Genomic DNA, 48,975 nt, shown 5'->3' with positions numbered 1-48,975 from the left:
GCAAAAGTGGTGCGATGATCGCCCACTCTTCATCGCTAAGTTCATGACGGCGCATATCAATCTCCTTCCAAGGACATTGAATCATCATCGTGACTAAAGCGAAACCCTTTTATGGGGACGCGACCTAAGCTCCTCAGAGATCTTCAGGATCGCTTCCCGAGCGCCAATCTCGTGGGCGGCGACCAGGACTACGAAAATGTCGTCGCCCGTGTCGTCGGAATGGTAGAAGCTCCTGGCCTGGGTTTGGACCTTCCTCTCGACGTACGCGGAACCGCGTTTCAAAGGCGCGTATGGACCGCCCTGAGGCAAGTGCAGCCAGGCGAAACGGTGAGCTACGAGGAGCTTGCTCGTAGAATTGGGAGCAGGAAGAGAGGAAAAGCGGTCGCCAGCGCCTGCGCAAGCAATCCTCTCGCAGTCGCCATCCCATGCCATCGGGTGACGAGGAACGACGGATCCGCCTTCCGCTATACCTGGGGACTTGAGCGGAAGGCGGAACTGTTGCGCAGGGAAAGCAGCGACAGTAAAACGAAAAAAGTGGTCTCCAACACCTCGTCGACAGAGGATAACGGCTCTTTGACGGAAGATGGCCACTGGAGAACGGTGCCGTCCCGCTGGGCAAATAGCGACCGGCTTCGCTGATCACTTTTGCCGTAAGTGCCGTCGCGTGGCTGGTTTCGAGCGATTTGCTCTGGCCGAGACCGTCTGCCGCCGCACGTATTGTTCAGGCGAAGTCGGTCGACAGCGAGACTGCTCGCCATTCGTTCAGGAGCGTAAGCCTCTCAGGCTAACTCGCTCGTTTTCACCACGTTGATGAACGCTCTGAGCGCGGGCGGGACGAGCCGGTGGCCCGGATAATAGAGGCGCAGACCTTCATATAACGAGGACCAGTCGTCCAACAACGACACCAAGGCGCCGGTCTCGAGATGAGCACGGCACAGTTTCTCCGGAACGTAGGAAACCCCTAAGCCGCGGAGTGCGGCTTGGAGAGCAAGCTCCGATCGATTGACAGTAAATGCGCCCTTAGGCTCGATGGAAATCTTCTTGCGTCCCTTCTCGAATTCCCAACGATAGGGAATACCGGTCGCAGGTCTTGATCGAACACAGTCTAAGACCTCCAATTCTTCCGGAGAGACAGGAAGGTGACGGCCTTTCAAGTAAGCTGGCGATCCAACCACCTTCATGCATGACGGCGCCCCGAACTTCAGAGCGATCATGTCCTTGGGAACATCATCGCTCAACCGAAAGGCTGCATCGAACCCTTCCGCAACGATGTCAACAAAAGCGGAGTTCGCGACTAGCTCAAGCTGTACGTGGGGATACTCGCTGAGAAATGTCGGTATCACGGTCTCCATAAGCAGGGTTGCCACGACATCAGACGCTAAGACGCGCAGTGGGCCCCGCGGGCTGTCCTTGGTATCTGCCGCCTCCACCAATGCCTCATCCAAATCATGGATTAGGGGCGACAGCCGGTTGGCGAGCGCTTCGCCGGCTGACGTGAGCGACACACTTCTTGTGCTTCTGTGGAGAAGGCGCGTCTCAAGACGCCCCTCAAGCCGCCGGATGAAATGGCTGAGTGTCGATGGCGCAATGCCAAGTTCGTCGGCTGCTTTACGAAAGTTGCGATGGCGCGCAGCCGCCAGAAATGCGCCTAGTTCAGCGAAGGTTGGCTTTTCATTCATGGCCAATTAGCTAACAGTCCATCTAACGTTGTCCAATTCTCATTCATGATCTCACTCGCTATTTGAGAGGACGTCAAGAATATGAGGACCTCTGAAATGCATAAAGTCTGGTTCATAACTGGAATTGGCCGTGGGCTGGGGCGCGAACTTGCCGAGCAGCTCCTTGCGGCCGGGCACTTTGTTTTCGGTACTGCCCGCGACCCGTCAGATCTGCAGGAGCTAATTGCAAAACATCCCGATGCCCTTGCAGTTGAGCAGCTGGACCTTGCCGCTGGCGCGCCGAGATTTGCCGCTATCGTTGAAGCCGCCGCTAATCGTTTCGGCGGTATCGATGTCCTCGTCAATAACGCCGGCTACGGTCTCTTTGGTGCGGCCGAGGGCATCGAGGAAAAGCAATTGCGACGGCAACTCGAAGTCAATCTGATCGCCCCCATGCTCCTTACTAAGTACGCGCTCCCGCATATGCGCGCACGCGGGAAGGGCACTATCATTGCGATTTCGAGTTACGGTGGCCAGGCCACACATCCCGGGGCATCCGCTTACCATGCGAGCAAATGGGGGCTCGAAGGCTATTTTGAATCGCTTTCAAAGGAGATCGGCTCATTTGGGCTCCGCGTACTGATCGTAGAGCCTGGTGCGGCGCGAACATCTTTCCGCGGCGCTGCAGCCGAGCATCTATCCAACACGCCTCCGGGATATGAGCAAACTCCCATCGCCTCTCTCGGATCGGTACTGCGAGATCCTGCTCGCAACCCCATAGGCGACCCTAAAAAGATTGCCGCCGCTATCATCGAAGCGACCGACAATCCCACGGACGCTCTACGGCTGGTTCTGGGTAGCGATGCCTATACCAATATCACGACCGCGCTGTCCCAGAGGCTGAACCAAGTCGAGGGTCAACGGCTCTCGGCCGCGTGGACAGATTTCACGTAATCCCATCGGATACGCGAGCTTATGTCGATCTCCGTACTGATGGCGCCACCGCAGACATCTGCGGTGGCGCATCTCTAGTTCCACGTCGTTCCCCTCAGGTTTGTCCGCGTCTCCAGATTTCGTCCAGAGCCAAGGCACTTAATTCCATCACGGCAGCCGCAGCACCGATCATCCACACATTGCCGATTGCGATGATCCCGGCGCCGATCGCGCTGCCGATGGAAAAGCCGAGATACATGGTGGATGTGTTGAGAGAGAGTGCGACGGAGGCGTGGCTCTGTCCTCCGGCAACGATCAGTCGAGCCATCTGCGCGGGAAAGAAGAACCAGACACTGAACCCCCATCCGGCGACGGCGAGAAGTGCCAGCAAAACGGCACCCATGCCCGGAAGTATTGTGGCAACAGCCAAAGCGGCGAAAGACAGGGCGAGTGCAATAAGCGAGAGCTTCGCGACCTTGAGCGACCCGAACCGATCGTTCAGTGCGCCGCCGGTGAAGACGTCGAGCGCTGCGAATACGCCCCATAGCGTCACGGTTGCCGCAATGCCGCTGTCGGCAAACCCAAGCGTCTGCGAGAGGTAGGGGGCGATATAGGGATAGGCCGTATACGCGCCCATCGACCAGAACAGCGTCACCGACAGCAGTTCTAACACGGGTGCCTGACGGATCACGCCAATACGCTCGCCGAGGCTTGCGATAGTCATGTGAGCACCGGCGTCGCGGCCGACACCTGCCAGGATGCCGATAATCGCGGCAGCCCCCATGGCGGCGACCATTAGAAATGTCGAGCGCCAACCAAATGCGTGGCCGATGATCGAGCCAAGCGGTAGGCCAAGTGCGATCGCGATCGTCATACCGCCGCTGACGATAGCAAGCGCGCGTCCGCGTTTTTCTGCGGGTACGATCATTCCGGCGAGCGCATTGGCGTTCGGTGCATAAAGACCGGAGGCGATCGCCATCAGGATGCGGGCACATATCAGCGTGGCGAACCCTGGCGCAAAGGCCGCGACCAGATTGCCGCCCGTGAAGAGCGTCATGGCAAGTAGCAACGTGTCCCGCCGACGCATGCCACCGGTCACGACCGTCGCGATCGGCGAACTGAGTGCTAGTACAAGGGTAAAGACGACAACCAGCATAGCAGTCGCCGAAAGGCTCATGCCGAGATCGGCCGATATGGTCGGGAGCAAGGGGGCGATCATGAAACCCTCGGTGCCGATTGCGAAGGTTCCGAGTGCCAGGAACCAGGCGGGCAGCGTGGATGGCTCGGATCGGTGCACTTCCGGGCCGCTGACAGGTATTGCGGACTTTAGGTCATGTTTCTGCAGCATGGTAACCTCCAGCCGAATACCCGGCCGCCTTCTCGGCAACCGGGCCTCGGCCTGCCGTCTCAGACGGGGATCGGGTTTGCGACCAGAGATTCGTTGAAGGCGTTGAAGAGCGCGTGCTCTCCGCTGCCGGGATTGTCGCGGATCGCTTTGATCTCCTCGACATAGATCTCCTCGGCCTCGGTACCGAGACCCTTCATGGTCTTGTCGATGAAGATGTCGAGCGGCATTGCGCGGGGATCGCCGCTCTTCCTGATCAGATCGGTGTCGACCCAGGGCGGTGCGATTTCCAGTACGCTGACATTGGTGCCGCGCAGCTGGAAACGCTGCGACAAAGCATAGGAATGCAGCGCCGCCTTGGTAGCGGAATAGACTGCGGTGGATGCGAGCGGCAGATAGGCCAGGACCGACGTGTTGTGGATGATCGTCGCTTTCGGCTGAGCCTTAAGGTGATCGATGAGCGCAGAAGTCAGACGGATCGGGCCGAGCAGATTGGTGTCGATGATCCGCTGCGATTGCGCGTCATCGATCCTGCCGGCCGCGTCGTCGAAAGGCATGATGCCGGCATTGTTGACGAGGACGTTGAGCGAGGGATAGTCGCGGACCAGCCGGGCTGCGACGCGCTCGATATCGGCAGGATCGGCGATGTCGAGTTCGACGCCCTCCATGCCCGGATTGGCAGCGGTCACCTCATCGAGTAGCGCCTTCCGGCGGCCGGCAATGATGACCTTGTTGCCAAGGCGATGAAAGGATTCCGCCAAGGCGCGGCCAATGCCGGATGTGCCGCCCGTGATGAAGATCGTATTGTGCTCAAGTTGCATGAACGCTCTCCTTGGATTTGGGTTTCGGTAGAAACCTTGCTTCGATGGGAAGATCATGCCTCATGGCCTCGCTGTCTCAAATGACAACTAAACGTCATTTTAGGACATGAGCCCCGCATGATCGGGATGGACCGGTGTTAGGCGACGCGCTCGACCTTCGGAAAATCAAGCACCGTGCCGACGATGTTGTTGACGCTGTTGGTGAGGATGTTGACGGCTACGTGAGCGATCGTCTCCAGGATTTCCGCATCCGTTAGGCTCTGGCTGCCTCAAGCGCTGCAGCCGCTCCCTGCCCGTGGGTCGCGTTAATTGCCAGAGCGAGCTCGAGAATGGCCTGGATCTTCGGATCGGACGTTCGCCCCATTTGGGCACTGGCCCGGTCCTCGGCGCTGACCCCAGCCGCGGGCGCTCCGCCAGTATGTGCGGCGAGGCAATAATCGCAGCCGTTAGCGGCTGCGATAGCGATAGCGATTTGCTCCTGCGCCGCGGCGGAAAGGACGCCGTCGCGCGGAAATCACTTGCTTCCGGTATAGACGTCGAGGGCTGCCGGGGCATGGGCAAGGACCCGGTAGAGGTTAGGGACTTTCCCCATGGTGGCCTTTGCCGAGGCAAAGACCTCTGCCACATGCGGTGTTACTTCGTTGTCTGAAAGCGTGGAAATTGCTGACATGGTTGATCTCCTTCAAGCGCCGCGATGATGCGCAGCAGGAGAGTGTCAAGCTTGTAACTTCGTGCTATCGGTCGTCCTTGACCACCGGCGTCGACAGGCCGGGTCTACAGAGTGATCGGATCGAGCAATTCGAAGAAACTTCAGGCGGCGACCTCGGCACGATCACCTTCGATCAGCCGCAAGCTGCGGCGAAGGCTTTGGGGCGGCTGGCCGAAAGTGCGCAAGAACGCGCGGCGCATTCGGTCGCGGTCGGCAAAGCCGGTATCCCTTGCAACAATATCGATCGGGTGGCGACCGTCTTCCAGCATGGCCTTCGCTGCCTCCAATCGCAGGCGCTCAACTGCCTTCGCCGGCGATTGCCCGGTTTCGTCACGAAACAGACGGCTGAACTGGCGTGGGCTGAGGCTCGCGGCTTCAGCGAGTTCTTCTACGGTCAGAGGATTGCGAAGGTTCTCCTTGGCATAGACGAGAGCCCGACGAACCCGATCCGAACGGGGCTCAAGTTCCAGCAAGGCAGAAAACTGTGATTGGCCGCCGGGCCGGCGGTGGTAGACGACCATCTTGCGGGCGATAAGGCGCGAAAGTTCCGCACCGTGATCGTCCTCGATCATGGCGAGCGTCAAGTCGATGGCCGCACTCATTCCGGCAGAGGTCCAGATATTATCGTCATGGGCGAATATCCTGTCTTCGTCGACTGCGACTGCCGGATAACGCTCCCTCAACGTCCGGGCATGGGCCCAGTGTGTGGTCGCGGTGCGACCGTCCAGCAAGCCGGCTTCGGCCAAAAGGAAGGCCCCGGTACAGACACCGGCGACGCGACGCGACTGGCGCGCGGCATCGCGGATATAGGCAAGCAGTCTCGCGGAGGCAGGTTTCGGAACGAGTTCTCCGACCACCATCAATGTATCGGGAAAATCGCCGAGCGGTTCGGTCTCGATACGAATGCCGACTGACGAGCGGATTGTGCCACCCTTTTCGGACATGACGGTCAGGCGGTACATCTCCTCGCCAAGTGCGTCATTGGCGAATTCGAAGGCGGTCAGAGCGGCCATACCCATGACCTGGAAGCCATCTTCCATGATGAAACCAACGCGTCGCATGCCAACTTCCGCATTAGGTCCGTAATTGACGGACAAGCTAGACCATAGATTTCTCAGGCGTGGGCTTCGCCACGCTCCGCAACTTTCGCCTCTCGTGGATCAAGACCCCGTGGTTTGCCATAAAGGCTTATGTTGGCATCGCCCCAATATTTAAGCGCAAGCAGGATCGGCTCCATGCTGCGACCAAGTTCCGAAAGGCTGTATTCGACTTTCGGCGGGACCTGCGCATAAACCTTCCGCTCGATCAGGCCGTCGTCCTCAAGCTCACGCAACTGGTTAGTCAGCATGCGCGGCGTGACATTGACGATATGCTTGCGGAGCTCGTTGAACCTCAACGTGCCGGACAGGAGGTGGAAAAGGACCACCGACTTCCATTTTCCATCGATGAGGCCGATGGCCGCCTCGACCGAGCAGCCGGGAGAACAATCGAAACGGGAGTGTCTCGCTTTTGCCATGACAGTATCCTTTTTGATACTACGTGCGTTATTTGTGCGTATTGCGCTGCTACGAATATAGACCATTTTGGATCCATATCAATCAGCAATCCCTCTTTCATCAAAGGAGCAAAACCATGAAAGCAATCGGTTACAAGGCGGCAGGCGCGATTGAACGGGACGACGCCTTGCAGGACATCGAACTTCCCCGTCCGACACCGGCGGGCCGCGACATTCTCGTCGAAGTCGAGGCGATTTCGGTCAATCCGGTCGATACGAAAGTTCGCAAAAACGCTAATCCGGAAGCGGGTCAATGGAAGGTTCTCGGCTGGGATGCCGTCGGCAAGGTGGTCGAAGCCGGGCCTGACGTGGAAGGCTTCAAGGTCGGGGACGAGGTGTTTTACGCTGGCTCCCTGATCCGACCCGGCGCGAACAGCCAGTTTCATCTCGTGGATGAGCGTATCGTTGGGGCTAAGCCAAAGACACTGTCTAACGCCGAAGCTGCAGCTCTGCCGCTGACGGCCATCACCGCCTGGGAAATGCTGTTCGACCGGCTGGATATTCGCAAGCCCGTGCCAGGTGCGGCAAATGCCATCGTTATTATTGGCGGTGCGGGTGGCGTCGGCTCGATCGCAATCCAGCTCGTACGAGCGCTTACCAATGTAACGGTCATCGCCACAGCGTCGCGTCCGGAAACGCAGGAATGGGTGAAGAGCCTCGGTGCTCACCACGTCATCGACCATTCCAAGCCGCTTGCCGAACAGGTTGCCGCGCTCGGTATTGGCGCCCCGGCCTTCGTCTTCTCCACGACCGAGACCCATCGTCACCTGAAGGAAATCATTGAACTCATCGCGCCGCAGGGCCGCTTCGGGTTGATCGACGACCCGGAAAGCCTCGATGTGCTTGGCTTCAAGCGCAAGGCTGTATCGATCCATTGGGAACTGATGTTCACCCGCTCGATCTTCGAGACAGCCGATATGGCCGAACAGGGCAAGCTGCTCGACGAGGTTTCGCGGCTGATCGACGAAGGGAAGATCCGTACAACCGTGACGGAGACGATGTCTCCCATAAACGCCGCGAACTTGAAGAAAGCACATGCCGCGATCGAAAGCGGAAAGACCAAGGGCAAGCTCGTGCTCGAAGGTTTCGAGGCCAAGTGAAGAGGCGAGGGCGGACGATTAGTCGTCTTGCCGCCCCGATCTTCGGGCGAAGGTTACGTTAAAGAGACAGGACAATGGATAAGATTGCGCCGGAGGTTATTCACCTCGTTGCAAGGTTAAAGGCAAAGCCGGAGCAGCGGTCTGCGCTCTTCGATGCATTGAAGGCGATGGTGCCTGATGTGCGAAAGGAGGATGGCTGCCTGCTCTACGATCTCACCGTCGACCGCGACGACCCAAATTCAGCGGTGATGCTGGAAAGCTGGCGAGATGGTTCAGCTCTTGAGGCGCATGCCCAGGCGGCACCGTTCAAATCGCTGGCGGCTCGTTTCGAAGTGCTTCTTGCAGAGCCCTTGCAGCTGCAACGTCTTCAGAAACTTCTTTGAAAGCGGATTATCGCCGCGTTCGGAGCCAATTGAGACAGGAAGGGTAGTATCATGACATCTCTCGCAAATAGCCGCGTTCTCGTTGTCGGCGGAAGCTCGGGAATCGGCTTGGCGGTGGCAGAAGCGGCCACCGCTGCCGGTGCCGCCGTCACGATCGCCTCGCGGTCGCGTTCGAAGCTCGATGAAGCGTTGAAGTCGCTGGGGCCGCAGGCTGGATTGGCGGTTCTCGACACAGCGGACGAAAACACGCGGACTGGCGCCAGGATCGGATCAGATGGGAAGACGTGTCGTCCGGTCTCTTGCTGAGCGGTCCTCCCGGCACCGGAAAGACTATGTTTGCATCGGCGCTCGCCCGATCCTGCGGTGTCAACTTCACGGCGACGTCGTCGGCGCAGTGGCAGAGTAAAGGCCACCTCGGAGATATGCTCAAGGCGATGAGATCATCTTTCCGCCTCGCGGAGTTCGAGGGCCCCACCATCCTTCTTATTGATGAGATCGATTCCATCGGCGACAGAGCCACGTTCACAGGCAGCAACGCCGACTATAACACGGAGGTCGTCAATGCGATGCTTGAACTTCTTGACGGGGCCGAGGGAAGGCGCGGGGTGGTCGTTATCGGAGCGACGAACTATCCGGAGAAGGTCGACGCGGCTCTCAGGAGGCCGGGTCGACTAGACCGACACTACGCTCTCGAGCTTCCGGATCTCGACACCAGAGCACAAATTGTCGGGCTGCATCTGGGCGGCATCAAGATCGAAGACGACGATCTCCTAAGCATCGCGAGAGCAACGGTCGGTCGTTCCGGGGCCGACCTCAAGCAGTATGTTGTCGACGCAATGCGATTTGCCCGACGCCAGCGAAGACCTGTCATGGCAGCAGATATTCTTGCGCGGGTTCCACCCGTCAAGCCGCTTGAAAGCGAGGAACGCCGGACAGCATGCGTTCATGAATCCGGGCACGCTATTGTCGGCCTCGAGTTGGCGGTCGCCGATATCAACCTCGTCGCCGTAGCCAAACAAAAAGTGGCTGGGCAGTCGATGCAAGGTTATGTGCAGTGGAATATTCCATCTCCCTCGTTCCGCAATCGACAGTCCTACCTCGACAAGATCACCATGCTACTTGGTGGAATTGCTGCGGAGAGAACGTTCTTTGGCGAGCACTTTGATGGAGCTGGTGGTTTCGTCGGCTCCGACCTTCAGATCGCGACCGATCTGGCGACACTCATCGTTGCGGCCTTCGGGATGGGTGACACCCTGGCGTACACGCACGCACCCACGCCGGAACTCCTGCAAAGGCTCAGGGAGAACGATCCGGACGTGCGTTACCAAGTTGAACGGGTGCTGTCTGAACAGCTTGCTAGGGCTTGCGAGATTGTTGCTCGCAACCGAACCGGGATCGAGAGGTTGGTGTTGAACCTGGAAGACCGCGAAGTAATGCCGGGAGATGAAGTCCGAACTATCTTGGCTCATGCTACCGGCACTTCCGAAAAGAGGAAGCCTCGACGAGGCAAGCGTGACCCGCGAAGAGCATCGCCGTTGTAACTTGCGCGTGGCCGACCGACATTCGACATGTGGGAGATCAACGCGATGAATGATGAGAAAATAATGGCTGCCCGACAATCGCTGATAGTCGAGCGACGTGTTAGGGCCGGAGTAACTTGGAAGCCCCCAAGTTGGCGGCACGCGGAGCTTCATGCGCGAATCCATCTGAACGGAGATCACCTCATCCACGCAAGGCTGGTTCTGTACGGTGTGATGGCGGTCCCAACCGACTACATTGTCGGCACCGCGATCGATCCGGACGCGCTAGAAGATGAGTTGAATGATCTTATTCCAGAGATGCTTTCGATGTTCGCCGACAGCTCGTACTTCAGTTACGATCATATTCATCTGGGGATGGCCAAAATTCCTGCCGCCGTTATTGCCGAATTGGAAGAGCATTTTGCCATCAGAGATCCGGTTTCGTAGTCTAAGGCTGAAGAGTTCCTAGACCTTCTCAGCGAAACCTGCTGAGTTCCCTATCCAACGCGACCTTGAAGTCTTTGTCCGCGCGGGCAACGGCCCCCTTGGATCTCAGTTTGCAGTCATGGGTGACCAGGGCCATGTCTCCTTTCAAAGCGCGCATGCGTGGATGGTGACGTCTTTGCTTGTGTAGTAATCGGCGTCCCCACGGCCCATCGTTTCGATGGGTAGGAGGTATGGATCTTTGCCCTCGGGCGTGATCTCAAGAACGAAATCAGGTCTGCAGCGCTCGACAAAGCCATTGAAGATTATGGTCATATCCACGAGCGGCTTTACGATATCGAATGCTGGTCCATCCACAGCAGCAGCAGCCTGCGCATCTCGAAGAATGTCCAGCGTACGCTTCTCGTAGCTGCTGTCCATGGGGCAGCAATTTTCGGAATAGGATGGCTGGACGAAGGCGCCGAATGCAGGATAGTCGTCCGTCGTTTCACTGTCTTGAGCATGGCTCACGAGACAGATGTAGCTCCCATGGGCTTCCAGCTCGTCTTCGGCGAAGATCTTCGGCCGCGTTAGTAGGTGTGAGGCAGAATTGTCGTGGAAGGTCAGTGTTTCCTCGACGATGGATTTTGCTACACCACACAGGAACCCATGAGAGGTCGGCCTTCGTGCGGCCAGATAGGGGAGTGGTTTCGTATTCGGTCAACAAATGAAAGCTGCCCCGCACTCGTGGTTTCAGGCAGGACCATTGACGGATAGGAAACGATCACATCGCCAACCGAGATTTCGCGCGATATCGGCAGCGCGCTGGCCTGCTCCCGGATGCGCTCATATTGAGCCGTCCGCTTCGCACGGTCCTCTTTCCAGCGCCACCGATTGATATCCGCCCTCTCCAGGAGAGTGAATAGGAGATGAGCGTGGGTGGAAAATCGACGTCTCCGCTCTGCAGTTCCGCCAGCGTGCTGGAACCGCTCACCTCTCTGCGTAAATCTCCGATAGATTCGATAGGACTCCGGCGGGTCGCGTGGTTCACGAGCCGCCTCGATTATTAGCAAGTCATCCTTGTCTTTCTTGGCGGCCTTCGTCCCGCGGCGCTTCTCAAAGTCGCAGTTCTCGGGGTGGTGGCCGCCTCTTGCAGCTTGCCGCCGAAGTGTCTTTCCATCGACTACGTGTAGCACAGGAGCATCTCCTCTCGGACTTATGCCGTCCGGGCCTGCTTCGGGATCTCCCTGGCAGTCGCATGCTATCCAGAGATCCCGCCGTTGGAGATGTTCGAAGAAGTCGGAAACCTCATCGGCCTCGACATCGTCGACAGGACGCAACCTCAAAACACAGGCTACTATCTGCTCTTGAAATTCCGCTGATATTTCTTCGACCTCATCGAACCGAAAGCTGGCCTTCTTGATGAAACGGAACATGCTTTAAACTGCCTCGCTCACTAGCTGCTCTGGTGAACGACTGTCGATCTCAGGCACCAGCGATGGTGCCGCCACCGCCTTTCTTGGGATGGCCCCGATATCACCGCTTGCTTTGCCTGCTTGATGACCTTTCGAAGCGCGAACTTGCCGTTACAGATGGAGCCCTCATCGAGTATTTTCGCGCCAACGCCAAAGAGCGCACCTCTTGTTGAGATCTTCGAGACCAAGGATTGGGGACATGCTTCGATACTCGTGCGTGGCTGTTCCGAAATCAAGGAGAGAGGATGATGCGGAACTTCGCCTGTGTGGTCTCAGCAGGTAGAGTTGGGTCGTGGCAAGGAGACGGAAAGCGTCGTCTGTGATCGAAGCAACAGAGCCTCCGGGCTGCACAAGAACCATCTCGAACTCGAGTTTCGCCCGGCGCGACTTCTCTTTGAAATATGAGAGGTCCTTTATGCCGCCCTTGAGGAATCGATTGTAGCCCTCGCGTCCCCAAAGTTCGTTGCGCCGCTTTAGATCCTGGTAGAGCGTTGTAAGTCCGGCGTGCTTTGCGGTGATGCTCTTCTGTGCTTGGCCGCAAACGACATAGAAATTGCGAATGTCCAAACTTGCGAATTTTCTGCGAAACCCGTCCCTCATGTGGACCCTTGCAGTGGACGAGGCACAGCCGGATCGTGGTGTCGTCGACGTCCTTGAGGCAAACGAGATCCGCAGCTTCGCCTGAGCCGTCGTCATTGAAGACAACGTCATAATCCCCCCTGAGCTGCTCGAACGTGCGGAACTGGATCGTTTGCTGGTCGCCAACCTTGTGCATCGATTCCTTGTTCAACGCGATACCATCCCAGTTCCAGGATTCGAGCCTCTCACGCTGGAAAAGGACTGCGTCGAGCTTCACCGGTATATGGTAGCAATTGTAGGAGTAGGTGCCGTCCGCATACCCGCCAGCTTTCGGAAGGCCCTTGTTGATGCTTTCAAAAATGCGTTCTCTTTCCCAGCGCAAGCCGAAGGAATCCCACGCGACTTACCTAAAACGATCACACCCACGGACGGTCCCCTCGGAAAAGTGCGACATCTGGGAGGCTATCCGAAGTAGGCGCCGCCGCTGTCATCTGATACCAAGGAGACCACAACCGCATGGCGGGGTTGTAGCTTCCGACAGTTCTCCGGCTGAACCGGGTTATTGTTCTGGCTCGTGACGAGCCTATTCGCACCAAAGGATTCGCCCCTCGCGAACCCAGAAGTGAGACGTGCACCCCGACTTTCGCCAGACTGATGGGCGGAGCGACGGCTCTCTGGCCTTGTTCACGCTGACATCCCAGCGTGGCCGAGCCTCCTTCAGGATTATCAGTTCGATCCTGTCTCCGCATCCGCACGGGCACCGCATGCCGACACTCCGCAGGCTTATCTGACCGCTACCCTTACCGCCATCGTCAAAGGCCACAAACAAGGCCAGGTCATTGAACTGCTTCCTTGGAATTACGGGGTTGCGCGGCTGCACTTCTGACAAATGACCACCCGCCGCCCCAACGTGACGAGCCGAGTCTATTTTGTTATGGTCGGACGAGCTTCTAAGCGATGGTAGCTCGCTGCTGGAGGGCGGAATGGCGCGTTATTTTGGAACGAATATGCAACAACGCCTGCAGGCTCGGGTGGAGTTGGAGGCCGAATTCATCGCGGCTACACCCGGCGCATCAGGCCGGTCGTATGATGGGATGTGATGATCCAGAGAAATTCGGATGGGATCGCATCGGCGAGATTATCGAACGGGACGGCGTTTGCGGGTTCCGGCTCATTAATGCGACCCATATCGAAGAGATCAGGTCTGAACTTTCGAGCCGAGGATGCAGGCTCGATACTTGGGATGTCTTCCTCGCGGACCGCGATACGGCACTCGCAGCTTCCGAGAAATTCGCGCGGCGGTCGCTGCCTTCGGAATATTCTTTATGGCCGACCCCAACTGATCCGGAAAGCGATGAGGTGCAGCGGCTTCAAGCGATGATGGCAGGTGCTGGTCTGGTGCCCTTTTCCGGATCAATGTTGACTGGAGCAATCGGCAGCGCCACAACCGTTGTGATGGGCGACACCGAAGGCAACGTGGCCGCTTGCGCACATGGATATATGCCGCATAACGTCTACAGCCCATATCATAGTTGTGCTTGGGGCGGTCTCGTTGCAGTGTTGGAATCGCATCGTGGCAAGGAACTTGGCAAGCTGATCAACGCCTTGATTATTAGTCGTGTGTTCCGAGACCTCAAAGCTAGTCACATTTACGAACTCGTCTCGGCAAGTAATGTTGCGTCACAAAGAATGGTCGAAGCCTGCGGTTTGCGGCTGGAACCAACGCTCATCTGTGGGATCGCAACGCTCAATCAGAGCGGGCGATTCACAAAATAGGTTACGAAATCAAGGCATCTATCCTGCCCAGGTGTGAGACGGACATCGCTTACGGCGAACTCTTTCGTGCATTGGAACAAAGTCGAGCACATCCCACTGGTTCATCACTATCGGTACAGCGGCGGTGGCTCGCGCGATGTGTCCGACGCGGAAGCAGGTAGTTTTCTTTATACCCGATCCTTCCGGGGCTTACGCCTTGGCGGCGGTCTGTGCAGCCTCGAAGACATCGCGTGCAGACGTAGTCCCCGCTACGTGTTCCTACCCTCGACGCCGAGGTCCATCCATCCCGCATTCACGGCCTCGTACATTTCTTCGGCAGGTCCGCTGTGGCCCTTCGGGATGCCGAATTGCTCCAACGCTTCCGCCCGTCCTGCACGCGGGGTTGCAAAGGCCTTCACGTCGAGATTCAGGACTTTGCCCAATTGCTCGGCGACTTCATCCGCGCTGACCATCGAGCCCATCTCGACGATGCGCCGCCCTGACCATGCTGGCCCGGTCAAAAGGGTTGCGACCTCCGCGCCGATGTCGTTAGTCGCGACCATGGTCGATTTCCGGTTTGTCGGATTGTAGAAGGCCGGTAGCGTTACGCCCTGCGCGACCTGCAAGCCGAAAAAGAAAATTTTCGAAGAATCCGCCTGCACGCACAAATGCGACCGGCGATACCAGGTCGCGAAAACCTTGCTCCAGAAGCGACAAGGCCTCGATGACCCCGTGCCCGCTGGTTTTGTTCGCGCCCATAGACGAAAGTGCCACTTCTCGCGGCGGCGCTGCCTTGGTGAGCGCCTCAACATAGTTTGCAATCACGCCCTCTGGTGACGGCGCCCAGACAGGCGGCAACATGACGAACGCGCCTTCGACGCCTTTGAGGGACAGCGAGGATGAGAGCACAAAGCAGCCCTCAAGTTGCATTGGACCTTGGTGGCACTTGCTACCGAATTGCGCAGTTTTTCGTGAAGGGCGCTTGTCGCGCCTGTGCTGTCAGGGCGAGGAACGCCCCGATCCTGAGAACCGCGGGTCATCCCCGTGCGACGATCGCAGCTCTGCTTGAGGATCGGGCGAAGCTTCAGGAACAGCTGGAGATCGCGAAAGCCTGCATGAGAAAGGGTTTCACACGAGGCTGGCGCCCAGGTCGCGAGTTCGAATAGGCAAGGTGGCGGGAAGCGAACGCGTCGGAAACCTCTCCGTCGCGCTCGAGTGAGAGATCATATTCTGCCTTCAAGTTATCTGGGTGGTCAGTCGACAAGTTACAGGGCTACTTAGATATGATTGCCAGAACGCGGCAATTCCACTGACGTGGGAGCCCGTTCCGAAACATCATTCAGCGTACCGGATCGCTGCCAGCCGCTACCCGCGAAAGGGCTCTCAGAGTGTTGAGCAGTCGCGTTTGTCGGCTAGCGGCCTCGCATATGGGAAGCGGCTTACTTTCCTCAACCCGAGAATTGAGGGTGTTTTGGCTGCGTCAATCCGGCAATCTTGGCTCCATCCTTCGACCTTTAGGCGGAGATACTCAGACACCTTCGTAGACGAGTTCGGTAAACAGGCCGGGAGTAATAACGAACTGGCCCCACTTCTTGTCGAACTTCGCGGTCGGCTTTGCAGCAACGACCTCGCCGACCGACATCCCTTGGTTCTTCAGCTTCGATACGGTTTCCCGAACAGCGACGAGCATGTCGTGGAACGCCTTGAGTTCGGCCTTATTGCTCACGGGGTTGCCATGCCCCGGGATAACAATTGTCTTATCGTCAGCGATTTCCAGGCTCTTCTTGCAGGCGGCGATCTTCCCGTCGATGCTTCCGCCCGTCGAGTAGTCGATAAAGGGATAGATCCCGTTCCAGTAAGTGTCACCAGTGTGCAGGATATTCTGATCAACGAAGTGGACGCCGACGTCGCTGTCGGTGTGAGCTGCCTCGTAGCAGACCAAGTGAAGCTTGCAGCCCTGCAGCACGACCTCGTTGTCAGAAGAAAAAACCTTGGTGGGAATTGCACCCGCCGGGGAAGGGGGGAACGTAAAATCCCAGTCTGCCACCCTCTGGGTTTCCATCAACCGCTTTTTGGTATTCTCGTGTGCCATGATGGTGGCGCCCTGAGCATGTACCCACTCGTTTCCATCGGCATGGTCGAAGTGCCAGTGGGTGTTGATGAGGTCAGTTACTGGTTGCGAACCTAGCGAGTTGAGCGCCTGTACGATCTTCGGACGCGTTGCGGTAATTCCGGCGTCGATCATTACTTTCCCGTCTTTGCCAACGAAAACTGCGATGTTGCCACCAGAGCCTTCGAGAATGTAGACGCCACCACGCAGCTTGTGCGTGGCAATATCGGCCTTGGCGGCCGCACCTCGAATCATTCCGACAAGCTGATGTGCTTCCGCGTAAGCTTCGCGTGGAGAGAGCCAGCCGCCAGCCAGGCCGATCGACGCGACACCGATGCAGCAAAGGCAGAAGCCGCGGCGAGAAAGTTTTGGTGCAATCGTATTTTTCATGAAGACCTCCAACGATGGTTTACTCGCGACCGGGTTCATCTCTGGCGCGCGTCTAGGACTTCTTAGCAATTACCGTCGCTATGTTATTGTAACATCCGGTGCACACTGATCGGGGCAAAAGCTAGTTCGCGTTATTGTAAGTGCCAACTTGGTACTGGTGCGGATGCGACGCGTCCCGGTTACTTCGTACGCGAACCTCAGCAAACGGCGTCGCCAATCAGGGCTTGATGGAAACGCGATCCATGTCGCGGCGATCAAGATCAAGCGTCAAACCGATTGTATCTGGCAACCCGAAAGAATATCGCGGTCCTTCAGGCAGGACCTAAAGGAGGCCATAGTAGTCAATAGCTTCCGCGAGCTCGGCTTGCTCGTAGCCAAAGTGCGATAGGATAGCCTCGTAGAGAACCTCGAACGTTTCCCGTGTCCTTGCAAAATTCTCTGGACCGGGGTCGGCGTGTAAAACGACAACGTTCATCGCCAGCGTTTTCAGTAGCTGATGAACGGCAGCATGTTCTTCCGACAGACGCGCGATGACACGTTTCAATCCCTCGCCACCTTTCTCAGCGATCGTGGGAAAGATTTCGTTGTCCTCCGATGTATGGTGAAAATCGAGGAACTGGCACTCCCGACCGCAGAGATTTCCAAACCTACGATAGTTTTCCAGCAGCTCCAACGAGGTCACCTGCTGGGCGAGGGAACCTGTTGAGTCTTCACCGCTCTGGACGCGGTCCATCATGCTTTTTGTCTCCTCGAGCGCAGCGATGTGCATCTCGTGGATCATCGCCAGCTTTCCTCCTGCCAAACGATGTACGTCTGTCGCTCCGCGAACGGGCGGGGCTTTGGGCCGCTGACCTTTGTCAAAGAGATCGAAAACATTCATTGGGGTGTACCGCCCAGGCGAAATTGAACAAAGAATTTCTTCCTAGTGAAGAGTTGGTCGAGCGGATTCGTGATTGCGGAATGCTAGACCGGATAGTGTCGTACCCCCACTCTCGATGTCGAATGAGGTGCCAAAGGATCTTAGCTCTCATTCCGAGCCGCCTCTGTCTAGCCGGAAGGCCGAAGGCGTTAGTGCCGCAGGAAAATCCTGATAGCAAACTGGCCGCAGAAAACGGTAGATTGCCAGAGTTCCCACAGAGGTCGATCTGCCGTCAGAGGTTGCGGGGAAGGGACCGCCGTGAACCATCGCAGGAGAGACCTCCACCCCAGTCGCGAAATTGTTTACTAGAATTCGCCCTGCCAGCAACTCGAGTGAAGGTAGAAGTCCCTGTGCCAACTCAGTGTCAGCCTCGTTCATTTGGAGAGCTACGGTCAGTTGACCCTCGAGTGAAGCGAGGACTTGTTCGAGTTCCGCTTGGTGAGCACACCTGACTACAAGGCTCGCTGCCCCAAAGATCTCTTCCTGCAGCTCCGGATCCTCCAGCACCGCAGACCCGGTCGTCGAGAAAAGGACAGCCTGGCCCTCTAACGTGGTCCCAGCGAATCCGCGTCCAGCGACAGTAACGGTCGATTTGGCTTCCATCTTGGCGGTCTGGCCTTTGAAGGCGTCACAGATGCCCGCTGTCAACATTGTCTGGGCTGCAGCCTCCGCGATATACGATGCGGCTGCGGACACGAACTTATCGACGCCGCGTCCCTCGACGATGAGAATCAATCCGGGGTTTGTGCAGAATTGGCCAGCCCCAAGTGTCAGCGACCCGATGAAATCCTTTGCTATTTCGTCCCCACGACTTTCGAGAGCGGACGGAAAGATAATGACCGGATTGATGCTGCTCATTTCGGCGTAGACAGGGATCGGCTGTTTTCGTTTTGAGGCGATACCCGCCAACGCCAGGCCTCCGCGCCGGGAGCCAGTGAAGCCAACAGCGCGAATTCGGTCGTCCGCGACGAGGGCTTGTCCCACTTCGAGCCCGGCGTCGAATAGCAAACTGAAGACACCCGGAGCGAAGCCGGAGTCGGCGACGGCTCTCTGAATCGCCCTTCCGACAAGTTCCGACGTCCCTGGGTGTGCTGAATGCGCTTTAACGATGACCGGGCAGCCTGCAGCAAGAGCGGACGCGGTGTCTCCTCCTGCCACCGAGAACGCTAGCGGAAAGTTCGAAGATCCGAACACAGCGACAGGCCCCAGAGCGATGTTGCGTAGCTTGAGGTCCGGCTTGGGAAAGGGGATCCTACTTGGGTCAGCGGGATCGAGACGCAACTCCTGGAAGCGGCCTTCGCGAACTTCGCTAGCGAAAAGCCGCAACTGACCGACTGTTCGCGCACGCTCGCCCTCGATCCGGCTCTTGGGAAGCCCGGTCTCGGCGCTTGCCCTGTCCACAAGCTCGTCGCCGAGGGCCAGAATGTTCAAGGCGATGCGCTCCAAGAAGAGCGCGCGTTCATGTAGGGGCGTTTCGCGATACGCCTGAAAGGCTTCCCAGGACAAAGCCACCGCCCTTTCGACATCGTCAGGGGTCGCGCCATGAAAGGCTGCTCCGAGCCTGTTGCCTGTCGTTTGCTCGACTGCGAAAAAGGCTTTGCCTTTCCCGATGAAGCTCGCCTCCCCAATCAGAAGTTCGCCTTTAACAGCCATCGTTTTCTCCATCATTTGACTGCGCTCCGGGTCATCCCTCGAGCGGCGTCCGCCGGGACATTCTGTACTTCCTAGCTCCCGCACGCTGGCCGCCCATGTTACCTTGGGCGGCCCTCCTGGCAGAAATGATGTTTGAAGTCTGCCAGACCATTCCAATGTGCCGCGGTAACTGCTTCCCGTCAGATTCGGTTCAGAGCAAGCACGAGTGCCAGTACACCCATGCTGAAGCAATACAGGCTGACGATGATGTGGAAGCTGGGCAAGGCCCTGACCCGGGCAACAGCGTTAATGCGTCGTTGATACGGTGAATATGACCTCATGGTTTGACTTCCTTCGAGTTCCCTGAATTGCCGCGCGACGGTCCCTTTCGGGTTTCGTTTGGCGAACGATCGCGTTCGGTATGGCTTTCGCCCCGTGGGATAGTGCCTGTGACAATCCTGTCGGCCTTTGTGTCTGGCACGGCGTCGACCTTGGGAAAAATCAGGTCCGGGAACCACGTGGCCGAGGCGGTCCTGATCGGCACGGTCAGCACGATCGCTGCCAAAAGAGCAGGAGTAAGGTAGCGTCGGCTCTGCTGGCTTTTTTTGTACATGCGTGGTTCCTCACTTTGATTACCAATGGGATCGGGGTCGTCATTGAGGCTAGGATATGGAACCGTCCGGAGGTGCGATATTCTATATAAGTCTCGTCCGGTAACTCCTTGGTATTATGAACATCATCTCGATCGCATCGCGTCGACGAGTGCCAAATCGCAAGGTCTCTCTCGCTCGGATGGATTTCTAGCTTCTGCCAAAGACGAACGAGCGACGGAAACCGCATTGAGGCGCGAAACGGCCGCGCCCTCATGACATTGGAAAGGGCGCTAGACTAACCCTATACCCGTGTCGCCGGGTATCGTCTCAATGTCTAGCACCCGACATTTGGTCGTTGTTCAATCCTGTCCAAGCAGCCGAGGCTCGAAGAGCGAACTCCGAGAGACATTGGCGCTCGACTTCGCTACAGCGAGGACGACTAGATCTGCCAGGGGTTCAATCGCTACGACCAACATGTACGCGAGCCCGAAAGTCCCGATGGACGCGAGGTTATCTGCGCCCATCCCGTGGCCGTACAGTGCCCAGAATGCTACCCATGTGACGATTCCCGCCTGATAAGCAACAGATAGGGTCAGCGCCTGACGGTAAGAGAGGTCGACATACCTCATTCCGGGCGCAATCGCTTGCGTAGCAACAAGCCGGAGAGCGAAGAGTGGTACGAGAAGCGTGGTTACATTCATGCCGTATTGCGGCAGATCATACGGCGCGAAGAACATTCCTTGGGCGAGAAGACCAAGTGCGAGTCCGATCGCCGCGGGTGCCATGCCAAAAAGCAGAAACAGGGTGGATCCGAGGATGAGATGTACCTCTGACACGCCGACGGGGTAGTGTGGCAATACCTCGAAGAAGCAGAAAACCAACGCAGTCGTGACAATGCTTCTTGCGACGAGAGACAGAACACCGCGCCTGCTGATTTCTTCCCCTGCCAGCTTGAGTGTAAATAGACCGGATGCTCCAGCTGTTGCGTAGCTGAGTACGATCTTGGAACCGTCTACTATTCCTGGTTCGATATGCATGGCTTTCTCCAAAGCGGTTGGTGCTTGTTGTGGGAATGATGGAATTCACGGTCTGCCGCAGGGATGTGCCTGCGATACTCAGGCGCTTCAATCGAGGACCAAATGCTGATGGCGCTCGATCGGTAGTTCGTCACCTAACCCGTGACGGGCGTATCGGCGGCGAATGCTATCTTGTTGATGGCCATAGCGATGAACATTCCGACGATCTGTGCCAGAATGAAAGCAGCGGCAGTCATTGGAGAAAGGCCCGCAAGGCCTGGCGCGAAGATCGCTGCAAGGGTGACCGCCGGGTTTGCATATGAGGTAGAGGGGGTGGCGATAATAGCCGCCACCAACCAAGCACCCACGGCGAACGGTCCAGTGTCCCATTTCGTGCTGCGAGCGCAACCCAGTACGATTGTCATCAATCCGGCTGCGGCTACGATTTCACTTAGGAGGTCCCCAATCGAGGGAGCAGCGATCAAGTCAGTGCGGAGCAAACAGCCGAACATCGCAGCAGCAAGCAGAGCGCCGAGAGTGCCGCCGATCGTCTGCCCGACGATATAAGCAACCGTACAGGCGATCCCGCGCTCACCGTTGAGCCATTGGGCAAGGGTGATCAGCGGGTTGAAATGGCCACCGGACACTTTCCCGAGGGCAACTATTAGGCCGACGAGTGCTCCTGCTATCGAGACTGCGACGAGCAGAGACGCAGCCAGTGACTCGGCTGGCACGTGCTTGGATGCAGCTATACCAGATCCCACCATCGCAACGACAAGGAAGGCCGTACCCACCGCCTCGACAAACGCGCGCCTGAAGACTGGCAATTGAGGGTTGTGCTCGAAGAAACTGGGAACCAAGCCCTGTTCGCCTGATCTAGCTATGTTGCGCACTTGGGACATCGGAAAACCTTCTTTCGACCTCCAACATCTTTGTCGCCAGTTCTTCAGGCGTCAAAATGCCCTTTTGGAAGAGGATATTGGCAAAGGCGACGATCCAGCGTTCGTAATACGACAGCTTTCCGATCATCTCAGCTCCGAGAGCCTCTACGCCCCGTCGTTTCTCTTCAGTGTTGACGATCTTATGGAAGTCGAGCACGTCGGCCAATGCGTGGCATCGCTTTTCCCAAGGCAGCAGCTCGTGCTCGACGCGTTCGATCTTACCGGCTTCGTCGCCACCGATGTCGTTTGGAAGTTTTCTTACCAGAGTTTCGGAACCCATCACGCTGCCTCTCTTTTGTAATCGACTTGGATGACGCCAATCATGGCATCACGGGTAACCAACTCGGCCAGTTGCGCTTCGGTGAGATGTTCGGTTCCGGCGGGTCGCATCGGCAAGACCAGGTAGCGGACGATTGCCGTGGAATCGCTGACGCGGATCTCGACATCGTCAGGTATCGACGTGCCGAACTCCTCCAAAACGACGCGTGGCTCGTAGACAGCGCGGGCGCGATAGGGCTTGAGTTTGTACCAGTCGGGCGGAAGACCGAGAACCGGGCGCGGATAACATGAGCAGAGCGTACAAACGATCAGATTGTGTACGTCAGGAGTGTTTTCTAGGACGATCAATTGAGTGTCGTCATAGAAGGTGATGCCCAGTTCCTCACATCCGGTGCGCCCATTTGCGAGAAGACGAGATTTGAACTGGGAATCCGTCCAAGCCCTTGCGACGACTTTTGCCCCAAGAGCGGGTGTGCGCGAGTCAAGTACTTCGATTTGACGACGGATTTCGTCGGCTCCGAAAAGCTTCCGCTCGATTAGCAGCTCCCGAACCGAAGTCTCCATAAGATCGAAATAATCCGGCTTTTCGTCGGCAGTAATGGGTGTATGATTATGATCATGGTGGTGGTCATGATCGTGGTCGTGCTGATCAGACATCGGAAAGTTTCTCCAGCCAGTTTTCGAAGATCTCAATTCGAAGGCCGTCGTTCGGCGAACCGACGTAATCCGGCCAAATCTCGGTCATCGGGATGGCGACGCGGTAATAATGGCCCTTGGAGCCCGCATTGCGGCCGTATCCCTCTTCCTCGTTGTCGACGGCCATTTCAGGCATAATGGCCTCGATCTTTCCGTGCTTGCCACGGAGATAGGTAGGCATCCTGTAGTGCCCGATGGGCGAACGGGTTGCGATCGCAACGTCGTCACCCTCGTGGAAAATTGGGACCTCACCCTGAGCCGGGACTATGCCGGCGATTTTTTCGATTGCAGCTTTCAACCGATCCTCCATCGAACGTGTTGAGGTGGTCTACGGCAGCACCTAGCGAGTTTATTGTAAAATTCGGTGCTTGCGGACGGCTGCCTCGCGCCTATCACGCAGCTCGCTTCATGAGGCTTGAGAGTTTCAGCGATGAGGCTTGTGGAGGGTTGAATCGTCCAATACCGGAGGAGAGCCGCATGACCAGATCTGCCCCGAAAGGAGAACTGGCGATGATCAAAACACCCGTTAAAGCTTCGGAAGATCTGCGGGATGGAGCCGAAACGCTTCCAGAGTTCGAAGATTTGGGCCTCGAAAAACAAACATTCCTCCACTCGAATTCCGAAGAATTTGTTGAAGAGGCCCTGATGGAGTCCTTCCCGGCAAGTGACCCGCCCGCATCCGGACGAATGGAGTGAGTTCTGCTGCTTGTTCATTCGGCGATCAACTGGCTATGAACCCACCATCTCCAGCCGCCCACTGAAACTGCGATTCTATCGATCTCCATCCCGCGTCGAAGGATCGAGCATACTAATCCTGTCTGTTCGGCGACCCCAGTTGCCGCCGTCAAAGAGCTTCAAAAGGTAGATCATGTCTGACACACTCACTAAACGCTCACTCCGCATCGCAGTGGCTGGCGCTACAGGCCAGATCGGTTCTGCGTTACTCTCGAAGCTCGTCAAAGAAGACGTAGAAATCGTTGCGCTGTCACGTGATCCCTCAACGGACCGACTGCCCCACGGTATCGCACCGATGGTTGTCGACTTCGAAAAACCATCCACTCTATCGACAGCTGTCGAAGGAGCCGATCAACTCTTTGTCGCGCACGGAACGAGTGCACGACAGGTAGAGAACGAGATCGCCGTGATTGATGCGGCGGTGGCTGCCGGAGTCGCGCACATTGTGAAGGTCTCGGTCATGGGGCCGCCTGTAAGACTTCATCCCTTTGACTGGCACGCAAAGATCGAGGCCCATCTCGCCACACGCGATGTTGGGTACACGCTACTTCGCCCGTCGACCTTCGTTGATATATTGAAGCGCAGAGCGGCTTTTGTGGCTCAAGGGACGTGGGGCGGCGCCGCGGGCGAGGGGCGGGTCAACCTCATCGACACCCGGGACGTCGCGGACGTCGCGCTCGCAGTACTTCTCAATCAAGAAAATCTTCAGGCGCAGCGGGCCTATCATCTTACTGGTCCAGCATCAGTCAGCATGCCTGAAGTCGCCGCCGAACTATCCCGTCTGCTCGGCGCACAGATTTCATACGACCATCGCACGCCTGAGGAGCACCGCAAAGTGCTGTTGGAAGCAGGGCTGAGCGAGATGATCGCTGACCTTCAGCTTGGGCTTGATCGCCTATTCAAGCTATCAGTCCAGGCGGAAACGACATCCACGGTTTTTGAACTCACCGGTCAACCACCCCGGTCAGCTTTCGCCTGGCTGAAAGAGAACCTTGCTGCGTTCCAGCCTGTCAAATAGTCGTCTTTCCCTTCGGCCCTGGGGGGCTGGTTCGCCCCCAAAGTTTGGCTTTGGAAGAATGGTCTCGCGGACACCGACCGGGGGGCAGGGACCGCATCGAACTATAAGCAGCTGACCAAAAGCGGTTTTACTGAAGCGGCAGTCCGAGGCTCGACCGTGGAGGGCGCTTGTAGCGCCTGTGCTGTCGAGGCGAGGAACGCCCCGATCCTGGCTCAGGAAGCCGAGACGGCGACGGGAAACCGGGCCATGGCATTTGGCGGAGGGGGACGTTCCGGATGCCACCTCAGTCGCAACGCCCAGAGCTTGGTGTTGCGCCGGAATCGAAAGCTTTCGAAAATGCAATTGGCACCGGCGGCTTCAACTGTTTGTGACGAACAGCCGATAGATCGCCGGTGGCAAGACTAACACGCGACTTGGTGCCGTCGTCGCTGCTGGCCGTGGTAGTGACAAGGGGCGGGCCGCCCCCATGCGAGGATGGCCCAACACTCTAGCTAGTTGGCTTCAGCCGCGTCTTCGATCACCTTTGCCACTCGGTCCGGATGGGAAACCATCACGACATGCGAAGCACCCCTGACCTCGATGGTTTCCTTGGCGTTCGCACGCTTGGCCATCCACTTCATAGCTTCCGGTGGGATGTTCTTGTCAGCGGAACCGAATATCGACCAAGAAGGAATTTCCTTCCACCCGGCATTCGTTGCCGCTTCGCCAAGCGCGACATCGGTGACTGGACGCTGCGCGGCAGCCATAGCGGCGGCGGCCTTTGTCGACACGTCTGCTGCGAACTGCTTGTGGAACTTATCCTGCTGTATGTAAAGGTCCTTTACGCCGCTCTCCAGCTCGACGGGTTTGTCGAGCGTCGATGAAAGGGTGCTTCCCGGGAACTTGCCGGAAAGCGTGAGCGCGGATTCCCCGGGTTCCGGAGCGAATGCCGAGACATATACCAGCGACTTGATCTTGCCGTCCTTCGTTGCCGCTTCTGAGATCACCGCGCCGCCGTAGGAATGTCCGACGAGCACAACGGGCGTATCAAGATTCGCGATGATTTGCTTGAGGTATGCGCTGTCGCCCTTGACGCTACGCAGTGGGTTTGCCACCGCAATGACGCGATAACCATCGGATTCAAGTTTTCCGATGACGCCATTCCAGCTGGACGCGTCCGCGAACGCACCATGGACCAGGACGATCATCGGCTTTGTGCTGGCCGCGTGGGCCGGAACACTAGCCAGTGAGGTGGCAAGCAATGCAGGTGCGATTAGTCTCTTGAACATGGGACATCCTCGTTCGATTTTCGACGGTCCGAGAATGCGCGATGTCAGGCCCAAGATATTGTACATTTAGTCAAATGGACGCCTGCTACAAGAACAAAGTCGATGTTGGTCTCGCCGGAAATCCACAGAAGGGGCACTCAGATCGCTTTGGTTACCATGAAGGACAGGGACAAGGTCACTTCGGCTACCTGTAGGCCCCGAGAAGCATCTGCCGCTATCATTGCCGCGGTGGAGTAGAATTTCACCGTGGAGCCTGAGCAGCTCCGCTTTGCCGGAGAGGCCGAACTGGATCAATTCGAGTCAGGTCTTCTTTCCTGCGGCCGTGAAATGCCGCTCTCCGCTCGCAGGTGTCTTGTCGCGTCGTGCGATGAAGTGCTGGGTTGTTGTGACTCAAGCTGGGATAAAAGATCACATGGGTAGGCATCACTCAAAACGGCTTACTGCGCCAGGTGGAACGGACATGGACTACGGGATCTACATGTGGGGATGTCGCCGCCGATGCGTTTAGAACGGAAGCGACTTTCTGCCAGCATCTTGGCGTAGCCAAAACAATCGGTCCTGAAGGATTCCCTGCGTGGTGTCGTCGACCTACTCCACAGCGCGTATCGCGCGAGATTTCGTATGCGATTGAAGCCTCTGCGAACCGAATCGCCTTTTAGACACACCTTCCGGGTTGCTGCCTCGAATCCACGTATGGTGAAGCTGCAGGCTCTCGGTTATTCGTTCCCCGGATGCAACGCGCAGTGGGTGTGTGCACCGGACTGGATATTGGCTTGATCAACAGAATCCGACCTGGCCGAACATTGCATTGCGGCCTGTGAAGTTGCCAGGAAGAGCAACTCCGGGATGGTCCAGCACGTGATTTCCATGGCGCTGATCGAACTCGGTTAGGTTTTAGCCAACCCGTTGTCGCCATCGCGAGCGCGCCACTTAGCCCGCCCGCGATGGCCTATGCAGCTAGGAGATTAGCTCTTTACAAAGGCGAGCAGATCCGGGTTGATGACGTCTGCATACGTGGTCAGCATGCCGTGCGGGTAGCCCGGATAGACCTTGAGCGTGCCGTTCTTCAGCAGCTTCACCGATAGGCGGGCCGCGTCGTCGATCGGGACGATCTGGTCATCGTCGCCGTGCATGACCAGGGTCGGAACCGTGATCTTCTTGAGATCTTCAGTCTGATCGGTCTCGGAGAATGCTTTGATGCCATCGTAGTGCGCCTTCGCGCCACCAATCATACCCTGCCGCCACCAATTCTGGATAACTCCCGGATAAACCTTAGCGCCTTCGCGGTTGAAGCCGTAGAACGGACCGGAAGCGAGGTCCAGGTAGAATTGTGCGCGGTTAGCTGAGAGGCCGCTGCGGAGACCGTCGAAGACTTCCATCGGAAGGCCGTCGGGGTTGGATTCGGTCTTGAGCATCAGTGGTGGGACTGCTGAGACAAGCACCGCCTTCGCGACGCGCTTCTGAGGCTCCCCATATTTTGCGACGTACCGGGCAACTTCGCCGCCACCCGTTGAGTGGCCGATATGAACGGCGTTCTTGAGGTTCAGATGCTCGTAGACTGCGGAAGCGTCGGCCGCATACTGATCCATATTGTGGCCATCAGCTACCTGCGAGGAGCGACCGTGGCCCCGGCGGTCGTGAGCGACGACGCGATAGCCGTGCTGGACGAAGAAAAGCATCTGCGCGTCCCAGTCATCGGAAGACAACGGCCAGCCGTGATGGAAGACGATCGGCTGGGCATCCTTGGGACCCCAGTCCTTGTAGTACAAGTCAACGCCGTCCTTGGTCTTTACGAATGCTTCGGTCATTTCAAGCTCTCCTTCGATAGTTGCGGTTATCTTTTTGTCTGCTGCGTTGGCGACGGGAACAAACATGGAAAAGGAGACGGCTGCCCCCGCAATCAGTGTCTGTCGGCGAGAAAGGTCGTAGGTCACAGGTAGCTCCATGTTTCCGCCGGGTCTCGGCATGGCGGGAAGTTAGGGGAGGAGCGGGCATCGTTATTGTATATTTGGGCACAAACGCGCGGAGGCCGCGACGGGCTCATCATCTGAAATGGATGACATTCGACTGCCCCTGGATAGGATCGCTCAATATGGCCCGACAGATTATCGCTAGAGGATGAGAGGGCCGCTACTGCGGAAGTCACGGCCGATTCATGTTCCAGGTCAGAACGCACACTCCGAATGACCCGATGGAGCAGAAAGGCGGTTGTCGTGGGATTTGCGGGGAAGCTCTCGCAGGTCGCGCCCTAAATCAAGGCGCAGAAGTTCAAGCACTGTGTCGTTCGATTGCACCAAGAAGCTGTTCGAGATTGGCCCGTCTGACGGGGGCACTGACCGGACGAAGGCGGTAGTCGTAGCGACGGGTGCGCGACAAAGGAAACTGGACGTTCTGAACTTCGGCCATTTCGAGGGGCAGGGCATCCACAATGCCGCGGCGGCCATGGAAGGGATCCTGTGTGCAGCGACCTCGCGTGATTCCTACGCAGCTGCTGTGAAGACCAGCTCCGTTACCCGATATAAGTCTTGATGCTTGTCTGCGGTTCGTTCTGCAACGTAGTCGCCTCCATGGGTTCCGGGGCCTTCGGTCTCGCTTGCTAGCTGCGAGCTATGGGGGGGTGCCATCAAGGGAGTTCTGCGGCTGGCCGAAACTGAAGCAATTATGGGTGGATGCCCGCCTAGGATAGCGCCGTTGAGCCGGACTCGAGGATCGCACGATCAGACAATCTTGAAGCAAACCGATGTTCAATCCTCCCGGCACAGATCCGGCAATGGGCGCAACCGCGCTACAGACGGGCGAATGGAGATCGTGAGATGGCGACCGTACTTCCAGATATAGGCCAGGTTTCTTTCGTGGAGATTGATGGCATCAACGTTCGCATGGCGACGGGAGGACGGCCCGAAGGGATCCCCGTGGTCATCACCAGTCCCTGGCCCGAGAGCATTTATGCGTTTAGGGGAATTCTGGCAGCAATCGGAAAGGGGCTCCCTATGTCGCCATTGACTTGCCGGGCTTCGGCATGTCGCAGGGCCGCTCGGACCTCATGTCTCCGAGGGGGATGGCTCGTTTTATCGTGCTGACCGCTTGGAACCTGGGTATCACACGGATGCACGGTATCGGGCCCGATATTGGCGCTCTCGCCATGCTTTCTGCCGCAGCCGACCGTCCCGATCTTTTTGAAAGCCTCGTTGTCGGCAGCGTCGCCACGAGGGTCGAGCTGGCTGCAGGCGGTTTGGTTGATCTGATCGCGTCTCCACCTGGCGCATTTGCAGAGGAGCAAGGGGGCGATCTCGCGGTAGGTTTTGTAACGGCCGCATCTGCGAACACGCCGCCGCCGTCCGTGATTGAAGACTACTGGCACTCGTCGTCTGCCGGACGCTTTGATCGGGCAACGAATTTTGTCCGGTCCTATTCCGAGGAACTCCCGGTCCTCGAGAAGATCCTCCCGCAGATAGAAGCGCCTGTCCTTGTGCTCGCGGGGCGTCACGACCCGATCGTCCCGCCTGCCAACGGCGAATTCCTCGTGGAGCGCATCGGTCTCTGCCGACAGATTCTCCTAGATGGTGGCCACCTTATTTGGGAGGACGCAGCGGAAGAGTATGGTGCCGAAATCCAACGCTGGATTGGTGCGGACTACAATTTAATGGGCGCCGTCAATCATCGGCGCTGATAGCGTCGAGACTTCGAGAGTTGCAGGGATCGGAAAAGCCTCCACGAATTATCGCCTCAACGAGGCAAGGACGCGATCCTTCAATAAAAACCTTCCCGGAGCGCCGATAACGCGACGCGATTGGACCGAGTGGTCAAACACAAGGTCGCGTCTTCATGTTCCAGAGGAAGAAAATAGATGCGAGTTCTAGTTCTGTTTGCGCATCCGGCGCAGCGGAAGTCCAGTATCAACACGGCGATGGCGGCAAGCGCCAAAGGCTTAGAGAGCGTGACGTTCGTCGATCTCTACGCAGAGTATCCCCGCTTCTCCATAGACGTGGATCGCGAACAGCGTCGGCTTCTGGAACACGACATCGTTGTCTTCCAGTTTCCCGTATTCTGGTATTCGACCCCGGCTCTTCTCAAGCAATGGCAGGACCTGGTTCTCGAGTACGGCTTTGCCTACGGCCCACGGGGCAAGATGCTGGCGGGAAAGCATTTGATGGCTTGTATCACCACTGGTGGCAGCAAGTCGGACTACTCGGAAAACGGCGGCAACCGACGGGTCGTTGAGCAGTTTCTCTATCCGCTTGAACAGACAGCTACGCTCTGCGGTATGGAGTATCTTCCTCCCTTTGTTCTTTATTCCGCCAATCATCTCGACGAGGAGGTGGCGCAACATCACATTCAATCCTACCCGCGGCTCCTCGCCGCACTTCGCGATGACAGGCTTGCCATCGCAGATGTCCGTCGGCTGCCGACTTTCGGGAGCTTTGATCTACCTGATCTGGTGAGGAACTGACCGTTGGAAGGCTTCGCATCCTACGCACTTTGCTATCTTGCTGCGGCGGTCCTCGCTGTTATCGTGTCGCAGCGCATCGGACTGGGTTCCGTAGTCGGCTATATCGCCGCTGGCGTCCTGATTGGCCCTGTCTCCCAGATCTCGATGGCGGGATCAGCAAACCTCGAACAGTTCTCGGAATTCGGCATTGTCATGATGCTATTCCTGATCGGCCTGGAGATCGACCCCCAGATGGTCTGGCGGCTCAGAGGCAAGCTCCTCGGCCTTGGCGGGCTGCAGGTTGTCGCCACAATCGCTGTAGTAACGATCGCCGGGATTGGTCTCGGTTTCGATTGGCGCCAAGCCGTGCTTTTTGGCTTTGTAGCGGCCCTATCTTCCACCGCTATCGTTCTCCAAACCCTCGAAGAGAAAGGCCTTCTCAGATCGGATGGTGGGCAGGCGAGCTTCGCGGTGCTTCTGTTCCAGGATCTGGCGGTGATCCCCATGCTCGCGTGTATTCCGCTGATCGCCGGGAACGGCCATGGATCACCGACGGGGCATGGAAGTACTGATTTGTTGGCAGGGCTCCCCGGCTGGATTTCGGCGATCATCACCGTCGCGGCAGTTGGAGTAGTGGTTGCTGTGGCGCATTTCCTGTCACGCCCGATCTTCCGGACCATAGCCCTTCTGGGACTTCGCGAGGTGTTCACCGCTGCGGCACTGCTAGTAGTCGTCGCTATAACAGCTCTCATGTCTGCGGTAGGCGTTTCGCCCGCACTTGGTGCGTTCCTGGGAGGTGTTGTTCTCGCAAACAGCGAGTTCAAGCATGAGTTGCAGAACGACATCGAACCATTTAAGGGGCTTTTGCTAGGATTGTTCTTCATGACAATCGGAGCAAAAATCGTTCCCGAGGTACTGTTTGCGAACTGGCCAGTTGTAGTCTGTGCCACACTGGGTTTGATTACGATTAAGGTGCTGGTCCTACTTCCTCTGGCCTGGCATTTTCGCGTCCGCGGACCTTCTGGATGGCTTTTCGCTTTTGGGCTTGCACAGGCAGGGGAGTTCGGCTTCGTTCTGCTGTCGATCAGCGGAGATCGTGGAATTCTGTCTCCTCAATTGGTTTCGGTATCGGTCCTGGTCATCACATTCGGTATGGTCGTCACACCCCTACTGTTCGCGCTTTCCGACCGGATCGTAGTCATGCTCGAGAGACGCGGAGGCCATCGCAGAACAGTTGATCAGCCGGATGAGGGCACGATCATCCTCGCGGGGGTAGGGCGCTTCGGGCAGATCGTGAACCGAATGCTTCTCGCGAACGGTTACAAACCTGTCGTCCTGGATTATCGAGCAGACGTTGTCGACAATGTGCGAAAATTCGGAGTGAAGTCGTTTTTCGGAGATGCAGGACGTCCAGATCTACTGGATTCGGCCGGGTTAGGCCACGCGGCATTGCTCATCGTTGCGATAGATGACCCTGACCGCGCGACGGAGATCGTTTCCTACGCACGCAGAATTAATCCCGGCATCCTGATCATTGTTCGCGCATACGACCGTCTCCATTACTACAAGTTGGTGGATGCGGGAGCGGACCACATCGTTCGCGAGTTGTTCGACGGTTCGATGCAAGCGGCTGGGATGGCGTTGCAGTCGCTCGGAATGCACCCCTACGAGGTCGAGAAGCGGAAGACGGTGTTCGTGGAGCAAGATACGGCGGGCTTGGCGCGGATGGCCGCCGTAGTCGATGGCGACACGCCTGTGGCGAACAACCCCGATTTCATTGCTGGTTTCAACGACATCGGAAAGGTAATCGAGAACGCGATGATGGGATACCGTTCCGGTTACGACGAAATGGTGTCGAGGGGATGGAACGCGCCGGATTCCGCCTCCATCCATGTGCCCCCCGAACACCAACGAGCATTAAGCTTCTTGAGAGGCGCAGACAGCCGTAGATGCGAGGAGCGGTGACGAAAGCCTGGGCGATTCAACGGCCACGACAAACATTGCTCACACCATCGCCAGGACCTTCGCCTGCAAGTTTGTGACATCGTTGAGACGACGCCTGTGATGAGGCTGGCCGCCTCCGGCCGCACCCAGCGCTTCTCCGGTGTCGAGGTCGCTCGCCGCCGCCGCGCCAATTTCCACGCCGACCACATCTAGTCCGCTTGACGCGACGACTTGGCGCGCTCCGGTGTCACCATCCAATTCGCCGAGCGTCTCAAGTATGGCTTTTAACGCAGGGCGAAACACGCAAGACGAGGCGCGTACGCTGTTTACCGAGGTCGTATTACGCATGCTTGACCAACATGCGTCACTTCTGGCGGGATCGCTACCTTCCGCCCCGAGATGGAGCCAAGCGTATGACCGCCTGAGAGATGCACCGCACTCGGGGGATAATTTCCTCTTCGAAGGTGCCGTAGACGTCAAATCGACGGAGCGCACCGATTTCGTCAGCGACCGGAGCATTTCGATAAGCTCGAAATCGGAGCTGACGAACGCCACCCATTATCATCGTCGCATGACATTCAACGCTTCTTAGATCGAGATCACCCTTTGGACAGTCAAATATAACCAAAAGGTATGGTCTCGGCACACCGTGGTCCGAACAGATTTCGGGCTCGGGGAAAGGCAACATCTGCTCATCAAAATCCAAATCCAAATCACGGAGAGCCTGATGAACGCCTACGCCCCGCCCAAAGATCACAAGATCATCGCCGCAGCCTCGCTGGTAATCGTCTCTGACATTGATCTGTCGCGTGCCATGACTGCTGCCACGCAAGCTCCCGTGGTGCTTCCGGACCAGTCCGCCGAGGTTGTGCAGCGTGACCTGCTTCTGCCTTGGCAGCGTCGAAAGATCATGCGGTTCATTGAAGCCAACCTTACCGAAACCATCAAGGTGGAAGAACTGGCTGCCATGACGAAACTCAGCAAGACATACTTCTCCAGGGTCTTTAAAGCGGCATATAAAGAAAGCCCGTATAGCTATGTCCTTCGTCGGCGTATGGAGTTGGCGAAAGAACTGATTACAGAGACCAACGCAGCTCTTAGCGAGATCGCATTGGATTGCGGCATGGCTGACCAGGCTCACCTCTGTAAGACGTTCCGAAAGGTCTTCGGCACCACGCCGAATAACTGGCGCCGTGTGGCACTGACCGCCAATCGCGGTTCCGGCAAATTGCGTTCTCGCGAGCATCGTAGGGATGCGAACGCTGCCCGTTTCAATTGATTGTCGCGAGCGTGCGGAGCTGAAATTGACAATCTCATTGGATGGTCGAGTGAGATCGTTAAGGCAGACGCGGCTCCGTCGCCTAGGGCCGCCAGTCTGCCCGCCTAATGGCGCATCGCTAGTATGGCCCACCTCACTCCCTTGAAATAACAGAAAGGAATTCAAATGCGTCTAATTGCTCTCATGGTCCCACTTTCGGTGCTCCCTCTCCAACCCGCATTCGCAGCTTCGGAGCATTTCGTGGCAGGGCGGCTGGAGTGCAATCTTTCCCGAAGCGAAGGTGCTGTTCTCGGCTCAAAGCAGAATCTCGATTGCCTCTTTCTCCCTTCCGAACAGGGTGCCCCGGTCCGCTATGCCGGAGTTATCGATAACTTCGGTATCGATGTCGGCGAGGTGAAAAATGCCAAAATGGTGTGGGCAGTCGACGCGATCAGCAAACAACACGCTTACGATCTTGAAGGGACATATCGTGGGCTCGAGGCTGCAGCAGCTGTCGGCATCGGTGTCGGTGCAAAGGTACTGACGGGCGGCACTCGCGGCACTTTCTCGCTCCAACCTGTTGCCATTAGTGGGGAGGAAGGTCTCAACATCTCGGTGGGAGTTACCCAACTGCATTTGAAAGCCGCAATGTAATCGGCTCATGCATTTAACAGCTGGGCGGGGGCGACGTCACCAGGCGTCGGCCCTTCACACCTTTTGGCAACCCTGTAGTCCGGGCGCGAATTTTACAAGCACTTTCAGGGCTTTCGTTGCAAGCCCAATCGCCAATACCCGATCGCACCGTGGCGGGCAGAATTTGAAACGGTAGGACAACCTGTGATGATAACGATCATGACATTGTTCGGAGAACCTGGAGATGTGCAGACTTGGCGTGTCACAACGAGCGGGCGGGGTTTGGGGCGCAAGATCGTGGACGTGGCGCTAAACGCGGGACACAGGTAGTAGCCGACCGTGCGGAACAGCCGCTGAGAAAGGGCCGGGAGCGCTTCGGCGAACGGCTCAAAACTTTCGCTTTGGATGTGACCGATGCTCAAGCCGCGCAAGCTGCAATCGACTCTGCGATCGATCAGTATTCCCGGGTTTCGTTAACAACACAGCCACGACCTGCCGTTCGAACAGACAACTGCTGCCGAATTCCAAACGCAAATAGATGGCAATTTCTACGGCGTCGTTAACGTTGTTCGGGCTGCCTTGCCCTCGATACGTACGAACCGACGACGACCCACCATCAATATCTGGGCGAGTCGGCGCCCCGGGGCTCAGCGCGTACCAATTCGCAAAATGGGCGGTGGGTGGTTTCACCGAAGTCCTCGCAAAGGAACATCAAATCGCCTTCGCCCGAAGGCTCAGGCGTCCTCAATGCACCTGATTAGGTCGTCAGCTAGGATCGGTTTCTTGAGAACTTCTCGCGCTCCGCCAGCGATTGCACGTCGCCTTGTGACTTCGTCCTTGAGAGCCGTCATCATGATGATAGGCATCCTGGGCCACCGTGCCTTCACGATGTCCAGCAGCTCAAGCCCGGTCATCTCTGGCATGTTAATGTCCGTCAGCAACAGATTGACCAGTTCGATATTATCGTACGCGAGGAACGAGCTTCCTGAACTGAAGGGTAGCGCGTCATAGCCCATGGACTCAAGAAAGCCCGAAGTGGCCTCGAGAAGCGCCCCGTCGTCATCGACGATCGCTACGGATTTTTTGTCGCCAGACACCTGATGTTCCTTTTTCCCTGACTTGCGGGCTATGACATCTAGTTAGTCTGACTGGCGCGCTTTTGTAATAATACGATTGTATGGGTCGGTCCGCGTATCGGATGGGGAGCCGTGACTCAGGCGAGCGCCTTGAGGATCTCAGCCTTCCGGACCAGATCGGCGAGTGAGGTCACGTTCATCTTGCGCATGACGTTCCCCCTGTGAATTTTTACGGTTACCTCAGAGATGTCGAGAAGGTGGGCGATTTGTTTATTCAGGAGGCCTTTGACTACAGCCTCCATGACCTCGTGTTCTCTCGGCGTGAGCGACGAGGCCGCTCTTATCGCTTCATTGGCTGCACCCAGCTCAAGACGGCGCTCCCGGTCTTTCTCTACCGCAACAGAGACGGCATCTAGCATTTCTTGATCGCGAAATGGCTTGGTAAGGAAATCGGTGGCTCCGGCCTTCATCGCGCGAACGCTCATCGGAACGTCTGCGTATCCCGTCATAAAAACGATCGGAAGTCTGTTGCCCATGGCGTTCAGCTTTGCTTGGAGGTCGAGGCCGCTAAGGCCCGGCAAGCGGACGTCGAGTATGAGGCAACCGGGACGGTCGGGGAGGGGCTCAGCCAGCAGCTCGGCAGTCGAGGAAAAGCCCAGGGAATCGATACCAACCGAGCGAAGGACATCTCGGACACCATCACGCATCCCGTCATCGTCATCCACGACGACGACAAGCGGCGTTTCGGCTGCCGCGTCCTGATTGTTCCGATTACCTAAAGCAGCCGTCATCGGCATCGACCTCAAAGCTATCTGGTTTGGTATTGCAATGGGAACTCGGCCACAAGATTGCTCCAAACGACACGCGAATAACTACTACGCGTAAGAGTAAAGCTCGACCTAGCCATAAGGATAGGTTCTGGCCGCGACCCGATATTGTAGTGTCCGAGAAGGTTGGGAGGCCGAAAGATCGCAATCCTCAGGACCGTTTCGATGACCGTTATAGCCCAGCCCGACACCGTACACCTCGGTGACGAACCGATGTCGAGCGGAATGACATTCCGTATCCTGATGTCCAGTCTGGTCGGCACCTCCGTCGAATTCTACGACTTCTATATCTACGCGACAGCAGCAAGCCTGGTGTTCGGCCCACTCTTTTTCCCGGCGACCGTGTCCTCCATGGAATTGATCGGCGCGTACGCGAGTTTCGGCATCGCATTCATAGCTCGACCCGTAGGCGGGGCGGTCTTTGGACATTTCGGCGATCGGGTGGGCAGAAAAGCAACGCTTGTGGTGTCTCTTTTGTTGATGGGCGCATCTACCGCGGCGATCGGACTGTTGCCCACCTATGCTATCGCCGGATGGCTGGCTCCGGCTCTTCTGTGTCTATTGAGGTTCGGGCAGGGGCTGGCGCTTGGAGGAGAATGGACTGGTGCGGCCCTTCTAGCCGTCGAGAACGCTCCAAAGGGCTGGAGAGCCCGATATGCGATGTTCGCGCCGCTCGGCGCTCCAATCGGGTTTCTGCTGGCGAACAGTCTGTTCCTCGTCCTTACGTTGACGCTATCTCCCGAACAGTTCTCCGATTGGGGCTGGAGAGTTCCATTCCTTCTGAGCGCGCCGCTGGTCTGGATGGGGATCTGGATCCGGTTCAACTTGGTTGAGACGCGGGACTTCCACGCTGCGATAAGCAAGGCGAAGCCGTCCCGAGTTCCGTTGCTTGACATCTTCCGGCTACATATGGACCAAGTCATGTTCGGGGCGTTCGGTGTGGTAGCCTGCTTCTCGCTCTACTACGTTGTGACTGCCTTCGCCCTCGGGTACGGAACTTCGGAGCTCGGCTATACGCGGTCTTCGTTCCTCATGGTGGAGCTTGGCGCGATCTTGTTCATGGCGGCAGGTATCATCGTGGCGAGCTGGCTTTCGGATCGCATCGATCCAGAACGGATCCTCATCTTTGGATGCGTCGGCACGATCATTTCCGGGATCGTTCTCGCACCTATGTTGGGAAGCGGCTCCCTTTTCGTCATATTTATCTATCTGGCGTTCTCGCTCTGGGTAATGGGTTTCGTGAACGGGCCGCTTGGCGCCTGGCTGCCCGGTCTGTTCCCTACCCGGGTGCGATACTCGGGAACATCGGTGGCCTTCAACATAGGTGGCATCATCGGCGGAGCGCTGACCCCTGTGGTTTCACAGGCACTCTCCCAATACAGTGGCTTGGTGGCCGTCGGCTTCTACCTCGCCATCACAGGGGGCCTGAGCCTTATTGCCTTTGATGCAAGCGCCCGGCGGAAAGCCCTCGACGCGCTTGCACAGAGCGATATCAGATACAGATCTATCTTCGAGCAGAACCACGTCTCGCTCTGCGAAGTCGATCTGTCCTTCCTATGGAAACGGTTGGAACCCATCCGCGCTTTTCCGCCGTCAGAGCTCAGGGCATACCTCGATGCCAATCCGGCGGTAGTTGACGAATGCGCGAAGCTGATAAGGTTCGTGGACGTCAACGGCGCAACGGTGCAGTTGTTCGGCAAAAACAGCGATAGGGAGGTCCTTGGCTCCATCGACCGATTCCTTCCTGCGCATAGCGAGTTGGCGGAGGCTATCATTCTGGGGATATGCTCCGGTGGTGATCGCGTCGAGATGGAAGCGCGACTGCTCCGCGGCGAGGGAGCCGAGGTTATCGTGATCTTTGTCATAGCGTTTCCGGAAGACAAGGACACCTTTGACCGCGTGGCTTGCGCGATGATCGACGTGACTCAACGGGAACAAGCCAAGGAGGCACTGATTGCGGCGCAGGCAGAACTTGCTCGCGTCGGAAGGGTTGCGACGGTAGGAGCGATCTCCGCTTCGATCGCTCACGAGGTGAACCAGCCTATCGGGGCTGTCGTCATGAGCGCTCAGGCATGTGTTCGCTGGCTCAAGTCAAATCCGCCTGATATCAAGGCCGCCTCGACCGCGGCCGAGCGGGCCATCACTCACAGCATGCGGGCAAGCGAAATTATCCAGCGAACGCGCGAGCAAGTCCGTGGCGCCAGAAGAACTCTTGAAACAGTTGATCTGCGGGACATCGTTACGGATGTCGTCGGACTTCTTGACCGGGAACTGATCTCCGCATCAACACGTGTCACCACGCACTTTGAGATTCACGAATCAATCGTACTGGCCGATAGGGTGGAGATCCAGCAGGTCATAGCCAATCTCGTGACCAACGGACTTCAAGCCATGGGAGGCGTATCCGCGGATCATCGTGAGCTCGGCATTTTGCTGTCCGCGGCTGAGCCTTCCCTGATAAGACTGCAGGTCAGAGACCATGGCACCGGGATAGCACAGGAGAACCTCTCCAAGCTTTTCAGCCCGTTTTTCACTACCAAAAGCGACGGCATGGGGATCGGTCTGGCAATCTGCAAAACGATTGTAGAGGCCCACGGCGGTTCGCTCACCGCCCGGAATCACGACGATGGTGGGGCGATATTCGAGATCCTGTTGCCGTTATCGGTCGAAGAAGAAAACCTGCCTCTCGTGGCCGCGACTGTTGCTTAGTGTGTATCGGTGGCTTGCAGATTCATGGGCGTGTCGGCGGGCCTAGCCGATCGCTTCGTCGGAATCGTGGCGAGCGGGCCGCGACGACACCTAGTTCGCGGCTGCGGGCTTCTGCTGGACTCGTAGTGTCGCTCTAGCTCTGCACCGAAGCTTCGCGCGTGACCGCGACGTCCGCGAGGTCTCGAAGCAGCTTCTCGTGTGTTCGCCAAAAGATGTCCGGTGCCTCCTTGGCAAGTTCCATCCACAGCGGCCCCTGCATGGTTTCTTCGGTCCAGAGATGACATCCTCGCTCGGTCGGCGTGATGATCCACGCGTCGTGGGCTCTGGAGGACGGCGATGCTTTTGGGCCGCCAGCCCATGCGATGCGCGTCATCGGCTCGAACTCGACGACCGACGCCGCGACGTCCTGGCCCGCAAGATTAGTCTCGAAGCGGCTGCCAAGCTGCAGGTTCGTGTGTCCGTCGAGGAGTTCGACGTGGGAGACGCCCAGATAGTAGGTCGGCCAGGACAGCGGATCGGTCAGGAGAGACCAGATTTTGGCGGGCCCCAAGTCAATAGATCACATACGTCTCTAGGGGTGTAGCTATAGGTCCCGAGGCGACTACTCCACCACTGGATCAAGGGGAACGACAGCGTGCGGACGCCGCTGGTGAGTTCGCTGTATGTGAATTCGCGAGGTACGCTGGTCTCTCAAGGTGGGCGAACAACCGTCTACACATACAACCCTGAGAATCATTAATCACCGTCTCAGAGATGGATCCATGGCTTCTCGCCCCGAAGTTACAGCATGGCGGGTAGAGCATTGGCCGAAGGGGTTGGATTCTTTCGTGAGTCCTTCTGCGGGCAGGTAGTATTTCCTCGCTATCGAAATCCGTATCTCGATCCCTGGATCCTGGTCTAGTGGCAGCACGAGCGGGAGGAGGGCGAGCCGAGCGGCCATTCTTCGTCACAGTCTCGACGTCGCTTACCAGATTTTTCCAGGCTTCTGGTGTCGTGATGAATCCTTTCCCTTTTTGTTATAGCAATCCGGCTTCGCCACGCGCCAGGCATGTATGGATAGAGTGGAACGTGCTGAACAAAGGGTACCACCGGAAGGAAGATCGTCGGAAAGTCCCGACCTGGACGGTGACCCAAGGCGCGGGCAGGTGGGGCGAAGAACCGCTTCATAGTCTTGCGGCGGAGACTTTACGTTCCCGCCAGATGTCGCTTCAGTCGTCCGACCCAGGGGGTGGTCGAGCGCCGGGAAAAAAGTCCTGAAATTAACGTCGTCACCGTTAGGAACACCGCCTTCAACCCTTTGTGACGAATATCCCTTTTGACGCAAGAAACCAATTTTGATCTAGGGGGTTATATTGGGCTGTTTAACTCCGAATGTCGCAATGAACTGGCTTCGCGGAAAACAGTGTTTCCAGCACCTAGAGGGACTTCCGCTAAACTCTCGTTCGCCCGGCGTTCACAGCGGATGCTTGTACTGTTCAAGGCGCATCTGTGTACTGACGGCTTCCAGAAGCGCGGCAAGGTCATTTTCGCCAGAAAGTGCACGGTCGACTGCAATCGACATCGCCACGCGCCCCTGATCACACTCTGGAGAAACATGGTTCCGCTCGCACCACTTGCGGACGACAGCGGCGACTACTTCGGCATCACGATCTGTAAGATTAGCTAACAGAGACATCGCTATGCCTCCTTTCGGTCTCGGCCAGACCAGCAGACCACTGTACCCTGAATGGCCAGCATAGCAACGAATTTTCTGGGCCGACCGATGCGCCAACTTCGATGACGATCCAGTAGCGGCCCCTTAGAGATTCGGGTGACACTCGTCACCACTCATGAGGGAAATTCGGCCCGAGGCGCGCGACTGCACCATCCCGAGCTAATGCCGCGATAGGCGATGCGCCTCGAGGCGGCTTTATGCTTGGCAAGGTCGGCGGGGCTCTTCTTTTCGCTTGTCCTTCGGTAGGGTTGCCGATCTCCTTCCCTGGAAACACTTCGGAACCCTACCCGGCATGCGTGGGCTACATTACCTTGATCGTCGGCCCAGCCGATGACTTGGATAGCGTCTTCAGTGGTACGTCTTTCAATTCTTGACATGCGCAATCTCCTTTGAGTGCCGATCTATGCAGTCGGTCACGCAAGGCGAAAGGTGGTTTAGCGCATCCTCGGGCTCATGAAGTTCGCTCTTTGTGATTTAACGCCGAACTAGGTCGGCGTTTGCATTGATGGCAACTATAGGGCACGGATCGTACAAAACCGTCTTCTTGGCAGATCGAATCTTGCAAGAATATCGGCTGGTTTTGACGTCTTATCCATACAGGCGAGGCAAACGGTCGCATCCTCCTCCCAACGACCGCCTCTCCGCGAAGGTGTCCTCATCGCCTTCTAGTCGTAGTCCATCCGCCGTGGCTGCGACTTTGCGATCCCTGCCCTGGTCCCCCTCCCAGAACGAGCAGGGATCGCCGCTTTCGCGTTCAACAGGCTCACAGCAGTCAGCGAAAAAATACAAGGCGGCGTCGATGGGGGCAGGATTGTGCAATCCGTCACGCAGGAAGCCGCTATCCCCTGATGCCATCGCTCATGCTGCCTCCCGCATGACGCCCGAAGCCGGGCGGATCGAAAATGCGCAGCAGTTGGGCGCCGAAGGTTTTCAGCGCGGAAAGGCAAGAAAATGAGACGTTGGCGGAACTATGTAATCGGGATCTGTTCCATCGCGGTCGCGGGCCTCGTCGGCTCGGCCGCGTTCTTCTTCTGGCCTCATGGCCTACCGCAAGTAGAAGCCAGCAAGTCCCAGCCAACAGGTGCCAATCTGATCGCACGCGGTGAGTATCTCACGGTCGCAGCGGACTGCGCCGCCTGCCACACTACCAAGAGCGGGAAGCCCTTTGCGGGCGGATTGCCTTTCAAGCTGCCTTTCGGGACAATCTACTCGCCAAATATCACGCCGGATAGGACTGCTGGGATTGGCGATTGGAGCGATGCTGAGTTCGTGAGGGCCATGCGGTCTGGCGTCGGCAAGCATGGCGAGGATCTCTATCCCGCTTTCCCATACAGCTCGTACGCGCTGCTTTCGACCGACGACATTCTCGCGATCAAGGCCTACCTGACGACGCTCGCCCCTGTGTCAGATTCCGTGCCGGAAAACGCACTTGCCTTCCCTTTCAATCAAAGACCCCTGATGCGTGGATGGAAGCTTTTCTTCGTACCGTGGAGCCCATTCCAACCTGATCCCGGCAAGGACAAGAGGTGGAACGATGGCGCATATCTGGTCGAAGCCCTTGCGCACTGCGGCGAATGTCACACCCCCCGCGGCTCGATGTTCCAAAGGAAGCAGGGAGTGGCGTTGTCCGGCGGGGATGTCGATGGCTGGCAGGCCTGGAACATCACGTCAGACAAGGAGCACGGCCTCGGGAACTGGAGCGACCAGCAGATTGCGGACATGTTGGCCACCGGACACGCCAAGGACCGCGGCGTTGCAGCAGGTCCAATGCGTGAAGCAATCGACCTAAGCCTGAGCAAACTACCGCAGTCAGACATCGACGCTATCGTGGCTTACCTCCGTACAGTTCCTCCTGTGCCAGGCGAAGCAGATCACAAAGCGGTACGCCGCGAACGAGGAGAGCTAGACGCCAGCTCTACCTCGACTTCTACGACTTTGCAGGCGGGCAAAGATATCTACGCTGGGGCATGCGCGAGCTGTCATGGTTGGAATGGTGAGGGGCAGTTCAATCCACGGGCCGCGATTCTCGGCGGACACTCGCTCGCCGACCCGGCAGCGAGCAACGTCGTAAGGGTCATCCTGCAGGGCTCCTCAGACCATGCCTCGGCCCCAGGAAAAACCATGCCCTCATTTGCGAAGATTTACTCAGACGCGGAGATTGCCGCATTGGCGAACTACGTGGTCGAACATTTCAGCGGACGAGAGGGGACTGTAACCGTCGAGCAGGTTTCCCACGCCCGCTGATCGCACAATCTGGCAAAGGCCCGCGAACGGACAGCGCGGGCCAATTCTCCAAAACTTGTACTGGACCAATGCGATGAACGCACAAAATCTTGTCGCTGGAAGAAGCGCGCCTAGAAGCCAATTCGTCACTGACGATCCAGTCGAAATACTTCGCTACGCACGGGAATCCTTCAAGGATGGTGTCCCGGTTGCGTTGGTCACGCTCGTCGATATCCGGGGAGGGGCCGCGCGGCCGCTGGGAGCGCAGATGACGGTGCGTATCGATGGTCTGTACTGTGGATTTGTTTCCGGCGGATGCACAGAGGCAGCCGTCGCGTTTGAGGCAATGGAAGCTCTAAATATTGGACATGACAGGTTCCTTCAACTGGGCGAAGGCTCTCCGTTCTTCGACATTGTGTTGCCATGTGGCGGCGGCATCCAGCTCTCGATTCACGTCATCAGGCAAATTGAAACTATAAATGACGTGCTCGGGCAATTGGCGCGTCGCAGAGAGGCAGGATTGCTCTACCATCCTGGCGCGGAGGCGATATCTTGCCGTTCGTCAGGACAGACGGGTTGGCAACCCGGCGGCTTCCTGAGAATCTACAGACCATCCACTCGACTGATTGTTTCGGGTAATGCGTTGGAGGCGAATGCAGTCGCCCAAGTCGCCAGGGCGGTCGGATACGATGTCGATCTTGTTGGCAAATCTTTCGAAAGGAATGTCTCGGACGTCTCTCCAGACAAATATTCGGCGTTTGTCCTGTTGAATCACGATCTGGATGCTGAACTGCCCGCGCTGGAAGCGGCGCTCAAGTCCCCCGCTTTTTATATCGGCGCGCTGGGTAGCCGCCGGACTCATGACAGACGTAGGCAGGCGCTGGCGAGACTAGGTTACGGCGAAGCGGAAATTTCGCGGATAAAGGCTCCGATCGGTATTTTCGACAGGGCGAGGGATGCTTCTTCGCTCGCATTGTCAGTTACTGCCGACATCGCCGCACGAGTCGCCGCGGATGTTAGCGAATCCTAGACCTCAGCCGTCTCGTGGGCGGCTGAAGTGGGTAACCTCGTTCTCTTCCCTAGTCTCGCCTATATTCGAGAAGTCTCATTGCGATCGACATGAAGTCATCCAGCGATCGCCGATCATTCATGACCTTCATTCTCAGTACAGTACCCTCCCAGCTGTTGATGAGGAAGCGCGCCATCTCGAGCGGCTCAAGACCGCTCTTGATCTCCCCGATTTCCTGGCCTTCTGCGATAACCCTTGCGAGCAAGTCCGCCCACGTGGAAAGCGAATCCTTTAGCGCCTCCCGAAGGAGCGGCACACTGTCCGAACTTTCCGCCGATAGGTTGCCTATGAGACAGCCTTTGTCGAAGCCGTCTTTCTCATACCGCGAGATAAAAAACCGGAAGTGCTCCCTAATGCGGGTGAGGGGGGAGAGAGCAGCATTAGACAATATTTCCCGTTTGGACGATGCGACATATGTCTCCAACACTTCAAGAGCGAGCCCCTCCTTTGTCTTGAAGTAATTGTAGAAACTGCCCTTTGGGACGCCAGCGGCATCAACAATCTGCTGAACGCCGCAGGCACTGTAGCCGAGCGCTTGGAAACGGTCTTGTGCGGCAGCGAATATCTTATCTCTGGTCGGTGAGGCCATGAGGTTCTCCTTAGGTCCCGGCGTATGAACGGGGCTACCCGAATTCAAGTGTGGACGGTCATCGAGCTACAAAAATAACTCGGTTGACAGGACAATACGACCGGTCATATCTAAATGCAACCTAAGACGACCGGTCATATTTAGCTCTGCAGTACCCCGACGGAGACGCTTCCATGGCGACAGATATCCAGAACACCAACCTCACGCCTGCTTGGATAATGGCGCTCGGCACTTTCGCTATCGGGACCGAAGGGTTCATGATCGTGCCGCTGCTGCCAAACATGGCCGCTGACCTGCAGCTATCCGTTGCCACGCTGGGAACGCTCGTCACGGTCTTCACGCTGACCCTCGCGTTCAGTTCGCCAATCCTGACGACCCTTTTCGGCTGGGTGGACCGTCGACGTCTGTTGATCTTGACGATGGTGTTCTTTGCGCTTGCAAATCTGGTCGCTTGGAAGTCGAGCGGGTACTGGGGCATCTTTGGTGCTCGGGTTCTCTTGGCTGTTGCAGCAGGAGTCTACACGCCAAACGCCAACGCGCTAATCGGCGTGTTAATAGCCCCAGAGAGGCGCGGCAAAGCACTCGCCGTGGTGAATGGCGGCATGACGATAGCCATCGCATTAGGCCTGCCGATTGGATCTCTTGTGGGCAATGCGCTTGGATGGCGAGTCACGTTCCTCGGCGTTGGCATCCTCGCGGCTATTGCGGTGCTTGGCTTGGTCTTCGGGCTTCACCGATCGATCGGAACTGGAATGCCCGTGCCCACTCTAGCCGCCAGAATCGCGGTTGCTAAGCGGCCACCCGTTCTGCTCGGGCTTGCGGTTACACTCTTTTGGGCGATCGGTGCCTACACCGTTTGGACCTACATCGCTCCCTACCTGGCATCTGTCGCCGATTTCGGTCCCAATGGTATCAGTTTCATCGTCTGCCTGTGGGGTGTCGGCTCGGCGGTCGGTGTGTTCAGCGGTGGCGCCCTCAGCGACGCGTTCGGTGCCAGGGTCGTGATGGGTGCCAGCCTCGTGATCCTGACTATGGCGTTCCTCGCCCTGTCGTTGACCGCTTTCTTCCTGACACCCTCGCAAGCCATCGTTCCGATCGTGCTTTCAGTAGCCGTGTGGGGTGTGACCGTCTGGGGCTTCTTCCCGGCTCAAATATCCAACCTGATCCACGTTGGCGGGCATGCCTCGGCGCCTGTCGTGCTCTCACTAAACACATCGTTCATGTACGGCGGCTTTGCCATCGGGAGTGCCATCGGCACCTTCGTCTTCGCTCATGGACAGGTAGCCGATCTCGGCTTAGCCGCAGCCCTAGCCGAAACGATCGGTATCGTCCTGCTTTACGGTTTCGCCGCCAAGGCGGAATCACCAAACCCGTCGCCTGCACGCTGAATCGGCAGGTCGACCCAGGTTCCCAACGCAACGCAAAACCAAGGAGAATGACTATGAAAATGACTGGCAACACGATCTTCATCACTGGTGGCGGCTCCGGGATCGGCCGTGGCCTTGCCGAAGCGTTCCACAAGCTGGGGAACCAGGTAATCATTTCGGGACGCCGCAAGGCCAACCTTGACGAGACCATAAAAGCAAATCCCGGTATGGCTGCGTACGAGATGGATATCACCGACCCGGCGAACATCGAGCAGGTCGCCGCAAAGATCGTCGCCGACTACCCGGCATTGAACGTGCTGTTCAACAACGCTGGCATCATGCCCTTCGACGACGCTGCCAAGCCGATTGACGAAAAGACGATGCAAGACATCGTCACGACGAATTTTCTCGGCCCGATCCGAATGACATCCGCGCTAATTGAACATCTCAAGAAGCAGCCTTCTGCAGTCATCATCAACAACACATCCGTGCTTGCTTACGTGCCGCTGGCATACAATGCCGTCTACTCGGCGACGAAGGCTGCCCTCCATTCTTTCAGCATGTCGCAGCGCTTCGCACTCCGCGACACCTCCGTGAAGGTCCAGGAAATCGCTCCGCCGTGGGTCGACACGGACCTTATCAAGAAGAGCGGAGATCCGCGCGCAATGCCGCTGGACGCCTTCGTGAAGGAGACCATGGAGAAACTTGCGACCGACAACGAAGACATCTACGTGGATGCCATCAAGATGTTGCGCGACAATCCGGGCTCGAAAGAGCACGAGTTCTTTTTCCAGTTCAATGAGGCGATGGTTAAGGAACCTATCCCGGTCTGAGCGGGGCCCGCTAAAGGCGAACCCGCCGGATTGGTCGATGCAAAAGGGCCTCAGCTGTAAGCTGAGGCCCCTTCATTTTGTTTTCGCAAATCGCGACCTTCGGGTCAGCGAGATGAGGGCACAGATCAGCGTTCGGGAGCAGCAGGCTACACTCGACGAAAGCCGGATGATGTCACCAAGGATACTCAGTTCTCTTCAATGGCGTCGTCCGCCCGGGGTTTCGTTCTGCGGACGCTCAGGGAAGCGGCTCGGCCGATCACGCCGGAGATTCCCCGTAGCCTTCGCCCGTGACAACGGACTGGGCAAGACGACGCGAGACTGTGCCTAAATCCGTGGCCATCTTTCTTGACGAATGTGGCCACGCATCCCATTATGTCCTCGGACAGCTGGAGATGATGATATGGACGCGAGGATACTCAAGCAGGTGCAGGTGGCCCGCAACGTCAGCAGACAGGACATCACTCACGGCCTTGTGGAGACCATTGTCCAGATCGGGGGCGATCCTCTGACCGTCAGGAAGGCGAAGGATGAGCTGAGCGCAGTGCTAGCGAAAGCCCGAAACGGCGTTCCGCAAGTCATCGGCAATATCAAGAAGGCCGATGATATGGCGGTCGTGATCTCCGTCAAGGATCTTGCTGAACTCCTTACCGCAGCGCGGCAGCAGGAGACCTTCGGGGAGGCGCTCGACGCTATCGGCTTCAAGCCGTATTCCGGTGGCCGCATCATCGTCGGTCAGGGCCACAAGCGCGAGCGCCTGCAGCGCAGCAACGCCTCCGGCGGGAAGATGGCCCTCTGACGCATGTTCTTGCTCTCGACGCAGGCGCTGATGGATATCATCTGCGAAAACCCCGACGTGACTGCGTGGATCCGCCCGATGCCAGCGCAGGACATCCATGCCAGCGTCGTATCGGTCGCCCACGTCCAGGCGGAGATCCTCTCGACGCCGATCGAGGAAGGCCGGGAGGTTATGGATCTCGCGCTCAGGGCGTTCGTGTCCTTCGCCCGCAGGAACAACGCCCTCGAACTCTTCGACGAAGGGGCGGGGGCCGTATTCTCACGAATCGCCCAGCTCGAGCTCCGGGTCCATGACGACGAGGATCTCGGCGACATGTCCCGCATGGTCGTCGCCACGGCGATCGACCGCAACCTCGTGCTGATCGAGGGCGAGCAGCCGTATCACGGTCAGATCGACGGCCTTCGTGTCGAGGATCCATATGACGGCTTTCGGCTCGCACGGGGTTGAACTCGAAGCACCGAACGATGGCTCCGCATCTTCATCGGCGAAGGTTACTAAGCGTGAAGGTCCGGCAATAAGGTGAGAACAGGGAGTGCTGGGATGCTCGGTAGTTCCCAGCGGCTGATTGCCTGACATGCGCTCCGAAGCCGGGAATTCGGAGCTCGTGGCAGTTGCAACCTAATTCCGCATTTTCTACCGATACCGTCGGTAGTCAGTCTCAGTCGAAATGAAATTCGGATAGATCCACCGAGACGATGAGCGGTTCCGGAAGCGGCGTGTTGTCCGGCTTGCGCGGAAAGATACGCATTTTCGAGGGGAGCACGATGCCGTCCACCTTGAGCGGATCGAGCAGGTAACGGGCTGCCGCATTCTTGCCTTGGATGTCCACCTCGTAATCGTGCCGATAAAGAATGCCGTCCTTGTTGAAATAGAAGATCTGCTCGGTGCTGTGTGTCGCGATCTCGTCGGGGAAGCGAACGTGAAGGCGACGCAGGGTCTCCCCATTCTCCTGCCACGGTTCGATCTCGTTGCAAACCACGCCGGGTCGTTTGAGGATGAAGGGCGACGTCAAATAGGTCCACATCGTGTACCCGGAGAAGTACGCGACCTGCGGATTGCTCCACGGAGTTTCCATCTCATAGCCCTCAAAGGATTTTCGCGGATCGAGAAGCTCCTCGACGATGGCGCCCTCGGGCGTCTCGATCGTCACGCGACCGGGCGTGAACGCCGATTTGTTATCGGTGGGAGCAAATGGCCAATGCGACACCCATTCCTGCTTGAGGTCCACTTTGACATAGCAGTCCACCAAGACTTCGGCCTTGCCCTTGAGACCCCAAAGGACGCCGCCCTGATGAAGCTTGGCCGTCAGGTAAGAGAATTTCTGAAACTGCTCCATTCCACCGTGGGCTTCGATGGCGATGTCTAACAGGTTCTTCATGCATTGCTCCTTGGCTAGAGATTTGAAAGCTTTTAACGCTCCCTCTCTGTACGAGGATCGGGCATGACTCCATTGTAAGATTGGACACCTATGGCGGGGCGAGCGATGCTGTGCGCCTCGCTCTGCCGAATGATGACGAAGGCTACCCTCAGAGCTGGTTCGGTTTGTCTGAACAGATTGGGGCGTTTCGCTAAGTGGATTTCCGCCTCGATTATGCCGCCACCATCATTGGCGTCAGCGCGTTGAAGTAAGCCTGATCCGGCGTCTGCCGGTCAAG

The 48,975-nt window shown here is 57.4% G+C and carries 50 protein-coding genes and 5 pseudogenes; 25 read left to right on the top strand and 30 right to left on the bottom strand.

Translation table 11 applies throughout. From position 1 onward, the window contains the following. Window positions 1-126 precede the first annotated feature (126 nt). Window positions 127-513, top strand: a pseudogene (locus tag JNB88_RS31905) (methylated-DNA--[protein]-cysteine S-methyltransferase); the annotation flags it as partial. Between the two features lie 266 nt (window positions 514-779). Here JNB88_RS31905 and JNB88_RS31900 read toward each other — a convergent pair. Further along, on the bottom strand, window positions 780-1,430 hold the full coding sequence (locus tag JNB88_RS31900) for a LysR substrate-binding domain-containing protein (RefSeq protein WP_338111069.1): 651 nt from the start codon (window positions 1,428-1,430) through the stop codon (window positions 780-782). Window positions 1,431-1,493: 63 nt separating this feature from the next. Then, window positions 1,494-1,679, bottom strand: a pseudogene (locus tag JNB88_RS34475) (helix-turn-helix domain-containing protein); the annotation flags it as partial. A 96-nt stretch (window positions 1,680-1,775) separates the two neighbouring features. On the opposite strand from JNB88_RS34475, the gene JNB88_RS31895 reads away from it, so the two are divergent. Then, window positions 1,776-2,612: an SDR family oxidoreductase gene (locus JNB88_RS31895; protein ID WP_220358966.1), complete on the top strand. Its 837-nt coding sequence runs from the start codon at window positions 1,776-1,778 to the stop codon at window positions 2,610-2,612. A 94-nt stretch (window positions 2,613-2,706) separates the two neighbouring features. On the opposite strand, the gene JNB88_RS31890 is transcribed toward JNB88_RS31895, so the two are convergent. The 6 genes from JNB88_RS31890 to JNB88_RS31870 form a co-directional block, all read right to left on the bottom strand. Continuing rightward, window positions 2,707-3,939, bottom strand: a complete 1,233-nt coding sequence (locus JNB88_RS31890; protein ID WP_220358965.1) for an MFS transporter — start codon at window positions 3,937-3,939, stop codon at window positions 2,707-2,709. A 59-nt stretch (window positions 3,940-3,998) separates the two neighbouring features. Continuing rightward, window positions 3,999-4,757, bottom strand: coding sequence for an SDR family oxidoreductase (locus JNB88_RS31885; protein WP_220358964.1), 759 nt, complete (start codon window positions 4,755-4,757; stop codon window positions 3,999-4,001). A gap of 253 nt (window positions 4,758-5,010) precedes the next feature. After that, complete coding sequence (locus tag JNB88_RS34030; protein ID WP_338111068.1) at window positions 5,011-5,217, bottom strand: carboxymuconolactone decarboxylase family protein; 207 nt, start codon at window positions 5,215-5,217, stop codon at window positions 5,011-5,013. Window positions 5,218-5,271: 54 nt separating this feature from the next. Then, entirely contained in the window at window positions 5,272-5,427 is a 156-nt protein-coding gene (locus tag JNB88_RS34025; protein WP_223217420.1) for a carboxymuconolactone decarboxylase family protein, read from the bottom strand. Between the two features lie 140 nt (window positions 5,428-5,567). Next, window positions 5,568-6,527 carry a GlxA family transcriptional regulator gene (locus tag JNB88_RS31875; RefSeq protein WP_220358963.1) on the bottom strand — a complete coding sequence of 320 codons (960 nt, stop codon included), beginning with the start codon at window positions 6,525-6,527 and terminating at the stop codon, window positions 5,568-5,570. Between the two features lie 53 nt (window positions 6,528-6,580). Further along, the gene (locus tag JNB88_RS31870) at window positions 6,581-6,982 is read right to left on the bottom strand and encodes a winged helix-turn-helix transcriptional regulator (RefSeq protein WP_113408870.1); all 402 of its coding nucleotides are present in this window, start codon (window positions 6,980-6,982) and stop codon (window positions 6,581-6,583) included. A gap of 116 nt (window positions 6,983-7,098) precedes the next feature. On the opposite strand from JNB88_RS31870, the gene JNB88_RS31865 reads away from it, so the two are divergent. The 5 genes and pseudogenes from JNB88_RS31865 (at window position 7,099) to JNB88_RS31845 (ending at window position 10,471) form a co-directional block, all read left to right on the top strand. Further along, window positions 7,099-8,121 carry a zinc-binding alcohol dehydrogenase family protein gene (locus JNB88_RS31865; RefSeq protein WP_220358962.1) on the top strand — a complete coding sequence of 341 codons (1,023 nt, stop codon included), beginning with the start codon at window positions 7,099-7,101 and terminating at the stop codon, window positions 8,119-8,121. Between the two features lie 74 nt (window positions 8,122-8,195). Continuing rightward, a complete protein-coding gene (locus tag JNB88_RS31860) occupies window positions 8,196-8,504 on the top strand; it encodes a putative quinol monooxygenase (RefSeq protein ID WP_220358961.1) in 309 nt (102 codons plus the stop codon). A 51-nt stretch (window positions 8,505-8,555) separates the two neighbouring features. Next, a pseudogene (locus JNB88_RS31855) lies at window positions 8,556-8,744 on the top strand (SDR family NAD(P)-dependent oxidoreductase); the annotation flags it as partial. A 92-nt stretch (window positions 8,745-8,836) separates the two neighbouring features. After that, on the top strand, window positions 8,837-10,045 hold the full coding sequence (locus JNB88_RS31850) for an AAA family ATPase (RefSeq protein WP_220358960.1): 1,209 nt from the start codon (window positions 8,837-8,839) through the stop codon (window positions 10,043-10,045). A 45-nt stretch (window positions 10,046-10,090) separates the two neighbouring features. Continuing rightward, a complete protein-coding gene (locus tag JNB88_RS31845) occupies window positions 10,091-10,471 on the top strand; it encodes a hypothetical protein (RefSeq protein WP_220358959.1) in 381 nt (126 codons plus the stop codon). A gap of 144 nt (window positions 10,472-10,615) precedes the next feature. Here JNB88_RS31845 and JNB88_RS31840 read toward each other — a convergent pair whose 3' ends face one another. Then, window positions 10,616-10,978, bottom strand: a complete 363-nt coding sequence (locus JNB88_RS31840) for a hypothetical protein (RefSeq protein WP_220358958.1) — start codon at window positions 10,976-10,978, stop codon at window positions 10,616-10,618. A 1,503-nt stretch (window positions 10,979-12,481) separates the two neighbouring features. Between JNB88_RS31840 and JNB88_RS34265 the strand changes: the two genes are divergently transcribed. Then, on the top strand, window positions 12,482-12,607 hold the full coding sequence (locus JNB88_RS34265) for a hypothetical protein (protein ID WP_262928105.1): 126 nt from the start codon (window positions 12,482-12,484) through the stop codon (window positions 12,605-12,607). A 477-nt stretch (window positions 12,608-13,084) separates the two neighbouring features. Here JNB88_RS34265 and JNB88_RS31835 read toward each other — a convergent pair whose 3' ends face one another. Continuing rightward, window positions 13,085-13,267: a ubiquitination-like system serine protease family protein gene (locus tag JNB88_RS31835; protein ID WP_220358957.1), complete on the bottom strand. Its 183-nt coding sequence runs from the start codon at window positions 13,265-13,267 to the stop codon at window positions 13,085-13,087. On the opposite strand from JNB88_RS31835, the pseudogene JNB88_RS31830 reads away from it, so the two are divergent. After that, window positions 13,265-13,387, top strand: a pseudogene (locus JNB88_RS31830) (transposase domain-containing protein); the annotation flags it as partial. The gene JNB88_RS31835 and the pseudogene JNB88_RS31830 sit on opposite strands and share 3 nt — an antisense overlap. A gap of 200 nt (window positions 13,388-13,587) precedes the next feature. Then, window positions 13,588-14,277 (top strand): GNAT family N-acetyltransferase, encoded by a 690-nt coding sequence (locus JNB88_RS31825; RefSeq protein WP_220358956.1) that lies wholly within the window; start codon window positions 13,588-13,590, stop codon window positions 14,275-14,277. A 248-nt stretch (window positions 14,278-14,525) separates the two neighbouring features. Here JNB88_RS31825 and JNB88_RS34020 read toward each other — a convergent pair whose 3' ends face one another. From JNB88_RS34020 to JNB88_RS31775, 11 genes are all read right to left on the bottom strand, one after another. Continuing rightward, entirely contained in the window at window positions 14,526-14,819 is a 294-nt protein-coding gene (locus JNB88_RS34020; protein ID WP_223217419.1) for a Rossmann-fold NAD(P)-binding domain-containing protein, read from the bottom strand. Beyond that, window positions 14,806-15,186, bottom strand: coding sequence for a Rossmann-fold NAD(P)-binding domain-containing protein (locus JNB88_RS34015; RefSeq protein WP_223217418.1), 381 nt, complete (start codon window positions 15,184-15,186; stop codon window positions 14,806-14,808). The genes JNB88_RS34020 and JNB88_RS34015 overlap by 14 nt, the downstream gene beginning before the upstream one ends. Before the next feature lie 598 nt (window positions 15,187-15,784). Further along, window positions 15,785-16,756 (bottom strand): MBL fold metallo-hydrolase, encoded by a 972-nt coding sequence (locus JNB88_RS31815; protein WP_220358955.1) that lies wholly within the window; start codon window positions 16,754-16,756, stop codon window positions 15,785-15,787. A 322-nt stretch (window positions 16,757-17,078) separates the two neighbouring features. Then, window positions 17,079-17,537 (bottom strand): hemerythrin domain-containing protein, encoded by a 459-nt coding sequence (locus JNB88_RS31810; RefSeq protein WP_220358954.1) that lies wholly within the window; start codon window positions 17,535-17,537, stop codon window positions 17,079-17,081. Between the two features lie 246 nt (window positions 17,538-17,783). Then, window positions 17,784-19,328, bottom strand: coding sequence for an aldehyde dehydrogenase (NADP(+)) (locus JNB88_RS31805; protein ID WP_220358953.1), 1,545 nt, complete (start codon window positions 19,326-19,328; stop codon window positions 17,784-17,786). Window positions 19,329-19,644: 316 nt separating this feature from the next. Further along, window positions 19,645-19,920 (bottom strand): hypothetical protein, encoded by a 276-nt coding sequence (locus tag JNB88_RS31800; protein WP_220358952.1) that lies wholly within the window; start codon window positions 19,918-19,920, stop codon window positions 19,645-19,647. Between the two features lie 339 nt (window positions 19,921-20,259). Then, window positions 20,260-20,937, bottom strand: a complete 678-nt coding sequence (locus JNB88_RS31795; protein WP_220358951.1) for an energy-coupling factor ABC transporter permease — start codon at window positions 20,935-20,937, stop codon at window positions 20,260-20,262. 134 nt (window positions 20,938-21,071) lie between these two features. Beyond that, window positions 21,072-21,818, bottom strand: coding sequence for an aquaporin (locus JNB88_RS31790; protein WP_220358950.1), 747 nt, complete (start codon window positions 21,816-21,818; stop codon window positions 21,072-21,074). Then, window positions 21,793-22,137 (bottom strand): SH3-like domain-containing protein, encoded by a 345-nt coding sequence (locus tag JNB88_RS31785; protein WP_220358972.1) that lies wholly within the window; start codon window positions 22,135-22,137, stop codon window positions 21,793-21,795. Before JNB88_RS31785 ends, JNB88_RS31790 begins: the two co-directional genes overlap by 26 nt. After that, complete coding sequence (locus tag JNB88_RS31780; RefSeq protein WP_220358949.1) at window positions 22,137-22,793, bottom strand: nitrile hydratase subunit alpha; 657 nt, start codon at window positions 22,791-22,793, stop codon at window positions 22,137-22,139. The genes JNB88_RS31785 and JNB88_RS31780 overlap by 1 nt, the downstream gene beginning before the upstream one ends. After that, on the bottom strand, window positions 22,786-23,130 hold the full coding sequence (locus tag JNB88_RS31775) for an SH3-like domain-containing protein (RefSeq protein WP_223217417.1): 345 nt from the start codon (window positions 23,128-23,130) through the stop codon (window positions 22,786-22,788). The genes JNB88_RS31780 and JNB88_RS31775 overlap by 8 nt, the downstream gene beginning before the upstream one ends. Before the next feature lie 179 nt (window positions 23,131-23,309). Here JNB88_RS31775 and JNB88_RS31770 point away from each other — a divergent pair, with 179 nt between their 5' ends. After that, complete coding sequence (locus tag JNB88_RS31770) at window positions 23,310-23,528, top strand: hypothetical protein (protein WP_223217416.1); 219 nt, start codon at window positions 23,310-23,312, stop codon at window positions 23,526-23,528. 172 nt (window positions 23,529-23,700) lie between these two features. Further along, window positions 23,701-24,585, top strand: a complete 885-nt coding sequence (locus JNB88_RS31765) for an NAD(P)H-binding protein (protein ID WP_220358947.1) — start codon at window positions 23,701-23,703, stop codon at window positions 24,583-24,585. A 491-nt stretch (window positions 24,586-25,076) separates the two neighbouring features. Here JNB88_RS31765 and JNB88_RS31760 read toward each other — a convergent pair whose 3' ends face one another. Continuing rightward, window positions 25,077-25,853, bottom strand: coding sequence for an alpha/beta fold hydrolase (locus JNB88_RS31760; protein ID WP_220358946.1), 777 nt, complete (start codon window positions 25,851-25,853; stop codon window positions 25,077-25,079). A gap of 965 nt (window positions 25,854-26,818) precedes the next feature. Continuing rightward, window positions 26,819-27,661: an alpha/beta fold hydrolase gene (locus JNB88_RS31755; protein ID WP_420832238.1), complete on the bottom strand. Its 843-nt coding sequence runs from the start codon at window positions 27,659-27,661 to the stop codon at window positions 26,819-26,821. 469 nt (window positions 27,662-28,130) lie between these two features. Between JNB88_RS31755 and JNB88_RS31750 the strand changes: the two genes are divergently transcribed. The 4 genes and pseudogenes from JNB88_RS31750 (at window position 28,131) to JNB88_RS31735 (ending at window position 32,247) form a co-directional block, all read left to right on the top strand. Beyond that, the gene (locus JNB88_RS31750; protein ID WP_220358944.1) at window positions 28,131-28,382 is read left to right on the top strand and encodes a hypothetical protein; all 252 of its coding nucleotides are present in this window, start codon (window positions 28,131-28,133) and stop codon (window positions 28,380-28,382) included. A 463-nt stretch (window positions 28,383-28,845) separates the two neighbouring features. Further along, window positions 28,846-29,523: pseudogene (locus tag JNB88_RS31745) on the top strand (alpha/beta fold hydrolase); the annotation flags it as partial. A gap of 177 nt (window positions 29,524-29,700) precedes the next feature. Further along, window positions 29,701-30,303: an NAD(P)H-dependent oxidoreductase gene (locus tag JNB88_RS31740; protein WP_220358942.1), complete on the top strand. Its 603-nt coding sequence runs from the start codon at window positions 29,701-29,703 to the stop codon at window positions 30,301-30,303. Between the two features lie 3 nt (window positions 30,304-30,306). Beyond that, window positions 30,307-32,247, top strand: a complete 1,941-nt coding sequence (locus tag JNB88_RS31735; protein ID WP_220358941.1) for a cation:proton antiporter domain-containing protein — start codon at window positions 30,307-30,309, stop codon at window positions 32,245-32,247. Window positions 32,248-32,286: 39 nt separating this feature from the next. Here JNB88_RS31735 and JNB88_RS31730 read toward each other — a convergent pair whose 3' ends face one another. After that, window positions 32,287-32,574, bottom strand: a complete 288-nt coding sequence (locus tag JNB88_RS31730; protein ID WP_220358940.1) for a hypothetical protein — start codon at window positions 32,572-32,574, stop codon at window positions 32,287-32,289. 379 nt (window positions 32,575-32,953) lie between these two features. Here JNB88_RS31730 and JNB88_RS31725 point away from each other — a divergent pair, with 379 nt between their 5' ends. Together JNB88_RS31725 and JNB88_RS31720 are read left to right on the top strand one after the other, a co-directional pair. Then, window positions 32,954-33,505: a helix-turn-helix domain-containing protein gene (locus JNB88_RS31725; protein WP_220358939.1), complete on the top strand. Its 552-nt coding sequence runs from the start codon at window positions 32,954-32,956 to the stop codon at window positions 33,503-33,505. 165 nt (window positions 33,506-33,670) lie between these two features. Beyond that, window positions 33,671-34,138: a DUF992 domain-containing protein gene (locus JNB88_RS31720; RefSeq protein ID WP_220358938.1), complete on the top strand. Its 468-nt coding sequence runs from the start codon at window positions 33,671-33,673 to the stop codon at window positions 34,136-34,138. 713 nt (window positions 34,139-34,851) lie between these two features. On the opposite strand, the gene JNB88_RS31715 is transcribed toward JNB88_RS31720, so the two are convergent. Together JNB88_RS31715 and JNB88_RS31710 are read right to left on the bottom strand one after the other, a co-directional pair. After that, on the bottom strand, window positions 34,852-35,214 hold the full coding sequence (locus tag JNB88_RS31715) for a response regulator transcription factor (protein ID WP_220358937.1): 363 nt from the start codon (window positions 35,212-35,214) through the stop codon (window positions 34,852-34,854). Between the two features lie 116 nt (window positions 35,215-35,330). After that, window positions 35,331-35,984 (bottom strand): response regulator transcription factor, encoded by a 654-nt coding sequence (locus tag JNB88_RS31710; RefSeq protein ID WP_220358936.1) that lies wholly within the window; start codon window positions 35,982-35,984, stop codon window positions 35,331-35,333. Window positions 35,985-36,185: 201 nt separating this feature from the next. Between JNB88_RS31710 and JNB88_RS31705 the strand changes: the two genes are divergently transcribed. Beyond that, window positions 36,186-38,729 (top strand): MFS transporter, encoded by a 2,544-nt coding sequence (locus tag JNB88_RS31705; protein ID WP_223217414.1) that lies wholly within the window; start codon window positions 36,186-36,188, stop codon window positions 38,727-38,729. A gap of 133 nt (window positions 38,730-38,862) precedes the next feature. Here the strand turns inward: JNB88_RS31705 and JNB88_RS31700 are convergent, their stop codons facing one another. Beyond that, window positions 38,863-39,279, bottom strand: coding sequence for an SRPBCC family protein (locus JNB88_RS31700; protein ID WP_222858196.1), 417 nt, complete (start codon window positions 39,277-39,279; stop codon window positions 38,863-38,865). A gap of 903 nt (window positions 39,280-40,182) precedes the next feature. Continuing rightward, window positions 40,183-40,404: a hypothetical protein gene (locus JNB88_RS31695; RefSeq protein WP_220358935.1), complete on the bottom strand. Its 222-nt coding sequence runs from the start codon at window positions 40,402-40,404 to the stop codon at window positions 40,183-40,185. A gap of 990 nt (window positions 40,405-41,394) precedes the next feature. Here JNB88_RS31695 and JNB88_RS31690 point away from each other — a divergent pair. Next, window positions 41,395-42,687, top strand: coding sequence for a c-type cytochrome (locus JNB88_RS31690; RefSeq protein ID WP_220358934.1), 1,293 nt, complete (start codon window positions 41,395-41,397; stop codon window positions 42,685-42,687). A gap of 73 nt (window positions 42,688-42,760) precedes the next feature. Continuing rightward, on the top strand, window positions 42,761-43,696 hold the full coding sequence (locus JNB88_RS31685; protein ID WP_220358933.1) for an XdhC family protein: 936 nt from the start codon (window positions 42,761-42,763) through the stop codon (window positions 43,694-43,696). Between the two features lie 49 nt (window positions 43,697-43,745). Here the strand turns inward: JNB88_RS31685 and JNB88_RS31680 are convergent, their stop codons facing one another. Further along, entirely contained in the window at window positions 43,746-44,324 is a 579-nt protein-coding gene (locus tag JNB88_RS31680) for a TetR/AcrR family transcriptional regulator (protein ID WP_220358932.1), read from the bottom strand. Window positions 44,325-44,497: 173 nt separating this feature from the next. Between JNB88_RS31680 and JNB88_RS31675 the strand changes: the two genes are divergently transcribed. From JNB88_RS31675 to JNB88_RS31660, 4 genes are all read left to right on the top strand, one after another. After that, complete coding sequence (locus JNB88_RS31675) at window positions 44,498-45,712, top strand: MFS transporter (protein ID WP_220358931.1); 1,215 nt, start codon at window positions 44,498-44,500, stop codon at window positions 45,710-45,712. Window positions 45,713-45,765: 53 nt separating this feature from the next. Beyond that, the gene (locus JNB88_RS31670; protein ID WP_220358930.1) at window positions 45,766-46,524 is read left to right on the top strand and encodes an SDR family oxidoreductase; all 759 of its coding nucleotides are present in this window, start codon (window positions 45,766-45,768) and stop codon (window positions 46,522-46,524) included. 400 nt (window positions 46,525-46,924) lie between these two features. Next, window positions 46,925-47,320, top strand: a complete 396-nt coding sequence (locus JNB88_RS31665; RefSeq protein WP_220358929.1) for a hypothetical protein — start codon at window positions 46,925-46,927, stop codon at window positions 47,318-47,320. A gap of 3 nt (window positions 47,321-47,323) precedes the next feature. Continuing rightward, complete coding sequence (locus tag JNB88_RS31660; protein WP_220358928.1) at window positions 47,324-47,767, top strand: PIN domain-containing protein; 444 nt, start codon at window positions 47,324-47,326, stop codon at window positions 47,765-47,767. A 211-nt stretch (window positions 47,768-47,978) separates the two neighbouring features. Here the strand turns inward: JNB88_RS31660 and JNB88_RS31655 are convergent, their stop codons facing one another. Next, window positions 47,979-48,698, bottom strand: a complete 720-nt coding sequence (locus JNB88_RS31655; RefSeq protein ID WP_220358927.1) for a hypothetical protein — start codon at window positions 48,696-48,698, stop codon at window positions 47,979-47,981. Between the last annotated feature and the right edge of the window lie 277 nt (window positions 48,699-48,975).

The sequence above is a fragment of the Rhizobium cauense genome, assembly GCF_019511525.1.
Lineage (GTDB): Bacteria > Pseudomonadota > Alphaproteobacteria > Rhizobiales > Rhizobiaceae > Rhizobium > Rhizobium cauense.
This window is presented reverse-complemented; position numbering and strand designations above follow the sequence as displayed.

Coding starts and splice junctions, on each gene's coding strand:
- JNB88_RS31895 (WP_220358966.1), top strand. CDS start 1,776: ATGCATAAAGTCTGGTTCATAACTGGAATTGGCCGTGGGCTGGGGCGC.
- JNB88_RS31890 (WP_220358965.1), bottom strand. CDS start 3,939: ATGCTGCAGAAACATGACCTAAAGTCCGCAATACCTGTCAGCGGCCCG.
- JNB88_RS31885 (WP_220358964.1), bottom strand. CDS start 4,757: ATGCAACTTGAGCACAATACGATCTTCATCACGGGCGGCACATCCGGC.
- JNB88_RS34025 (WP_223217420.1), bottom strand. CDS start 5,427: ATGTCAGCAATTTCCACGCTTTCAGACAACGAAGTAACACCGCATGTG.
- JNB88_RS31875 (WP_220358963.1), bottom strand. CDS start 6,527: ATGCGACGCGTTGGTTTCATCATGGAAGATGGCTTCCAGGTCATGGGT.
- JNB88_RS31870 (WP_113408870.1), bottom strand. CDS start 6,982: ATGGCAAAAGCGAGACACTCCCGTTTCGATTGTTCTCCCGGCTGCTCG.
- JNB88_RS31865 (WP_220358962.1), top strand. CDS start 7,099: ATGAAAGCAATCGGTTACAAGGCGGCAGGCGCGATTGAACGGGACGAC.
- JNB88_RS31860 (WP_220358961.1), top strand. CDS start 8,196: ATGGATAAGATTGCGCCGGAGGTTATTCACCTCGTTGCAAGGTTAAAG.
- JNB88_RS31850 (WP_220358960.1), top strand. CDS start 8,837: ATGTTTGCATCGGCGCTCGCCCGATCCTGCGGTGTCAACTTCACGGCG.
- JNB88_RS31845 (WP_220358959.1), top strand. CDS start 10,091: ATGAATGATGAGAAAATAATGGCTGCCCGACAATCGCTGATAGTCGAG.
- JNB88_RS34265 (WP_262928105.1), top strand. CDS start 12,482: ATGTCCAAACTTGCGAATTTTCTGCGAAACCCGTCCCTCATGTGGACC.
- JNB88_RS31835 (WP_220358957.1), bottom strand. CDS start 13,267: ATGCGGTGCCCGTGCGGATGCGGAGACAGGATCGAACTGATAATCCTG.
- JNB88_RS31825 (WP_220358956.1), top strand. CDS start 13,588: ATGATGGGATGTGATGATCCAGAGAAATTCGGATGGGATCGCATCGGC.
- JNB88_RS34020 (WP_223217419.1), bottom strand. CDS start 14,819: ATGGTCGCGACTAACGACATCGGCGCGGAGGTCGCAACCCTTTTGACC.
- JNB88_RS34015 (WP_223217418.1), bottom strand. CDS start 15,186: ATGCAACTTGAGGGCTGCTTTGTGCTCTCATCCTCGCTGTCCCTCAAA.
- JNB88_RS31815 (WP_220358955.1), bottom strand. CDS start 16,756: ATGAAAAATACGATTGCACCAAAACTTTCTCGCCGCGGCTTCTGCCTT.
- JNB88_RS31810 (WP_220358954.1), bottom strand. CDS start 17,537: ATGATCCACGAGATGCACATCGCTGCGCTCGAGGAGACAAAAAGCATG.
- JNB88_RS31805 (WP_220358953.1), bottom strand. CDS start 19,328: ATGGCTGTTAAAGGCGAACTTCTGATTGGGGAGGCGAGCTTCATCGGG.
- JNB88_RS31800 (WP_220358952.1), bottom strand. CDS start 19,920: ATGTACAAAAAAAGCCAGCAGAGCCGACGCTACCTTACTCCTGCTCTT.
- JNB88_RS31795 (WP_220358951.1), bottom strand. CDS start 20,937: ATGCATATCGAACCAGGAATAGTAGACGGTTCCAAGATCGTACTCAGC.
- JNB88_RS31790 (WP_220358950.1), bottom strand. CDS start 21,818: ATGTCCCAAGTGCGCAACATAGCTAGATCAGGCGAACAGGGCTTGGTT.
- JNB88_RS31785 (WP_220358972.1), bottom strand. CDS start 22,137: ATGGGTTCCGAAACTCTGGTAAGAAAACTTCCAAACGACATCGGTGGC.
- JNB88_RS31780 (WP_220358949.1), bottom strand. CDS start 22,793: ATGTCTGATCAGCACGACCACGATCATGACCACCACCATGATCATAAT.
- JNB88_RS31770 (WP_223217416.1), top strand. CDS start 23,310: ATGACCAGATCTGCCCCGAAAGGAGAACTGGCGATGATCAAAACACCC.
- JNB88_RS31765 (WP_220358947.1), top strand. CDS start 23,701: ATGTCTGACACACTCACTAAACGCTCACTCCGCATCGCAGTGGCTGGC.
- JNB88_RS31760 (WP_220358946.1), bottom strand. CDS start 25,853: ATGTTCAAGAGACTAATCGCACCTGCATTGCTTGCCACCTCACTGGCT.
- JNB88_RS31755 (WP_420832238.1), bottom strand. CDS start 27,661: ATGACCGAAGCATTCGTAAAGACCAAGGACGGCGTTGACTTGTACTAC.
- JNB88_RS31740 (WP_220358942.1), top strand. CDS start 29,701: ATGCGAGTTCTAGTTCTGTTTGCGCATCCGGCGCAGCGGAAGTCCAGT.
- JNB88_RS31730 (WP_220358940.1), bottom strand. CDS start 32,574: ATGCGTAATACGACCTCGGTAAACAGCGTACGCGCCTCGTCTTGCGTG.
- JNB88_RS31725 (WP_220358939.1), top strand. CDS start 32,954: ATGAACGCCTACGCCCCGCCCAAAGATCACAAGATCATCGCCGCAGCC.
- JNB88_RS31720 (WP_220358938.1), top strand. CDS start 33,671: ATGCGTCTAATTGCTCTCATGGTCCCACTTTCGGTGCTCCCTCTCCAA.
- JNB88_RS31710 (WP_220358936.1), bottom strand. CDS start 35,984: ATGACGGCTGCTTTAGGTAATCGGAACAATCAGGACGCGGCAGCCGAA.
- JNB88_RS31705 (WP_223217414.1), top strand. CDS start 36,186: ATGACCGTTATAGCCCAGCCCGACACCGTACACCTCGGTGACGAACCG.
- JNB88_RS31695 (WP_220358935.1), bottom strand. CDS start 40,404: ATGTCTCTGTTAGCTAATCTTACAGATCGTGATGCCGAAGTAGTCGCC.
- JNB88_RS31690 (WP_220358934.1), top strand. CDS start 41,395: ATGAGACGTTGGCGGAACTATGTAATCGGGATCTGTTCCATCGCGGTC.
- JNB88_RS31685 (WP_220358933.1), top strand. CDS start 42,761: ATGAACGCACAAAATCTTGTCGCTGGAAGAAGCGCGCCTAGAAGCCAA.
- JNB88_RS31680 (WP_220358932.1), bottom strand. CDS start 44,324: ATGGCCTCACCGACCAGAGATAAGATATTCGCTGCCGCACAAGACCGT.
- JNB88_RS31675 (WP_220358931.1), top strand. CDS start 44,498: ATGGCGACAGATATCCAGAACACCAACCTCACGCCTGCTTGGATAATG.
- JNB88_RS31670 (WP_220358930.1), top strand. CDS start 45,766: ATGAAAATGACTGGCAACACGATCTTCATCACTGGTGGCGGCTCCGGG.
- JNB88_RS31665 (WP_220358929.1), top strand. CDS start 46,925: ATGGACGCGAGGATACTCAAGCAGGTGCAGGTGGCCCGCAACGTCAGC.
- JNB88_RS31660 (WP_220358928.1), top strand. CDS start 47,324: ATGTTCTTGCTCTCGACGCAGGCGCTGATGGATATCATCTGCGAAAAC.
- JNB88_RS31655 (WP_220358927.1), bottom strand. CDS start 48,698: ATGAAGAACCTGTTAGACATCGCCATCGAAGCCCACGGTGGAATGGAG.